This window comes from Sphingopyxis sp. P1IMeth2 (assembly GCF_900185685.1).
GTDB classification, from domain to species: Bacteria; Pseudomonadota; Alphaproteobacteria; order Sphingomonadales; family Sphingomonadaceae; genus Sphingopyxis; species Sphingopyxis terrae_A.
In genome coordinates, this window is record NZ_FYAT01000012.1 from 57,481 (window position 1) to 113,496 (window position 56,016).

The following is a 56,016-nucleotide window of genomic DNA, read 5'->3' on the forward strand; positions in this document are numbered from 1 at the left end:
CGGCACCGGAACCTTGATCGGTTCGGTCGGCGGATCGGAGGTTATTCGCGTCACGCTGGCATCGAACGGCGCCTATACGGTCACCCTGTTGCGCGCCGTCGACCATCCCAATGTCACGCTCGAGGACCTTAAGGGTTTCTCCGTGCCCGTGTCGGTGTTCGACGGCACGACGACGACGACCAGCGCATCGGCAATCCAGATTGTGATCGAGGATGACGCCCCGACCGCCACCGGCGAAACCGGATCGTCGTCGCAGCCGATGCAGGATGTGAACACGCTCTTCATCCTCGATTTCAGCGCCAGCATCGACGATGGCGAACTCAACACGATGCTCGATGCCGTTCAGGGCGCGCTGACGCAGCTTGATAGCGCCGCGTCGGGCGCATTAGCGATCAAATTCGTGATCTTCTCCTCGGGCTCGTTCGCATCGGAATCCTTTTCGACCGCGGCCGACGCGAATGCGTATCTCGACTCGCTCAATCCGGCAGCGGGCGGCCAGCGGCCGTCGGAGGACGATATCGGGCTCAATACCAATTACTCTGGCGCCATCCAGACGGCGCTGGCCAATTTCGCCGCGATACCCGGCGCCAGTAACCAGGTCTTTTTCCTTAGCGACGGCAACCCGAACCAGCAGATCCAGTTCGGCGGCATTCCGCCATCGGTTATCAATTCGCTGACGGCAGCCACGGCGACAGCCTGGAACGACTTTGTCGACGGCAATGGCGTTAATGTTACCGCGATCGGTATCGACAACAATCCATTGCAACCACTCAACATACAGCGGTTGCAAGACATCGACCTGAACGCGGCACCGGGCAATGCCCCTATCCTGGTCGACGATTTCGAAGATCTGGTCCCGACCTTGCTGTCAGTCATCGTCCCGTCGGCGGTGTCGGGCGATCTCGACGCGAACGATTTCTTGGGTGCCGACGGCGGCCGCCTGCTTTCGATCACCGTCGGCTCGACCACCTATAACTGGGACGGCGCTTCGAGCATCGCCGTATCGAGCGGCGGCAGCATTGCTGGGACGACCCTGAACGCGATAGCGACCCCGATGGGCGGCACACTCACCCTGAATTTCGCGACGGGCCAGTATAACTACCAGCCGCCCAGCCCGATCACGGTGACCGCGACCGAAGTGTTCACCTATGTGCTCACCGACCGCGACGGCGACACCGCAACCGCCAACCTGTCGGTCACCATCACCGCACTCGCGCCGCCGATCGCCGTCGACCTCGACGGTGACGGGGTGGAATTTGTTTCGAACGCGGCCGGGGCCAGCTTTGACTATGATGGCGACGGCATCGCCGAATCCACTGCATGGGTCGGCGCCGATGACGGGCTGTTGGCGATTGACAAAAATGGCGACGGCAAAGTCAACAACGGATCCGAGCTGGTCTTCGGCAGCGGCGTGCTGTCCGACTTGCAGGGGCTAGCCGCCGCCTATGACAGCAACGGAGACGGCAAGCTGGACGCCGCCGATGCCGAGTTTTCAAAATTCGGGATCTGGCAGGATGCCAACAGCAACGGCATGACCGACGCGGGCGAATTCCGCTCGTTGGTCAGCGAAGGCATCATCGCTATATCGCTGACGCCAGATGGACGCGCCTATGTCGCCGCTAACGGACAGGTCGAGGTCCGGGGCGAAGCGCTTTATACGCGCGCCGACGGCAGCACCGGCAAGCTGGCGGATGCAGCTTTCGCGACCAACTTTGCCGATCAGCAGCGGATTGCCGCAATCAATGGTACGGCGGGGGTTTCCACTGCAATGCTGGTCGCAGGGCTTGCCGCAACGGCCCCGCTGGCCGCTTACCCACCGGGAGCACCCGACGGCGAAATCTCGGTTTCCGGCCCGCAGGTCCCGGTGTCGAGCGAAGCGGCGGAACAATCACTGACCCTGCCCGAAGCAAAAGCCGACGGCTTGGTCCACGAATTCTATTCTGGCCCCGAGATCGCCCGGATCGAGCGCGAGGATACCTCGTGTCGGATGAGCGACGACGACCGCGATGCGGCGCATGACGACACAGCCGATACGGCGCCGCCCGATCCGGACTACGTCGGGTTGCTAGCGGCAACCGAAATCGACCTTCCACCCGAACCGGCGAGTTCTTCCGCATCGGGCGATCAGATACAGTTGACGACGACGCCGCAACCAGTGACCGCTCCCGCTGCGGCGCAGATCGGCACAATCGTCACCGCTGCCCTGGAGGGGCCGGCGGTCGAACTCGACGCCTTGCTGGGACCCGTGGAGCCTGCCGAACCGGTACTCGCCCGCATCATGCTGGGCGTCGCCGGGATCGGCGACGGGATCGGCGGCGGCGCATCGGGCCACTCGTTCATCGCCGATCTCACACAGCAACATGTCGTGGTTCAGCTCGAGCAGATAGCGTCGGCCGGGCACGCCTGAACCACAGGCGGCGATGTCGGTCAGGACGAAACACGGGCGCAGACCAGAGATCACGCAGAAGGATATTCGACTTCGACCGGACAATGCAGGGGAATGATGATGTCGAAATTTCGCACCGCAGCCTTGTCGCTCACCGCCGTGGCGCTCGCCACGACGCACGACGTGGGCTGGGCCCAGCGGATCGAGCTGAAGACTGCAGTCGAGACTGCGGTCCAGACCAATCCCGAAATCAACCAGGCAATCGAGAACAAGACCGCGATCGAATTTGAACGCGAGCAGGCGCAGCGCCTGTTTGCCCCGCGCATCTCGGTCGAGGGATCGGTCGGCATCCGCCGCCTTGAAAATGGCACGCGCCGCGCGCTCGGCATCGCCGATGACGTGCTTTATCCGATGGAAGGCAGCCTCAACGTCGAACAAACCTTGTTCGACGGCGGCGTGCGCCGCAACGAGGTGCGGCGCCAAGCCGCGCGTACCGACGGCGCCGCGTTCCGTGTCGAGGAACGCTCGCAGTTCATTGCGCTCCAAGTTACGCGCCAGTATCTCGACTATCTGTTGCAGCAACGGATTGTCGCGGCATCCGAAGACAATATTGATTTCCACAGCAAGCTGGTGACCGACCTGCGCGAAGGCGTCGCGAAAGGCTCGCTCAGCATCGCCGACCAGCAACAGGCCGAGGAACGCCAGCAGGCCGCCCGCGCGCGGGTGACCGAAGCAAATCTTGACCTTGTCAATACCTCGGCCTCATTCCGCACCCTGACCGGCCTCGACCTTGTTGACGGTGCGGCCTTGCCGCCGTCTCTGGCAGACAGCATTCCAGCCACGCTCGAAGACGCGCTTGCCCGTGCCCGCGAACGCAACCCGCGCGTGCTTGAAGCGCAGGCGGACCTTGATGCCGCGCATTTGCTGCTGCGCAAGGCAAAGGCCGAATTATCGCCGACACTGGCGCTTGAAGGCAATGCGCGGATCGGCGACGACATCGACGGTTTCCGCGGCGAAACCAACGACCTGCGCGCCGGGGTGGTGGTGCGTTGGGATATCTTCAACGGCGGCCTCAAGCGATCGAAGGTGCAGGAAATGCATCGGCGCGAAAAGGAAGCGCGCTATCGGGTGGATCAGATGATCCGCGAAGCCGAAGAGGATGTGCGCGTCGCGTGGAACACCTGGGATGCACAAGGCAAGCTGGTTAAAGAGCTGGAAGAGCAGAGCCGGGTTTCGGACGAATTGCTGCGCTCGTACCGCGCACAGTTCAATGTCGGTCGCCGCTCGTTGCTCGATGTTCTCGACGCGCAGAATACGCGCTACAACGTCCAGGTTCGTGCCGAGACCGCGAAGTTCGCGCAATTCTATTCGGAGTTCAAGCTGCTTGCGGCGCTCAACGACCTGCTTGCGGCGATGGGTGTCCAGCCGCCCGCGGCCGCCGCGGCGACCGCACGCGAACGCTTCAAGGTTCAGCCAACCCCGGAAATGAACCCCGAAGCGATGCGGGATCCCACATGAACTATCCGGCCGACGCCCGTGGGGCGCGACAGTCGCGCCGAACGTCCCCAGCAATGGGTTTCGAAGCGTGGCGCAGTACCCCGGCGCAAGGCGACGAACTGCTTGCGTCGGTGGCGGCGATTGCCGCGCTGTTCGAGCGCCCTTTTTCTGACCTGAGGGCAAAGAAAGGACTGGCGCTCGACGACGACGGTCTGCTTCCGCTCGATCAGATCGATCATGCGCTCGACGCCGTCGGCCTCCGCTGCCACTTGGTACGGCGACCGCTGTCTGCATGGAATTCGCACGACGTCCCGGCCATTCTGTTGCTAGCCGACGACCGCCCGGTGGTCCTGACCGCGATGGAGGGCAATGACTGCTGGATCCGCCTGCCAGGCGACCCAAGCGACCTTCAGATCGAATGCAGGCTGCTCAAGGCCGACTATTCGGGACGAGGGGTCATTGTGCGCCACAATCCCGCCAGCGAAGCCGTGCGCGAACGCCCGTGGGACGAGGTTACGAGACAGCACTGGTTCTGGAGCGAGGTGTGGAAAGAGCGGAGCCAATTTGGCTATGTGATGTTCGCGTCGCTGCTGATCAATCTGCTCGCTTTCGCGATGCCATTGTTCACAATGAACGTGTACGATCGCATTATTCCCAACAAGGCGGCGGCCAGCCTGTGGACGCTGGCACTCGGCGCGTTGTTTGCCATCGCGGTCGAATATGGGCTGCGGCTGGCGCGCACCGGACTGATCGACGAGGTCGGGCGCGGGATCGATGCGCGGCTGTCGCAGCGCCTGCTCGACAAGGTTCTCAACCTGCCGATGGCGACCCAGCGCGGCAGCACCGGCGCGCTCGCGCGGCGGGTCACCGATTACGAACAGGTCCGCGATTTCTTTGCCTCGACGACCATTGTGCTGGTGACCGACATCCTGTTCCTGGTCGTGTTCGTTGCGCTCATCGCGGTGCTCGGCGGCTGGCTGGCAGTCATTCCGATGGTGGCGATGGTCGTCATGCTCGCGATGGGCTGGGTGTTGCAGCGTCGGATGAGCGCCGCCGTTGCGGACGCACAGGTCGATTCCAGCATGCTGCAGACAACGCTGGTCGAAACGATTGGAAGCCTGGAAACCGTCAAAGCCTGCCGCGCCGAGGGCCGGATGCTCGGCAAATGGCGGCGCTTGTCGGCATCGAACGCCTATACGCAGGAGGAAATGCGCAAGCTGACTGCAACCGCGGTCAACTTGGCGACACTGTGCCAGCAGGCGACCAGCGTCGCCCTGATCATTGGCGGTTTCTATCTGTTCAACGCGGGAATCATTTCGATGGGCGCGATCATCGCGATCGTAATGCTAGCCAGCCGCTCGCTCGCCCCGGTCGGCCAACTCGCCTTCCTTATGACCCGCGGACGGCAGGCGTTTGTTACGCTGAAAAGCCTGCAACAGTTGATGGATCAAGAGGACGAGCGGGACAAGGGCAGCCGATCGATCACCCCCGAAGTACGCGAGGGACGGTTGCAGCTCGACCATGTCAGCTTTCGCTATCCCGACACCGAACGGGAATCGCTGGCCGACATCAACCTGGTCATCGAGCCCGGCGAACGCGTCGGGCTGATCGGCCGCGTCGCCTCGGGTAAATCCACGCTCGGGCGCGTGCTGTGCGGCCTCTATGATCCCACCAGCGGTAGTTACCGCATCGACGGGCTGGAAAGCCGCCAATATGATCCGCACGACCTGCGTTCGACTTTGCGCTTCGTCGGTCAGGATGCCGAGCTGTTCAGCGGCACTGTGCGCGAAAACCTCTTGGTCGGCGCCAGCGAGGCCGACGACGCCAGCATCATCGATGCCGTTCGCCGGTCGGGCGCCGATGAATTTCTGGGCCGAGACACGGCGGGGTTCGATTTTCATATCGGCGAGCGCGGAGCGCGCCTATCAGGCGGGCAACGCAGCTTTCTCGTCCTTGCGCGCGCGCTGATGGGCCCGGCAAATTTGATGTTCCTCGACGAGCCGACCGGCGCGATGGACAGCCAGACCGAAAAGCATTTCGTCGACCGGCTGAAGGCGGCTATACCTGCCGACCAGACCATGATCATCGCGACCCACCGGATGACCGTGCTGGGTCTGGTCGACCGTCTCATCGTCATGGATCACGGCCGCATCGTCGCGGATGGACCGCGCGACGTAATCCTGGCGCAGCGAGCGGTATCATGACAGCTGCAACTGCCCGGCGATATGGGACCGTTGCCCGCGACGACAGCCGGCGCACCATATTGTGGCTCGTGGTCATGGCGGTGGTGGTGACCCTGCTGACCTCGCGGACGATGTGGAACCAGCTTTTCGACTTCGCAGGCAGCGATACGCCCGAGGCCGAGTACGACAGCGCCGACACCCCCGTGATCACCGACCGGGAAATTGCGCGGCTCATCAAGCTGACCGAAGAACCCGCGACGACACCGATTCTGGCACCCGATACGGCGATGACGCGCAATCAGGCAATCCCCTTTTACACCGGGCCGGTTGCATCGGCGCGACCCTTTCATCCGATAACAGTCGATCGACAGGCGGCGTTGACCGCGCTGCGCTGTCTGACCCAGGCCGTCTATTTCGAGGCGGCGTATGAGCCTATCGCGGGACGACGCGCGGTCGCGCAGGTCGTGATCAATCGTGCTCGGCACCCCGCTTTCCCCAAATCGATCTGCGGTGTGGTCTATCAGGGGGTAAACCGCCCCGTGTGCCAGTTCAGCTTCACCTGCGACGGCTCGCTGAGCCGGCGGCCCGATCCAGCCAAGTGGCGAGAGGCTGAAGATGTGGCACGCGCCGCGCTGGCGGGCTATGTCGAGCGTTCGGTCGGTCACGCGACCCATTATCATGCCAATTACGTGTCGCCCTATTGGGCACCGAAGCTGGTCAAGATCGCGCAGCTGGGCGCGCATATCTTTTATCGATGGCCCGGAAAATGGGGTGCCCCCGGGGCGTTTTCGGGCCGCTACAGCGGCGTCGAAGTCATCCCGACGATATTGGCGCGCAGCGCGGTCAAACGACCGCCCGAAGCCGGCGAAGGCGGCGGGAAGATCGAGGGATCAACGGCCAGCGCGCGCGAAGCCATGCAGGACCGCCGCGCAGACAACGACGCCGGCGGCCGGCTCGACCCCGCGCTGGGCTGGCAACTAGCGATTCCCGAAGCCGAGCAGACCAGCCGCGCTTCGCGGATGATGGCGCGGCAACAGGCCGGCGAATTCGATGTCGCCATTAAGGAGAGCGGACCATGATCAGATCACGGCCCTATGTGGGCACGCGCCGGGTCATTCTGGCGTCAGGCGTCGGCATGTTCGTCTTCGTCAGCTGGGCCAGCTTTGCGCAGGTCGATGAAGTCACTCGCGGCCAAGGCCGTGTCATACCGTCGAGCAAGGCGCAGATCGTCCAGTCAGCCGAGCCGGCGACGATATTGGACATCGTGGTGCGGTCGGGGCAGCCGGTTCGCAAAGGCCAGTTGCTGGTGCGGCTCGACGATACTGAATCTTCATCACAGCGGGGCCAGATCGAGGCTGAAAATCGCTCGCTCGCCGCGCGCGCTGCACGGCTGGACCGGGAGGGCAATGGTGGCGCGGCAGCCGATTGCGACCCGGACCGCCGCGGCATCCGCCCTGCCGAGTGCAGTCAGGAAGCCGATCTGCAATCGGTGCGCGCCGCGACCCAGCGTAGCCGCCGGATGGCATTGTCCGCAGCGGTCGAGCAGCGTCGCCGGGACTATGGCGAGGCGCAGGCGACGATTGCCTCGCTGAGGTCGAGCCTGTCGCTGGCACAAGACCAGGTCGATCTGCTCGCGCCCCTCGCAGCCAAATCGATCGTGCCGCAAACCGAATTGCTCAACGCCCAGCGCGAGGTGACCGAGGTACGCGGCAAGCTTGCTGCCGCAGAGCAAGCGGCTTCGCGCGCCGCCGCCGCGATCAGTGAGGCACAGGCACAGGTTGCCGCGGCTGGGCTGGAGTTTCGTCAGGAGGCGCTCGACGAACGCAGCCAGATCGTCGCCAAGTTGGCAGTCAATTCGGAGTCGCTTCGCGGCGCCGCGGGGCGCCAGCAACGCAGCGAAATCCGCTCACCCGCCAATGGCATCGTCAACGACGTCCAGGTAACAACGGTAGGCGGGTTCGTGCAAGCCGGGCAAAAAATCATGCAGGTCGTGCCGGTCGGCGATAAACTTCTCGTCGAGGCACGCGTCGCGCCGCGCGACATCGCCTTCATCAAGGTCAACGACCGCGCCAACGTCAAGGTCACCGCCTATGATTTTGCGATCTATGGTGGTCTGTCGGGACGCGTCGTCCAGATTTCGCCCGACAGCTTGTATGACGAGACAATGAAGGAAGCCTATTTCACAGTCGTCGTCGAAACCGACGTTGCCTATCTGAAAAGTGGCCGTCGCAAGTTACCGATCACGCCAGGGATGGTTTGCGATGTCGAGGTGCTGACGGGCAAGAAGAGTGTGCTCAGCTATTTGTTCAAGCCGTTCCTGCGTGCGCGCTCGGAGGCGTTTACCGAACGCTGACGAATGCCCGAGACAATTGCGAATGGCGGAGACAGTTGCGGCAAGGGAGCTGCGATAGCTGGCGCAATCCCCCTTTTTGATATCGCCGCCGAGCTCGATCGCCTCAGGCGGCGCGTCCGGGCAGCGGCGGTGGCCTAAACGGCGCGCGAACGGGTCTTACCTCGCGGAGGTTTAACTGAACCGGCTCCCCCAGGCCATTCTTGACCCCCCAGGTTGCCGCTTGAGTACGATTCTCCACCCCCAGCTTGCGCAGGATCGCCTTGACATGAACCTTGACCGTGGCCTCGCAAATGCCGAGCTGCCGAGCGATGACCTTGTTCGCCATCCCGGCCATGATGCTTTCGAGGATCTCGATCTCGCGGCCGGACAGCCCCACCGAGGCAGCGCTCCTTTTCCAGTCTCCGCCGAGCGCTGCCGGAACCCAGCTGGTCAAATTGTTGACCAGCTGTGATGGGAAAACCTTCTCGCCCAGCGCCGCCAGCTTGATTGATTCGACCAGCGGCGCGCACAGGATTTCCTTGATGATGACGGCATCGACACCAATCTGAAACGCCTCGACTACGTCCTCAAAGACATAATGGTCGAACAGTAACGCCAGGCGCGCATGGTCTTTTTTCGTGGCCAGCCGCCGACAGGCGTCGAGGCCAAAGCCGGTATCGCCGCCATCGACGACGATCACGTGAATATCGACATCATCCGCTACTCGCCCCAACGGGTCGAACAGCGCCGAAGCATCGGACACCGATGCCTGAATCTGAAAGCTTTCGCCGGAAAGGATGTTGCGTAACCCCTCCCTCGCGATCTCATATCTCGCCAATAAAGAAATCTTGATCAACTGCGACATTTCCGCCTCCGCTGAATTACCAGTCAAGGCGACCCCACCGGTCTGGGCCTCGGTCTAAACTCCAGATCCGCTTCGATATTCGTCGCGGTGGATTCCCCGCGTTAAAAAGTTAACTTTTCCATTCTGTTGCCCAAAGATTAACCGAAAGGTTATACAACTAAATGACAGAATCTACGACAATTTTGACAACTACCCACAAAGAGTGATGGTTGATTTCGCGGCACGGTTGCTCGCGACTGAACCAGATGGCCCGAAGCGACAGTAAGTGCAGGAAACGCAAAGGTTTAGGGTTCACTCGCAATGCGGCCATGTCACTAGCCTTTCGAGTGATCGGGATGGCATCACACGGCCGGGTCGCGACTACAAACCCTAACGATTCTGGTTAATGCAAAGCCCTCGGACGATCAATGTTTGGATTCTAACCCGTCATAGGCGCGAATCGGCTTTGTTGCGGACTGATTGGGGCGTTTATCTTTTGGCACCCGGCGATCAAGGCGCGAACATTCTTGGGCCAAGACCATTAATTCCCGATCGAAGCGTCGAAATTGCGAAGATATCGGGGTTGGGAAGGTGCCGCGGGTTGCATCGCAACCCGCAAGGCCGCGAGGGAGAAGGCCTTCGCCGACGCCTTTGGCGCCGCTGCGGCGGTCCTCACTACGCCCCCCCCGTGTCCCGGTAGCCATGGACCCAGCGCCGATCGCCGCTGAACGACATCATGGGGCGCATAGCGATAGCCTGTCGCCCATCCAAGATGCGGTCAGTCATGTTATCGAGCACCACCCAGCCCGCCGCCGATCGCACGAGTAATAATGCATGGTCGGAGCTGACCGCCATGTCGCGCAGCAGGACAAGCTTCATCCGGTCATCGTCGATACCGGCTGCCCGTAACATCTGCATTTTCAAGATCGCGAAATCTTCGCAATCGCCTCTGCCCCGCGCCACCGTCTCTTCAGCGGTCGCCCAAAAGTCGCGTTGCCGATAGTTGCTCTCGTCGTCGGCATAGGCGATCTGGCGATTCACCCATTGATTGACACGCTCGAGCGTCGCCTCCTCGCTCAAATCTTGTGTTACCGCAGCGCGATCGAGTTGCGCCCGCATCACGCGCACGGAAGGCGCCCGGCGAACACGCAACCAGCGATCGTCAAAACGCGTTGTTTCAACAGGGATTGCGATGGTCCCAAGCTCGCTGCTGTCGTCCGCCGGCCCCCTTTCCATCGCTGCTAGCGGCGTTGTGCACTCGACGCGAATAGATACAGCAACCGCTCGATCCGCCCCGAACACAGAGTCGGCGCCCCGCGTGAGCGCGCGAACGGCGATCGAATTGCCGGGGGCAGGAACAGCGCCGAGCGTCGCCGCGGGTCGCTCCTGACTCATCCGAACGCGGCTGAGCGCGCTGGGAGCGCCGGCCTCCGACGCACGCTCGCCACCGAAATCCGGACCCGCCGGTGCCAGCAGGGCGCTCCTGCGGCAAGTGTCGGCGATCGCAAAAGCTTTGGCATTGCCAATCTTTGTCGCGGACGATTCAATTGCGGCATGCGCCGTGGCCGGCGCCATCGCCGCACCTGCGGTCAACGCCAGTGCGGTTACGCTGGCGATGGTGGAAGAGCGAGACCATCCGAACATGCCGACAGCAATGCCGCAACACCGTGAGAATTCGCTTCATCATCATGGTTAACGTGGCACTTCTTTCCTAACCGGTTCCAGCGATGCACGGCTGGGAAACCGCCGGAATTAACTTGGCGCACTCCTCAACGCATTCCCGTCCCCAACATGGAAATCCGCAAAATGTTTGTCGAGGGACCAAAGGGGCCCCGTCATTGCCGTCATCCCCTCCATCTCAAAAGATGAGAAAAATTTAAGCCGCCATCATCCTATGGGTCTTGTACCACCGTGCGGCCGTGCGGATGGAGAACCTGGCCTGGCATGCAGCTGCTGTCATCGCAGGCGAGAAAGAGGAAGCTTGGCGCCACTGCATTCGGCTCGCCGGGCCGCTTCATCGGTCTGGACTCGCCAAAGCTCGCCATCTTGTCGGCTGGCGGACCGCCGCGCGGGTTGAGCGGAGTCCAGATCTGGACGGGGGCGATCGCATTTATCCTAATGCCGTTTCGGACAGATTTTCGTTCCGACGCTGCAGCACGGCTTGGTCGGCCGAGTGACCCTGCTGGTGGTCGACGGCGACTATCGCCGCCGGTGGATTGGAACGGCGCTTCTTGCCGCGGGCGAGACGGCGCTCGCCAAGGCCGGATGCGCCCTGATCGAGGTCATGAGCGACATTATGATCGACAACGCCACCAACTTCTTTCGCGCGTTGAAGTTCGAGCAGAAGAGTTTCCGGCTCGTGCGCGCGGCAGGATCGCCGCAAAAGCCCCGGCGCGGCTGAGCGCGCGCCAGCCGCCAAGTCTCAAAGCTTTCTGGGACCTTCAATCGCTCAATTCTTGCCTTACGACATCACGACACGGCATCACCGCGGGAACGAAGCGCCGAGCGCCACGTCCTTTTTCCATGCGGCCTACCGGGTCTTCGCAGGATCGACCAATGGATGAGATATGTTCGAGCGCCTGAGAATCCTTGCCAGCACGCGATGCCGAAGCGGCGCCTTACCGAATTGGCCGGCCGCGTCGCCGCCTCGTCCGGCCGCCACACTCCCAGGCTTATCCGGTGGTTCGTTGCGAGATATGGCGTCGACATGAGCGAGGCCGAAAATCCGGATCTTCGCAGCTATGCAAGCTTCAACGACTTCTTCACGCGCCCGCTGAAGGCCGGCGCCCGGCCGCTCGCCGACGCCGATTTCATCTGCCCGGTCGATGGCGCCATCAGCCAGTTCGGGTCGATCGACGATCATCACATCGTCCAGGCCAAGGGCCACCGCTTCACTACCGCTGACCTGCTGGGCGGCGACAGCGCGCTCGCCGCGACCTTTCGCGACGGCAGTTTCGCAAACCTCTATCTCTCGCCGAAGGATTATCACCGACTGCACATGCCCTGCGATGGCGAGCTTACACGCATGGTCTACGTCCCCGGGGCGTTATTCTCGGTCAACCCGACCACGGCGCGCGGGGTGCCCGGTCTCTTCGCGCGCAACGAGCGCGTCATATGCCTGTTCAAGTCCCCCTCCCACGGGCGCTTCGCGATGATCCTCGTGGGAGCGACCATCGTCGGCAGCATCGCGACGGTTTGGCACGGCGCGGTAAATGCGAAGCGATCCGGCGAGATATCCGAATGGCCCTACGCCAGCTCTGAAGTCGTCCTGCGCAGAGGCGAAGAGATGGGACGCTTCCTCCTCGGTTCCACGATCGTGATGCTGTTCGAGAAGGACGCCATCGCTTTCAACCCCGAGTGGTATCCCGAGCGACCGGTGCGGCTCGGCGAACCCATGGGCAGCGCTTCTTCGGGCAACCGTAGCCTATAGCCGGCTCTTTGTCGCAAACGGCCTGCATGTGAGCAAACGGCGGCGTGCCTCTTCGATGCCGGACGAGACCGGACGAGACCCGAAGATCGCCGACGATCCGTTCTCGGCACCGAAGCGTTTCGAACCCGCGGACACGACAGGTCGGAACCTCGCCGCCGTCCCGATTATTTCGCCTCGGGGGCCCGAGGAGATGTCATGCCCGATCCGCTCACTGCCACCGCCATCAATTGCACCTTGTCGGCGAAAGGCCGCAAAAGCTCGACCGACGCCATGATCGCGGTGCTCGCCGAGCATTTCGCGAAGCAGGATGTCGTCGTGGGAAAGCCGATCCGTATCGCGGCGCATGACGTCAAATGGGGTGTCTCCTCCGACGAAGGGGACGGCGATGCGTGGCCGCAAATTCGTGAGCAGATCCTCTCGGCCGATATTCTCATCTTCGGGACGCCGATCTGGATGGGCCAGCCTTCCAGTGTTGCGAAGCTCGTCCTCGAACGTATGGACGCGTTCTTCGACGAGACGGACGAGGCGGGCCGCATGCCAAGCTATTCCAAGGTAGCGGTTGCCGCGGTCGTCGGAAATGAAGACGGCGCGCACCATGTGTGCGCAGAGCTTTTCCAGTCGCTCAACGACACCGGCTGGACAATCCCCGCGGTAGCCGGCTGCTATTGGGTCGGCGAGGCGATGGGTTCCACCGACTTCAAGGACCTCGAACATCGCCCACGGATGATCACCAAGACAGCGAGCATGGTCGCGAGCAACGCCGCCCATCTCGCCCGGCTGCTGAGGCGCTCGCCCTATCCCGGCTGAACGATCAGGAAAACACCTATGGGCCGACGCGTGCGCTGCGCCTGATGCAATCGACCGATCGCACGGCCAGCTCGGCCGCCCGGACCCGCAACAGCTCCAATCCCGCGTTAGTCGACCCAAAGCCCTCGCGCCCGGTGCCATTCCTCCAATGCCTCGTCCGGATAGTCTTCGAAGCGCTGGTCTTGCGGGCGGATCAGGGGCTCGACCCACGGGGCTTTCGACCCCAGCATCATGTGTACGCTCGACGGAGCCTTAGGGAGGTCGCTGTCGATCGCCGAGGCGAAGGGATGAAAAAGGTCCGGGTACTCGGGGCTGAACACCCATAGCGCGCTGGCGCAGAGGGCGCAGAAATGGCGTTCGGCCGAACTCAGCTCGCAGCCGCCGCGCCCGTCGCCGAGGCCGGCATGAAAAACCGCCGTCTCGCCATCGACGGTCAGCGTATTCCTGTCGGCGTGGAGATTGATCGCATATCCCCCGCCGCCGGCGGTTTTCCTGCAGATCGAGCAATAGCAGCGCATGAACGGGACCGGCGCATGGCTGGCGGTGGAAAAACGAACCGCTCCGCAGCGGCACGAGCCTTCGATCTTCAGGGGCATATCGATATCCTCTCGCCTCGAGAACTTGCGAAACGGGACGGGGTTGCGTTCGATCTGCGCCAACACCAGCGACCGGCGGGTTCAAGTCTATCGCGGTCCGGGTCGCGCGCGAGGGAAGCAGCGGCCCAATGTCGTTGCCCTCAGGCAAATTGCCATGGGCGGCGCAACTGGGCCTCGTTCCGTTCGTTTACATCGAATGACCAGACTGACGCCAATTGCAGTCGAGAAGCCTTGGGGCCGAACAAGCCTGCCGGCACCATTCGACAGGATGCGAGGCCGCCGTATCGGGGAGATATGGTTTCCGGGTCCCGAGGGGCAGCGGCTGCCGCTGCTAATCAAATATCTGTTCACGTCGGAGAAGCTCTCGGTTCAGGTGCATCCCTCGGATGCACAGGCCATCGCCCTCGGCCTCCCTGCCGGCAAGGAGGAATGTTGGTACATCCTCGACGCGAAACCCGGGGCGCGGCTCGGCATCGGCGTTCGGACGCGGCTATCGAAGGCGCGCTTGCGCGAGGCCGCGCTTTCGGGTGAGATCGAGACGCTGATGCAATGGCACCTCGCGGAGCCCGGGATGTTGTTCCATATTCCGCCGGGTACTATCCATGCCATCGGGGCGGATATCTCACTCATCGAGATCCAGCAGAACATCGACGTTACCTATCGCCTCTACGACTACGGCCGCCCGCGCGAGCTCCATCTCGCCGAAGGCGTCGATGTCGCCGACCCTTCACCCTACCCGCCGTCGCGTCAAACCTCTGTAGATCCGTCGCGCAGCGCTATCCTGCTCCACGCCGAGCACTTCACGCTCGCCCACATTACCGGTGACGACATGTCCTTCATACCACGTCATGCTTGTCTATACATCGCTCCGATCGAGGGTCGCATTCGCATTGGCGGAAAGGCAATCAGTGCGGGCGAATGCGCGCTGGCTGCTTCAAACGCAGAAATTGACTTGCGCGATTGCGCGCGCGCACTCGTAGCGTGGTCATGACACCCAAAGCCGGTGGTCGTTCGCTTCCGCCGGTCAACTTTCAGCCCAGGAAGCTGTCCTGCTAATTGCCAGTGCGCCAAGCAGGCCAGAGTCGTTTCTGAGCATGGGGGGAACAATGACCTTTTGCGCATCGCCAGCGAAATAGCCGTTTGATCCGGCGGACGCCTCGTCGCGAATACGCTCGATCAATCCTGGGGTCTCCATCACGCCTCCCCCAAATATGATGCGTGCAGGCTCAAGGATCGCTTGAAAAGTTGTCACCGCTTGCGCGAGGTACCAGGCGATCATCTCGTGACCGACATGATCGGACGGCAAGTGGGACAGAGAGCTCCCCCAACGCGCCTTGATCGATGGACCCGCAGCCAGTCCCTCAAGACAGTCGCCGTGAAATGGGCAGTGTCCGGTAAAATCCCTGTCGGCCGGGTGGCGCGGCATGCGAATGTGCCCCATTTCGGGGTGGCTGACGCCGCGGATTAATTGCCCGCCGACTATCGCTCCGCCGCCGATACCGGTTCCGACCGTAAGGTAGAGCGAGGATTGTGTCCCTGCGCCGGCGCCCCACATCCATTCGCTGAGCGCGGCGCCGTTGACGTCCGTATCGATCGCGACGGGACAGCCAAGCGCGCGGCCGAACGGTCCTGCCATATCGGTATTGCTCCAGCCGGACTTGGTGGTCCCGGTGATATGTCCCCATTTCGGCGATGCGGGATCGAGATCAAGCGGGCCGAAGCTCGCAATCCCCGCCGCGCGATAATTGCCGCTCTGCTGCCGAAGCCACTCAATCGCCGCCGGGATCACTTCCTGCGGACAGGTGGTTTCGATGCGCGTCCGCGCCAAGATCCGACGTGAGCCATCCGCGACCCCGACGACAAATTTGGTACCTCCCGCCTCGATGAGTGCGAATTTGCCGTCCATGACCTCGGTAATCCCTGTCCCATTCTCTCGTGACCGAAACCGCGACATCGGCCCCGCCCCTCGCCAGCGCCCCGGCCGCTATCGCGGCGGCCCCTTCGGGGTAAACTACGCAGTAGCGCACGTCGCCGGCGCGCAGCACGTCCAGCATATCGCATTTTGCGTCGATCGGATAAGGCGTAAAGCAGCGTTCGAAGCGCGGACTCGGCGCGACCTCCGCGGCGCCAAGCGCCGCCAGCTGTCCGACGGTGCAGCGTTCGGCCCTGACGGAGCGTTGCGAGCGACATCTGTTCCGACAGCACCGTGACCTGGGCTTCGGAAAACGCGTCGTCGGGCCCGGAGGCAAGGATATCGTTGATGAGCTGTTTCGCGCCGTCATGCTCGACATAGGCCTCCTTCAAGAGATCGTCGTCGATCTTGCCCTTGAGCGCCGATAAAAGACCTCCTCCTCGATCTGGGCGTGGATCATGAGCTCGGTGCAGATTGTGTCGGCGATTTTTGCTTTGCGGTCGGTCCCTTGCGCCTTCTCGAATTCCTCGAACAACGCTTCGACCGCGAGATGATCTGCTGCGAGGATATGGGTGGCGTGGTCGCCCCCTGCACCACGGAGCCAAGTCCCAGGCGTCGCCGCGCAAAAATGTGAAACACTGCCAACACCTCGGGGCGCATCCCGGTTTTGTGGCCGACGCGAAACTCTGCCTGCCCCGGGGCATTGGGATAAAGGGGGAATTGAGAGGTTTATCATGATCTTTGACACATGGGACGAGGTGTTGCGCGTCTTATTCCTGGGCGCCTCGGCTTATATCGCGCTGATTGCGATATTGCGGTTCAGCGGCAAGCGCACCTTGGCGAAGATGAGCGCGTTCGATCTTGTGGTGACCGTTGCGCTCGGTTCGACCCTCGCCACCATATTGCTAAGCCGCGACGTTGCTCTGGTGGAAGGCGTAACCGCCTTGATGACGCTGGTCGTACTGCAATATGCGATAGCGGCTCTTGCGGTCCGCTGGCGCTTTGCCGAGCGATTGGCAAAATCGGATCCTCGGACGCTGCTCAAGGACGGCGTGATCGACACCGAAGCCTTAAAGCGCGAACGGGTCACCCGGGATGAAGTCCTTTGCGCTATACGAAGCCAAGGTTTTGGTGACATCGCGGACATTGCGTCCGTGGTACTCGAGACGGATGGTAGCTTCAGCGTCGTGTCCCGCGTGCGCGCTGGCACGCGATCCGCGCTACCAACGGCCGGAAGCCGTTCGACATGAGCGCGCAAGAGCGAACCGACCTTGCCCAAAATCGCACCGAGCTGGCGGAAGACCGCACGGTGTTGGCGCATGAGCGAAGCTTCGCGGGATGGGTACGCACCGGGATGGCAGCGGTGGGACTTGGACTCGGCTTCAACGCGCTCTTCAGGACGATGGAGCCCAGCTGGATGCCGAAGGCGATCGCCACGAGCTTTCTACTGACAGCCATTTATGTTTTCGTTTCGGCCGAGCGGCGCGCGCGCACGATCATTGCCAAGCTGGAGCCGCATAATGTGACTGTCTTGAGGCCCATGCGCATCCGGCTACTCGCTTGGGCCTTGGCAGCGGCCAGCGCAGCTCTCGTCGCTGCGCTCTGGCTTGCCGCTCTAAAATAAAGCTCGTCGTCCCTTAGCGGATGCTCGAAATGCCCGCTCGCCAGGCCACATCTATACACTTCGCGGTTTGGCCACCGGTCGCAACCACTCTCGCGCAGACCGGCGTATTGCGACGTCGCGCTTTCTTCTACGAAGATCGTCGATCAAGCTTGTCGGCGGCGCACGATATAGTCGACGACGGGACCCGCGGTGAAGCCGTGGACGACGGTCGATAGCAGGATCGTGAGCGCGATTGTCGCCCAGATTTGCCCCTCGTTCACCAGCTCCAAGTGGCTGGCCGCAAAGGCAAGATAGTAGATCGAGCCGATGCCCCGCACTCCATAGAAAGCGATCACCAGCCGATCTGTCCATGGGAGTCCGGTTCGCAGCAGGCTAATCCAGCCGGCCCCGGGGCGCACGATGAACAGCAGCGCAACCGCAATGGCCGCATGCGCCCAGTCGAGTTCGCCGAACAAGCGCGGAAAGGTAGCGCCGATGAGAATGAGGAGCATCGCGGTCAGCGCAAGTTCGATGGCTTCGTTGAAGCCGTGAAGCTCGGCGTGGAATGCGTGTTCCACTTCGACCCGGCGAAGAACGACGCCCGCGACGAAACAGGCGATGAAGCCATAGCCTTCAGCAAGCTCGGTAGCGCCGTAGCAGAGGAGCACTGCAGCGATGGCCAAAACGCCGGACGCTGTGTCGGCGAGAACATTGTCGCGCGGGATAACGAACAGCACGCGCGCCAGACCCCACCCGACCAAGGCACCGGCCGCAACGCCGACGCCGATCCGATACACAACGTCGAGCAGGAGCCATTCGCCGAGCATGGCGGCCGAGAGGCCCGACGTGCCGGCGAGCAACGCAAGATAGACGAACGGGAAGGCAAGCCCGTCGTTCAGGCCCGCTTCAGTCGTGAGAGCAAAGCGCACCGGATGCTCTCCGCCCTCGGTCGGCGGCCCGACCTGAACCTCGCCCGCGAGCACAGGGTCGGTCGGCGCGAGCACCGCGCCTAGGACAAGCGCTCCCGCGAGGGTCATTCCGGCAAAGGCGAATCCCATAACGGTCACCGCGCCAATTGTTAGCGGCATCGCGATCACCAGAAGCCAGATCGTCGGCAGCCACCGCCGATAGTCGGTCACATTGTCGATTCGGATGCCGGTACCGAACAGGGCAACGACGACCGCCATCTCGCTGACCAACTCCCAAAACAGCGGCGCTTCGCGCGGATCGAGGGTCCGCGATAAATCGGGGAGTATCCAGTGGATCGCGATGCCGAACAGAATCATCAGCGCCGACGCCGCCGGCTCGCGCCCGGAGAAGAAGCGGGGAAGCCAGAATGCGGCGATAATACCCGCACCGACAAGCGCCATCGCGAGATGATAGCCGTTAGCACCAAAAAAAGGTTGCTCGTTCATTTATCCCGCGCTGGCATTGAAAGAGAACTGGAAACGATGTGCCGACCAAGACTGTTCCCTAAGATGCGGGCAATTTTTGGTCCTTGCGACCGGTTCGGCCAAACCGTCGAAAGCGTCCAGGGGGCCGTGCATGCGAGGGAAAGAATGATGTCGATCGGGGCAAGGGCCGACGACACGCCGGTCGACAGGACAGGATGGCAGCGCAGTTCATCGGTTTGGATGCGACCAGCGGAGCAAGGCACGACGAGGCCCGCGTGTCGATCTTGACGCCGAGGCTTTTCCGATAAGCCTCGCATCAACTGCGCGCGGGGGCTAGGCTGGCTCAGCCCCGCCCGCGGGAAGTGCCTCTCTTGGCGCCCCTCTCTCGACACCCTTGGCTGTCCGCGTCCCTATCGCTCGTTGCCCGTGCGAGCGCGCGGCGCGACGCTCCTTCGCCCTCACCACCTTGGCGGCGCTAGATAAAGCGTGCTTTCAGCCTGCTGCCGACGGCGGATGAAATGATGGCGGCGCGTTCGCACTATCTGGCGCGGCGCCGTGGAGCTTCCAGAGATTGGCTTCGGTCTTGCTCATCCGGACCAGGAGCTTCTCGCCATCCCACAGTTCGACTTCGCTGCTCCCACGTTCGTTGAGCGCAGCCTGAAACGCCTGATAGGGATCGTCGGCCCGGAATTCGATGCGGCGCGGGTCCGCTTCGCCGCCTTCGAGCAGCACGAGTTGGTAGTGGCGCATATCAGTTCCTTCCCGCCGTGAGCGAGCGCGACCCTGCTCCCGGCACAACGCACCGGCAAAGGAACGCGAAAATATGGAGCGCGGCAATCTGCCGAAATCAAGGGATGCGGACCATAGTGGCTCCGACGTCGAGCCTCACTAGCAGATTTGGGCGGTGCTAACGAGAAATTCGTGTTGATCGAGATCAACCGGCGCAGCTTTCAGCGCTGATCTGCCATGGCATGGCCTTCGCCTTCCCGCAGCCAGTTGTGAAGCCGCGTGGCCGCAGCAGCGCCCTGGCCCGTCGCGGTGCTGATCTGGTCGAGCCCAGCGAGCACGTCGCCGGCGCCATAAACGCCGGGCATCAGCGGCTCGGCAAAAGCGTCGGCGGGAAGGCAGCGATTGGCATCGCCGTCGAGCCCCAGCCCTGCGAGCAACTCGCTGCGCGGCTCGGACCCAAGCGCGGGGTAGAGGGTGTCGAAGATCAGCGGCTCGGCCACACCGGCCAGCGCGACCTCGATGCGTCCGCCGCGGTGGGCGAGACGCAGCAACTGGCGCTCCTCGATCCGGACGTCGCTTGCCGCAAGCTCGGCGCGCTGCCCGGAGGTCAGCGCAACGCGCCATTTGGGAATCAGCGTCACATCGTCGCTATATTGCTTGAGGAACATGGCCTCGGCGGCGCCGTGAAGGTCTGAGCCGAGCACCGCGATCCTGCGGCCGCGATGTTCGAACCCGTCGCAGATCGGGCAATAGCGCAGCGCGCCGGTGCGAACGGCTTCGTCATGCTCGCCCTCCGCAAGCATGGCCTCATTAGTGACGACCCCGGTCGCGAGGATCAGCCCACGCACCCTATAGCGGCCGCCGTCCGCCAATACCGCCTCGAAGAGATTGCTCTCCGGAATCCGGGCGAGCCTCTCGACCCGGGCGCGTTCGATGATCGCACCATAACGCTCCCCCTGTTCGGCGAGGCGCGCGACGAGCTCGGCCCCCGATATCCCTTCCGGAAAGCCGGGCACGTTCCAGGCCATCGGCGCGCCGAGCGCACGCGAGCGACCGTCGTGAAGCACGCGCACGCGGCGGCGGTAGCGCGCGAGATAAAGCGCCGCCGTAAGTCCCGCCGGCCCAGCGCCGATGACGAGCGCGTCGCAATCGGGTGCCGGGCGCGCGCCGCCCCCGGGCCTGGTGCCGCCCGCCGGCGTCATCCCTGCTGCGGCCTGATGCCGAAGGAGACGATGCGATCATCCTCAGTGAGCGCCGCCGCCAGCGCGTCGGCGCGCGTCTCGCGGTAGCCTGAGGCGACCGCGGTAAAACCGGGCGCGCCGCAAGCGCGGCGCTGATCGACGGTGATCGCCTTCAGCCCATGGTCGTCGAGAAGGGCTCTGACCTCGTCCGAAGCAATGCTCGTCCCCGCCCGATAGTCGAGGGTAACATGGGCGATCCGGCGCTGCGGCGCGTGGCGCTCGGTAAAACTGACCGCCGCGAGCACAAGGAAAGTCGCGGTGCCACCGAAGATCGCCAGCTCGTGGAAGCCGACCCCGAACAAAATACCGAGCGTTGCGGTCATCCAAAGCGATGCCGCGGTTGTGAGGCCGCGGACGTTGAAGCCCTCGCGAAAGATCACCCCGCCGCAAAGAAACCCGATGCCGGTGAGCACGCCATGCGCCATGCGTACCGGATCGATGCGCACGACATCGGTCGGGGTGTCGGTCAGCCATTCCATCTGGTGGACGGCGGAGAGCATCAGCAGGCAGCAGGACAGCGCAACGAGGATATGGGTACGCAGGCCCGCGGGGCTTGCGCGATATTCGCGCTCGCCGCCGATGATCGCGCCGGCGAGCACCGCGCCCACGATCGGCCAGAGCAGGTCGGGGTCGAGCAGGTCGAGTTCAGACACCGCGCATGAGTCCCGGAACCAGCGGCGGAAGTTCACGGGCGAGATAGCCGAGCGCCCCCATGGTTTCGGAGAGGCGCCGGCCCGCTTCGCCATGCAGCCAAATGCCCCATGCCGAGGCCTGCAGGGGCGAGAGACCCTGCGCGCCGAGCCCGGCGACGAGCCCCGCCAATATGTCGCCCGACCCGCTTGCCGCGAGGCCGAGCCCGCCGCCGGCATAAGCGAGGCGGCGCCCCTCCGCGATGAGATGGCTCACCGCGCCTTTCGCCATAACCGCGGCGCCGAAGCGCTCGGCGGCCGCGTTCAGCGCGGCAAGCGGGTCGGCGGCGACCACCTCCTTGTCGATGCCCAGCATAGCGGCGAGTTCTCCCTCGTGCGGCGTGAGCACCGTATGCGCAGCGCGCGCGCGGATCGCATGGCGATGCTCGGCAGCTGCGCGCAGCGCGAGCGCGTCGAGCAGCACGAACATGTCCTCGGGCAGTGACGACAGCAGGGCTCCCAATAGCGTCCGCACACTCTCGGCATCGCTCATTGCGGGACCGAAGACGATGGCGTCATGAAGTGCCATCTCGGGGAGCAGCAGCTCGGTCGCTCCGGGGGCGATCTCGCCCGCGTCGGTCTCCGGCAGCGCCACCACGGCGCAAGAGGGACAGGCAATGCCGATCGGAACCACCGCCGAGGCTATCGTGCCGATCGTCACCTTGCCCGCACCAGCGCGGAAGGCGGCCTCGGCGGTGAGCAGCATGCCGCCAGGAACGCGGCGCCCGCCGCCGATGACGAGCACCCGGCCTCGGCCATTCTTGTCGACATTGTCTTGATGATCGGGGAGCGGGTTCGCCTTCAGCCAGGCGGTGTCGAGCGGGACCACCTCAGCCACGCGCCGCCACCATCGCATCGGGTTCGCGGGTGATCGGGACGTCATCCGGCGCGGTGACATTGTAACGCGAGAGAACGAGATTGCCGTCGCGGCCCGCATCGGGGTCGAACCGGTATTCGGTGATCGCGCAGTTGGCGACATCGCCCTCGCGGTCGATGGCGAGGATTTCCTCCTCACCGAGATTCTCGATAATGGTACGCAGACAAAGCACGACCACCTGGTGGGCGACGATCATCACCCGTCGCCCGCCATAATGAAGCGAGACCGTGTCGAGCAGGGAGCGCAGCCGCAGGATGACGTCGCACCAGCTCTCGCCGCCCGGCGGGCGGTGATAGAATTTACCCAGCGCCAAGCGGAATTCGGCCTGCTCGGGGTGAACATCCTCGATCCCGAGCCGCGTGAGACCGTCGAGGATACCGAACTCTTTCTCGCGCAGCCGCTCGTCGACGCAAATTTTCTCGTCCCGCGCGCAGCCGCCAACGTTGCGGAAAATCTCAGCGGTCTGCACTGCGCGAACATATGGCGAGGCGAGCATGATTTCGGGGCGGTGATCCCTATCGCCCGCGGCGAACCAGGCACCGAGTGCGCGCGCCTGTTCCTCGCCGAGCGGCGACAGCGGGACGTCGACGTCGCGGTGGTCAAGCGCAATGCGAAGATCCCCCGCCGCGTCGGCGGCATCGCGCGCGACGTTGCCGGCGCTCTGGCCGTGGCGTACCACCCAGAGGAGAGACGGCCAGCGCGGTGTCATCGAATAGTCTCGTTCGTCATCGAGACGCTAACGCCTCTGGCGGCGGACTCGTTGCGTGGCTCCTTCCCCTCGCCGCCCCCGGCGATCGGCCCTCATGCGAAGGAGCCCACACTGCCCGATCGCCGGGTCCGGTCCGGATTGGCCCGGCCCAAGCGTCTCGTTCCGGGCGACGCCAGTCCCGGCCGGGGGCTGCGCGCCGACCGCGGAGCACAGCGCCCTCGGAAAAGGCCGCCGGAACCACGAGCGCCGCCGAGCGATTGTGTGGCTTTGCCCGCTGCGGGCCGGCGGCAGCTTTGAGAGGAGATCATCATGAAGAAACTCGTCGCCTTCGATCTTGACGGCACCCTCGCCGAGAGCAAGCAACCGCTCTCCCACGAGATGGGCGCCGCGCTCGCGCGGCTGCTCGGCGTGGCCGATGTCGCGGTTATCTCGGGCGGCGACTGGCCGCAATTCGACAAGCAGGTCGCGAGCCGACTACCCGCCGAAGCCGATCGCGCAAGGCTCTGGCTGATGCCGACGACGGGAACGAAACTCTATGTTTACCGTGCGGACGGATGGACGCCCCTTTACGCCGAGCTTTTCGGCGAGGAGGAGAAAGCGCGCATCCTCGCGGCCTTCGATGCGTCGCTCGAAGCGACGGGCTTCGTGCCGCAGGACGTCTGGGGCGAGCGGATCGAGGACCGCGGCAGCCAGATCACCTTCTCCGCGCTAGGCCAGCAGGCCCCGATCGAAGCCAAGGAAGTCTGGGATCCGGATTTCGCCAAGCGCCGCGTCATCCAGGCCGATCTGCGTACCCGGCTTCCCGGCCTGTCGATCAACATGGGCGGCGCGACCTCGATCGACATCACGCGCGAGGGGGTCGACAAGGGCTATGGGCTGAAGAAGCTCAGCGCTGCGAGCGGCACTGCGCTCGGAGAAATGATCTTCATCGGTGATGCGATCTTCCCCGGCGGCAACGACTATCCGGCAAAACAGCTCGGACTCGACACGGTGCGCGTGCGCGATCCGCAGGAGACAATCGCGGTGATCGAGGGCATCATCGCCTGCCTCGCGTGACTGCACGCTGGAGGATGCCGCAAACGCCCGGCCTGCCCTGCAACTTTTGGCACGGCCGTCCGCCCGTTCTGCTTCCCCCGCCCGGGCGGCGCGCCGAGCCGCAGCTGAAACGAGGGGCCGATCCTCAAAAGCGTATAATCTCGATCAATCGGCGGCGTCGCCGCGCAACAAGCGCAGTGAGCGCGGGGTTTCCGCAGTGGTCCGATCGGGGCCGAGAGGAAAGGATGCGTCATGGCACAGAATGGCAAGAAAGACGGCACGCAGCAGGGCGGTTCGTCGGGCAAGGGCGTCCAGCAGCAGCAGGACGGCAACAAGAGCCAACCGGGCTCGGGAAAGCAGTCAGGCAGCAAGGATCAGGGCAAGCAAAGCCGCTGAGCGGTGCCCCTCCCGCATGCAAGACCGGGCCGCGCCAGTCGCGGTCCGGTCTTACGCGCCCGCGATTGGGGAAACGCGTAAACATTCGCGGCGCAACCCGGAGAAGATCGAGGAGAGACGAGATGACAATTTGGATGGGAGCCGCTGCGACTGCCGCGCTCTTTGCCGCAAGCGGCGCCCCTTGAAAAACACCAAGCCGGCACGTTCCGTCCCACCGGGCGGGCATCCGCCCGGTCGCCTTTTCGGCATCCCCGCCCATATTTCGCCTAACCCTTCCCAAATGAGGACCAGAATGACCGAACGGATTCCCCCCCGCAGCGGCGCCGCTTTCCAGCTCGCGAAAGGAGCGACGCTGTGCGTGATCGACCCCGAGGGCGGCCAAGTGAGCGATCTCCTTGCATTCAGCGCCGACGATCCGCGCGAGGTCGTTTCCAACGGTCGCACCTTCGATTATGAAGAGACGATCCGCCTCACTGCCGGAAATCGCCTCTGGTCGAATCGCTCGAACGCGCTGCTCGAGATCGTCGAGGACAGCTGCGGCGTTCATGACTTCCTGCTGACCCCGTGCAGCGAGGCTACCTTCCGTCATTTCTACGCCGACAAGCCCGTTCATCGCGGCTGCTTCGGCAATCTCGCCGAGGCGCTCGCACCCTATGGCATCGATGCCGACGCCATACCGGTCGCGTTCAACCTCTTCATGAATGTGCCGGTCGACGGCGAAGGTAAAATCCGCGTTCTTTCGCCGACGACAAGGGCCGGCGACTTCATCCGCCTGCGCGCGCTCACCGACCTTATCATCGGGCTGACGGCCTGCTCAGCGTATGACAGCTGCGGCGGCAGCTTCAAGCCGATCGACTTTCGGATCGAATGAGAAGACAAGGGCCATCGAAACGCGGCATTACCGCACTCGCCGCCCCCTCTTCGCCAAACGGCCTAGCGGCTGCCCCCAACAGGGGCGTCTGCGCCCTTTCCGGGCGGCGGCGTGTCAGTATCGGCCGCCCGTCCGCCCCCGCCCTGCGGGTCACTGTCATAATCCTCGGCATTGCCCTTGCCGCCCGCGCCGGCGCCGCTGCCGCTCACCGGACCGCTGCCCGTATTGCGACGATGGCCGCGGTTGGCGGCGCCTGAGACGTCGCCCGCCTGCCGCTCAGCAGCGGGGTAGCGATCGGGGGTGGTCGTCCCGACATTTTCGCGCCGCTCGACGGGCTCCTGGGGGAGCGAGCCGGCGCCGGCGGACGCGCTGCTTTTGCTTTCCTTCCCAACGGTCATGATTATTTCCTCCTCATGGTCAGGTGCGGGACCGGCGTGTGAGCCCTTTTCCCCGATCCCGGTTTGGCGAGCTTGCGATGATGCATATCGCCGGTGGTCGTCTCGCCGGTGACGGTGGCTAGTTTGTGATCAGGCATGTGCCATCTCCAGCCGGGCCTCGATCGCGCCCTTCTTCCATCCTGGTTTGAGGACGATTTTGGTGTAGAGGTCCTGCTCGTCGTGCCAATGCCGGTACATGTCGGCGGCATCCTCGAGCGGGGCATGGTGCGAGATCAGCGAGACCGTATCGAACTTGCCGTCGCGGATCTTGCTGAGAAGGTCCCCGGTATACCGCTGGACATGCGTCTGCCCGCTCTTGACGGTCAGCCCCTTTTCCATGAGCTGGCCGAGCGGGAATTTGTCGGCGAAACCGCCATAGACCCCGGGGATCGAAAGGCGCCCGCCCTTGCGGCAGGCGAGGATCGCCTGGCGCAACGCGTGGATGCGCTCGGTCGACGAGAGCATCTTCACCTTCACCTGGTCCAGAATATTGTCGGCGGTAAAGCCGTGGCTCTCCATGCCGACGCAATCGATGCATGCGTCGGGCCCGACCCCGCCCGTCATCTCGTCGAGCGCCTCGCGGACATCGACCTGCGTGTAATCCAGGATTTCGGCGCCATATTTGCGCGCGAGCGCAAGCCGCGTGGGGAAATGGTCGATCGCGATTACGCGCCCGGCGCCGAGCAGCAGCGCCGACTGGATCGTGAACAGACCGACCGGACCGCAGCCCCATACAGCAACCGTATCCCCCGGCTCGATGTCGGCATTGACCGCCGCCTGCCAGCCAGTCGGCAAGATATCGGAGAGAAAGAGGACATCATCGTCGGCGAGATCGTCCGGGATGACGACCGGACCCACGTCCGAATAGGGGATGCGCACAAATTCGGCCTGCCCGCCGGCATAGCCGCCGGTCAGATGGGCATAGCCGAAGGCGGAGCCCATCGCATGCCCCATCAGCAGTTCAGAGGCATCGCGCGTCTCGACGGGATTGGCATTGTCGCAGGCGCTATATTGCTGCTTCTCGCAGAAAAAACATTGGCCGCAGCTGATCGTGAAAGGCACGACAACGCGTTGGCCGCGCTTCAGCGTCGAGGAAGCGCCGGTTTCGACGACTTCGCCCATGAATTCGTGCCCGACGATGTCTCCCGCGCGCATGCCGGGGATATAGCCGTCGTAAAGATGGAGGTCCGATCCGCAGATCGCGGTCGATGTGACGCGGATGATCGCGTCCCGCGGATTGACGATTTCGGGGTCGGGCACGGTCTCGACGCTGATCTTGTGGCGTCCTTGCCAGGTGACGGCGCGCATGGCTTTCTCCTTCGAATTGGATTCCATTCAGATATGGGGTTCGGTCGCTGCTTCGGAGGGGCGCGCCGAGGGCGAAGCGTTGCTCGTCACCTCGCCGGTTTCCATGAGCTGCTTGAAGCGATGAAGGTCTCGTCGCGCCTGTACCTCGGGTTCGCGCTGAAGCAGCTTCGCTGCGAGGCGCCCAATCTTCCCTGCGGGCGGATCGTAGGCAAGGATCAGGGTCACGAAGGTGCCGCGTCCGTTGGGCGCCTCGGTGAAGCGCACCTCGCCGCTGTTGACGATGTCGGACTCGGGCGTGCTCTGCCAATAGATCGACTCATTCTCGACGCGCTCGGTGATGCGGTTGACCAGCGTCACCTCGCGGCCTGCCGGCGCCTTGATCGTCCACTGCGACACATCGTCGCCAAGCTCGTCGACCGCGACGACATTCTCCATGAATTCAGGGAAGCGCTCGGGCCTCCAGGCCGCGTAAAGTTCGGCGCGCGGGCGGTTGATGAGCACCGACTTGCCGAACAGCGCGCGCGCCGATGGCTTGCCGAGAGTCCAGTGCGGCGCATCGGTTGCAATCGGCGCATCGTCCTGCATCCTGGCCTGCCTGCGGCGCTGCCAAATCGCTGCCCCGGTGGCGAGCAGCGCGATGCCGGCGCCTGCGGCGGCAAGCAAAAAGGGGGAGGACAGAGGTTTTTCGCTTCGGGACATGGTTCATCTCCCGCCCGGGCGCGGCCCGGACGTCTAGAGGGGAGCGGCGGCTGGGGACGCCGCGGGGTGAGGAAGATCGGCCCCCGCGGGGGCGACAATCGACTGACGCCCGCTCCCCGCAATTGTTCCGGCCCAATGGATAAAATCTGCGAACTGCGCGACATTGCCGCCGAGCGGCCTCGTCCGCCGCTCATCCAACGCCCGTCGACGCCCGCTGCAGACAGCAGCTGCCGGGCGACAGCAACTAGGTTCACTGAGCCGCGACATGCGCCCGCTCCGTTGCCGGCACTGCATCGTGTCGCCTGGTCTGCGGCGGGCGCGCAGGCCAGGCCGCGCAGTCCAGCCTGTCGCGTTTTTCGAACTCCGCCGCGCTCATGAGGAGCACGAGCCCATCGGCATGGCACTCAAACAGCGATGCGGGTACCGCGCGCAAGCTCTCGTCGATACCGCCAATACCGCCCGAGCTCACGACGACGTAAGAGAGACAGCCGCTCTTGCACTCTATCATCGCGTCGACCGTCTTGCCGATTTCTTCGCCGCGGATGTCGCTCACCGGCAAGCCGGCGAGCGCGCTCGCGGCGAATAGCGAAGGTGCGGCGGCGTCGCGGCTTCGTTCCGCGGCACGCCGCGCGCCGTCCTCATATCCGCGCTGGCGGCCGAGCCAGCGCCAGATTCCGACGAGATTGACCATGGTGAGAAAGAGATTGGTCAGGAGCAGATTCGTCTGGCCGGAGGCGAACCCCACCACCGACCAGGCAAGCGAGCCGAGCGTGAAGACGACGAAGCCCGAACCGGTAACGCGCGCGCCGAGGTTGGCGGCGGTCATCATGGCGGCGATCATTGTCGCGGCAGGCGCAATCAGTCCGGCGGTTTCTTCCACAGGCGGCGTCTCCCTCGCTCAACGCCACGCCGGTCGGCGCAGCTGCCAGGAAAACCCGCCGCCGCGGCGCGGCGTTCCCCTGCCGCTCGCCAAAGCAACATCGATCAATGCGATTTCGGCCGCGCGCGGGGAAGGCGAGGCGCCGTGGGACAGGGACGAAGCGTCATCGCCGCGCCGAAAAGCGCGACCGGCTGATCCCCGCGGAGAACGCGCCTAGCTTTGCTCGCCGGTGAGCTGTTCTTCGGCGAGCGCGGCGGCCGCGATGAGACTCTGACCGGTGCCGCGCGCGGCGGCGGCGGTCATCGTCGCGGCGATGCCGTCCGGTCCGTCGAGCATCACGACGCCACGCTCGGCGGTCGCCACGCCGGGCTCGGTTTCGGGACGCGGCGGAGTGGGCAGGTCAGTCGTCATCGTCGAGGCCTTTGGTCATCGGGCGGGGAAGAATCGGGATCGTCAATATAGAGATAGGAAGGATCGAACTGCCCGCGGCGCGCCAGCCTTGCCGGGTCGAGGATTTCGACTTTGCCATTGCGGAACGTGCATAGCCCCTCTTCGCGGAGATGGCGCACGACCCGGTTCACATGAACTGTGGTGAGACCGCAGATCTCGGCGACATCGGCCTGCGTCAACCCGAGCATGAACTCCCGCCCGTCGCTGAGGCCCGCCGACTGGAGCCGGACATTGGTCTCGCAGAAGAAATGCGCGACGCGCCCGATCGCGTCGAGGCGGCCGAGCCGGAAGAGCCAGGCTCGATGGATCGCTGCGTCGAGCAGCGTCGCGAACCAGAGCTTGCGCGTAAGTTCGGGCATTTCCTCGGTAATCGCGTCGAGCGAGACATGCGGGACGATCGCGATCGACACCTGGGTCATCGTCCCGACGTCGTGATCGAGCCTTTTGAGCGGGTAGGCATGGAGGTCGACGAAGTCGCCCGGAAGATGGATGGCAACGAGCTGGCGAAGGCCGTTCCGATCGTCGAGATAGCGCGACATGATGCCCTCGACCAGCAAGGTGCTCTGACCGAGCCAATCGCCGGCGCGCGCGATGATCTTGCGCGCGTCGACTGTTTTCGTTTCGCTGATGGATGCTTCGAGGCGCGCGCGCTCGCCGGCTTCGAGGCGTACCCCGCGACGGTCTCTCAAGAAGCGATCGGTTAACATGACTGACGTTCCCTGTGCGTCCGAAATGCATGGGCGGACCTGCCCAACTGCGATCGTCCGAAAGCCCGGCAAGCGCCCTCAAGGGAAGCGGAATCGTCATGATCGAGGTTAACTGCAAGCCCGGTGCAGCAACTTTCAAATCACGAACTCGTTCCATGCGTGGGATCGGAGGGGCCGACGCGTGCGCCCTCGAGCTCTCCTCGTGCCGCTGCAACCAGACCGAAAAGCGAGATCAGACATGGCCAAGACCCCCGCCCCCGCCCGCAATTCAGTCGGGAAAGCGAAACAGAAGGCGCGCTCCGGACAGGATGCTGCCTCGGTCGCGGGCAAGGATATGGGCGGAGAATCGCCGCGCAAGGCGGCGCTCTTTCCGGCCGATGCGCCGATCACACAAAGCTTTGCGGAGAATCGCGGGAAAGGCGGCGAGACCCACCAGCAAACCGGCGACACCCATGCGCCGCTCACCACGCAACACGGTGTCCCGGTAGCCGACGATCAGAACAGCCTGAAACAGGGCGGACGCGGTCCGACCCTTCTCGAGGATTTCCACTTTCGCGAGAAAATCTTCCATTTCGACCATGAACGCATCCCCGAGCGCGTCGTCCATGCCCGCGGTTATGGGGCGCACGGCTATTTCGAGCTGACCGACAGCCTCGCCGACGTCAGCCGCGCCGACATCTTCCAGCGGGTGGGCGAGCGAACCCCGGCCTTTGTCCGCTTCTCGACCGTCGCGGGTTCGAAGGGCTCGTTCGATCTCGCACGCGACGTGCGGGGTTTCGCCGTCAAACTCTATACGAAGGAAGGCAATTGGGATCTTGTCGGAAACAATATTCCCGTATTCTTCATCCAGGATGCGATGAAGTTCCCCGATCTTGTTCATTCGGTGAAGCCCGAGCCCGACCGCGCCTTTCCGCAGGCGCAGTCGGCGCACGACAATTTCTGGGACTTCGTCAGCCTGATGCCGGAGAGCTTCCACATGATCATGTGGACGATGTCCGACCGCGCGATCCCGCGCTCGTTCCGTACGATGGAGGGCTTCGGGGTCCACACCTTCCGGTTGATCGATGCCAAGGGAAGGTCGACCTTCGTCAAATTCCACTGGAAGCCGAAGCAGGGTTTGCAGTCGGTGCTGTGGAACGAGGCGGTCAAGATCAACGGCGCCGACCCCGATTTCCATCGCCGCGATCTTTGGGATGCCATCCAGAGCGGCGACTTGCCTGAATGGGAGCTCGGGGTGCAGCTTTTCGACGATGCCTTCGCCGACAGTTTCGAGTTCGACGTGCTCGACGCCACCAAACTCATTCCTGAGGAGCAGGTGCCGATCCGCCCGATCGGGCGCCTCGTTCTCGACCGCGTCGTCGACAATTTCTTCGCCGAGACCGAGCAGGTCGCTTTCTGCACCCAGAATATCGTGCCCGGCATCGATTTCTCGAACGATCCGCTGCTTCAGGGCCGCAACTTCTCCTATCTCGACACGCAGATCAAAAGGCTCGGCGGGCCCAATTTCACCCATATCCCGATCAATGCGCCGAAATGCCCGATGGCGCATTTCCAGCAGGACGGACATATGGCGATGCGGAACCCCGTCGGACGCGCCAATTACGAACCGAACAGCTGGGGCCCCACCGCTGGCGGACCGCGCGAGACCCCGGCGCTCGGCTTCACCAGTTTCGCCGACGAGGCCGACGGCGCGAAGCGCCGCATCCGGCCCGAGAGCTTCGCCGATCATTACAGCCAGGCCCGGCAATTCTACATCAGCCAGACGCCGATTGAGCAAAAGCATATCGGCGACGCGCTAGTCTTCGAACTCTCCAAGGTCGAACGGCCCGATATCCGCTCAAGGACCGTGTCGCATCTCATCCATATCGACCGCGGCCTTGCGGCAACCGTCGCAGACGGACTAGGACTGCCGCTTCCGGCCCCGGCCAAGGCGGCGAAGAAGCCCCTGACCGACCTTCCCCCTTCCCGGCCGCTCAGTATCCTGCTCAACGGCCCCACCAGCATCGCCGGCCGCAAGATCGGGATCCTTGCGACCGATGGCGCCGATGCGAAAATTTTCAAGGCGCTGATCAAGGCAGTCGATGCTGCGGGTGCGGTCTGGGAGCTCGTCGCGCCGAAGATCGGCGGCATTATTTTGTCCGACGGAACGAGCATCGCCGGCCGCCACAAAATCGATGGCGGCCCGTCGGTGCTTTTCGATGCGGTAGTGCTGCTGGCCAGCGACGACGGCGCGGAACTCCTTGCCGGCGATGCCGCGGCCAAGGATTTCGTCAGTGACGCTTTCGCGCATTGCAAGTTCATCGGTTACACTGCCGAGGCAGCGCCGCTCTTCGCTGCCGCCGGGATCCAAGACAAGCTTGACGAGGCCTGCATCGCACTGGCCAAGCCCGGCGATGTCACCACTTTTCTCGACGCCTGCGCCGCGCTGCGCCACTGGCCGCGCGAGGCGGAGGTTGACCTCGATGCGAATCCGAAAGCGGCCAAGCCACCAGCAAAGACCGGCAGCGAGGCACCCGACGCGACAACGGGTTCGAAGGCCTCGCGGTAGCGCGATGCGAGAGGAAGGAGCCGGGACGGGTTTCGAGGTCGACCGGCTCGTTTTCGGTCCCGATGATGTCGACCTGTCGCGCTCGCCGCTCGCGGGGCAACTCGGACGCGAGACCTACGTGCTCGGTGCGTTCAACCCTGGGCTGTTGCGACTGGGCAATGGCAATCTGCTGATGATGGTGCGGGTCGCCGAAGCGCTCCGCCGGCCGGTCGAGAATGGTCATGTCCATTCGATCCGGTGGGAAGCGGGCCGCTACAAGCTCGACGCCTGGCCGCTTGAGCTTTGCGATACATCGGACCCCCGAAAGTTCTTGGTGAACGGCGGCAGTTGGCGCGTCGTGGCGCTGACCTCGCTGTCCTGGCTGCTTCCCGTCGAGCTCACTCCCGACGGGCTGGAGGTGGTCGCGGTCCATTATGACAAGGCGGTCGAACCGGGCGCGGACTTTCAATGCTATGGGGTCGAGGACGCCCGCATCAGCCGCGTCGGTCAGCGCTGGCTTATGACGACCTGTTCGGTCAGCCCCGAGCGGCATTCGACAACGCTCTACAGCTCGTCAAACGGCCTCGGTTGGACACTCGAGGGTATCGTCCTCGATCATCAGAACAAGGACATGCTGATTTTCGAGGGACGGATCGATGGCCGCTACTGGGCACAGACGCGTCCGCTCGGCGATCTCTATTTCGCCTATCCGCCGGGATCGGCGTGGCGCGCGGGACCTTCGATCAACCTCGCGACGTCGCCCGATGCGCTGCACTGGAAGCCCTATGAGGCACCGGGGATCCGTCCGCACGCCGACACGGTGGCGACCGCGCGGATCGGCGGCGGCACACCGCCCATCCGCACCGATGCGGGATGGCTCACGCTCTGGCACGGGGTCGAACCCAAGGAGCTCGTCGGCATTTACCGCACCTACTGGTCGCTCCTCGATCTCGACGATCCCTCGGTGGTGGTGCGTACCGATCATCGCCCGCTGCTCGAGGCGGCCCCCGAACTCACGCGCCCGCTCGAGGCCAAGCTCTATATTCGCGATGTCGTCTTCACGACCGGCATTGCCGATGGAGGCGACCATTATGTCGTCGCCTCGGGCGAAGCCGATCTTGCCTGCCGCATCACCCATATTCCCAAGACATGTTTCGGTAACTGACCAGCGCGTGAAGACCCGCCGCGACATTCCGTCGGCGCCCGATCTTGTCCTCCGCTGAGATCGAGGCGCCCGCCGCCGGCACCGGAAAATGCGCAACATTTGTTAATCGGCGCATTGCGGCGGCAACTCTCGCGCCGTCCCCCCGTTGCCCTCACAGGCTCCCGGATATTCTCGCAACGATGGAGACAGACCATGGCACACGCATTGACGTCACGCCGGCGCTCGTCGGGGTTTGGAAAACTTCTCAGCATCGGCGTTCTCGGGGCGCTCTTCTGGTTCACGCGCAAGTCGTCCCGCGCACAGGCGAAGGATGATGGTCACTCGGCCGCTTTCGCCGATGGCGAGACACACGCTGAAAATTTCGACCAGACCCGTTCGGCCGGGCCGGACGGCATGCGCGACGGTGTCCGGCGCGAATGGGACCGCGTCGACCAGGCAGCCGACGAGTCCTTCCCGAGCAGTGACCCGCCGGCCTATTGAAGGCAGTGACAATGAGCACCCCTCTTTCGGACGAGTCTGCGGCACGGGCACCTGGCGCCGATCCGGCGCCTCTGCAAAAGTCGACACTCGTGCTGCACTATGACGATGACGGTATCGGTCTGGAGAAGCGCCTCTTCTTCGAGGCCGCGACCCCGGCGGCAGCGCTCGAAATCGCCGCAGGCGAAGCGGCGGGCCGCCATGCGCGCTTGTTCGTCGACGGCAGGCCGCTCTGCAGCGTGGTGAAGGCCGACGAGGATCATCCCTTCTGGGTCATCGCCGCTTCGGCGGGGCGACCGATCTATGCCCCGACCTTCACATCGCTTCCCGAGGATCTGCCATGATCGATGAAGCAGACGCGCATACCGTAGCCCCTGAGATCAAGGGCCGGCGCGCGGTCGTCACTGGAGGTACGACTGGGATCGGCCGCGCTATCGCCGTTCTTCTCGCAAGCTACGGCGTGAAGGTCTTTATCTGCGGCCGTACGCCTGAACATCTGCACGATGCGCTGCAACGCATCCGCGAAGTGGGCGATGGCGACGGCATCAATGTCGATCTATCGGTGGCCGAGGACGTCGACCGGTTCTTCGAAAGCGCTAGAGACTATCTGGACGATATCGACATCGCGGTGATCAACGCCGCGGTGCCGGCGGCAGGGCTAGCCGATGCGAGCGAGAGCGAAGCGCGGTATCAGCTCGAGACCGACTTCACCGCCTATCTTGTCTGTGCGCAGAAAGCGGCGCGCTGCATGTCGGCGGGTAGCGACATCATCCTGATCGGATCGATGACGGCGGTTTCGCGCGGCCCCGGCAGTTCGATCTATGTCGCGGCTAAAAGCGGCATACAGGGCTTCGTTCAGGCGTTTCGCAAGGAACTCGCCGAGCAGGATATCAAGGTCGGGCTTATCGAGCCGGGATTCACCGGCGCCGACTTCCAATATCCCGAATTTCCTCCCGAAAAGCAGAAAGAGCTGATCGGCAAGCATCAGATGCTACGAGCCGAGGACATAGCTGTCTCCGCCCATTTCATGCTCGTCCAGCCGCGGCGCGCCGCGGTCTCGCTGATCCGCGTCGAGACCCGGCTCGACCATCCCTGACATCCCGAAGGAGCCTTCCCATGACCCCCAACATATTCAAGACCATGCGAGGCCCACTCGACAACACCGCGGCCCTACTGGGTGCGGCAGCGGCGGGTTTCGCCGTCGGCCTCGTCGCGAACCTCGGCCGAAAGGCCGCAGTGCAGAGTTTGACGATGCTCAAGGGCCAATGGGACGAGGGCCTGAAGGCCGAACACCGACTGACGATGAAGCTCTTCGATGCGCTCGAATCCACTGACGAGAGCGATGCGCGAAAGCGCAAGGCGCTCCTGGTTCAGCTCCAGCATGCGCTCGCGAAACATGCGTTCGAAGAAGAGAATGTCGTCTATCCGGCGATGCGCGACCATGGCCAGATCGTGGAAGCCGACAAGCTTGTCCACGATCATGGCTATGTGAAGCAATATCTGTTCGACCTTTCGGAAATGGATGCCGCCGATCCCGCCTGGATAGCGAAAGTCCGCGAATTTCGCGCCGAGATCGAAGCGCATGTCGAGGAAGAGGAGCAGCGTCTGTTCCCTCGCCTCAAGGCGGCGCTGGGCGACGAGGGCAATAAACATGTTACCGCGGTGATGAACAAGGCTGGATTTGCCGCTGCCTGAGCGCCATAGGCGGGCATGAGGCTCGCCGGACCGCCATGTGTCGTGGTGCAGTGACGAAGGTGCGAGGGCCGTAACGAAACCCGAGGCAGACTTGTGAGTTGCCGAAGGTGGGAGAAGTTGGATGCCCCGTTATTATTTCCACAGCAGCAGCGGCCAGCGCGAGCTCGACGATGAAGGCGTCGAGTTATCGGATACGGCCGCGGCACGGGTCGAGGCGGCCCGCTATGCGGGCCATCTGCTTGGCGATAATCCCGAACTCATCAACGATGTGGACACGCTCCGGATAGAAGTGACCGACGAGGACGGCTGCCTTTGCTGCGCGGTCCTGATCGCGTCGGTCGACGCTCGGCGGAAGATCGAGCGTCCCGCACCTCCCAAATAGGCTCGCCTCGCCTCCTAGCTCATGCTTGCGAGGAGCCGCTCGATCGGCGTCGTGGCAAAACCGATCGCGCTGTCCGAAATACCGTAGGGTATGAACAGGTCGCCGCCAATGCGCATCGCGCCGCAGGTGTAGACGACGTTGGGCACATAGCCTTCGCGGTCACTCTCGGCGGCCGAGAGGATCGGGCATTCGGTGCGCGCCAGAAGCTTCGTCGGATCGTCGCGATCGAGAAGCGCTGCGCCCAAGCTATATTTTCGCATCGCGCCGACGCCGTGGGTGAGGAGGATCCAGCCCTCGTCGCATTCGATCGGGCTGCCGCAATTGCCCATCTGCACGAGCTCCCAGGCAAAGGTCGGCCGCATGAGGATCTGACCCTCGTCATCCCAGTCGGTCAGGCTATCGGAGGCGATGATCGTGACATTCTTCCCGTCCTGCCGGGCGATCATGAGATAGCGGCCGTCGACCTTGCGCGGAAACAGCGCCATGCCCTTGTGGCGCGCGGCGCGCCCCCGAAGCGGTTCGAGCGAAAAGCGCGAGAAATCGGTAGTGCGCAGCAGTTCCGAACCGATCGCCTGCCCCGAATAGGCGGTATAGGTACCGATATATTCTCTCCGGCCGTCGTCATGGACGAAGGGTGCGAGCCGCAGATCCTCGATGCCGCCGCGCTGCGCCTCCGTCATCGGGAACAGGACGCTGTTCGAGATCGCGCTATCGGGTTGGCGGTGAACGGTGACTCGGTCGGCCGCCCCCAATTGGTGCCGGTCGTCGGCGACCGCGGCCATGGCGGGGCCCGACTGCGGCCAGAGCATGAAGTCCCCGTTCTCACCGATGATCCCCTCGCGGAAGGCAACCGAACTTATATGACCCTCGCCGACCGCGCGCATCGACATGATGAAGCGCTGCTGATCAGGCGCAAGGCCGCTCTGGTCGGGGTGCGGGACGACGCTCGGGTTCATGAGCGCGGCGGCGGCATAGCTATATTCATGGCAGAAATAGGCGCCGATCAGCCGGCGCTTTACCGGCGAAACGCCGGCGGGATCCAGTGCGAGATCCTCGGCCACCTCGGCGAAACGCTGGTCGAAGATGCGCCCGATCTGCCAGTGGCGTTCGGAAAAATCCTTCCAGACAAGCCCGAGGTGGGCCTCGGCCTCCGCCTCGTCCATCGCCAGGATATCACCGACGAGCTGCGCCGCGCGCGAGGGCTCGGAGACATTCGATTGCCAGGCGAGGTGGAAAGGCCTGAGCACGACCCGCGCAGGGTCGGCGGCGAGCTTCTCATGAAGAATGTGCAGCGGCGTGTGGTCGGGATTGCAGATCAACATCGCTGGCGCTGGTATCCTTCGTTGTCCCCCGCTTCCAGAATGTATCGGCCATGGCGCGGTGTGCAAGGTGAAAAGCCAGCGCGGATTCGGCGCCGACATTCGAGTTAACCCCGTGACGGGTCAGCCCGTCGCAGCAGCGTCCCGTTGCCGAGCTCGCTATCACAGCGCCCCGGTCGTTCGCGCCGAGGAACCAGCCATAGGCCCGCTCGGCGCGGTCGTGCCAGCGCAGCTTGCCGGTCAGCCGGAAAGCCGTGGCGGCGGCATCGACCGTCGCCCAGGCTTCGAGCGGCTGCTGGTCGAAGGGAAAAAGCTCGTGCTCGACGCCGAAGCCCTCGCAGCCCATCGGGCGAAAATGCCCATCGCTGCTCGTCTGAATGTCGCACAGCCAGTCGAGCGCCGCGATGCCGGCTTCCTCGAGCGGGACCGAGCCAAGCCGCCGGCCCGCGCGCAGGAGCCCCTCGGCGAGCCGGGCGTTGTCATAAGCTAGCACGGGCTCGAACCAATCCCAGCCGCTCCGCCGCGCGCTTTTCCACAGCGCATGCAGAAAGGCGCCGCCGCGCTCGACGATCGCGCGCGCCTCGCTATGATCCGGTTCGCGCGCCAGAAGTTCGTCGGCTCCCAGCAGCGCGAACGCAATCGCCCGCGGGCTCTTGAGGTCGGCCGCGAGCGGCGCGGCGCGCGTGAATAATTCTGCGCACCACTTCCTGAGCCCCTGCGAGCGCGCGTGCTCCGCGCCATGGCCAAGCGCCCAGAGGGTACGGCCATTGCTATCTTCGGAGCCTTCTTCCTCGAGCCAGCGCCGGTCATAGCCCATGAAATTGCGGAAACGTCCGCGATCGGGGTTCCAGCCATGATGAAGGAAAGCGGCGTAGCGCGCGAAGAGCAGTCCATATTCCTCCTCGCCGAGCGACGGGCTGGCGTTGACGAGCATCAGCGCGCGCGCATTGTCATCGATGCAATAGCCGTGGTTCCGGTCGGGGATGATTCCTGTTCCATGCTGTAAGATGCCGACATCGTCCGACAGCGCGCGGATCGCGGCGAAAGAGGGGAACATCCGCCTCGGCTCGCGCCGCGCGGGCGCGGCCGCCACATTTTCGATGAGCGTCGCGAAACGCTCCGCGATGGCCGGCCAGGCAGTCAGCCGGCCCCGCGCATAGGCGCGCTCCTGCATGGAGCGCCGCTCGCCGGGATGCGCGAGCAGCAACAGCACCGCCTCGGCGATGGCGTCGCTGTCGGTGCCACCGAGCAGGATGCCGATATCGTCTGCGAGCAGCTCGCGGGCATGAACGAAGGGCGTAGAGACGACCGCGCGGCCAAGCGCCACGGCATAGGCCAGCGTGCCCGATGTGATCTGCGCGAGATTGGGATAGGGCGCGAGATAAATGTCGCATAGCTCGATCTGCTCGAGAAGTTCGGGCAGGTCGAGGAAGCGATTCTCCCATGCGATATTGTCCGCGACGCCGAGATCCTCGGCGAGGTCTGCGAGGCTTTGCCGATAGACCTCGCCCTCGGCGGCAACCAGATTGGGATGGGTCGCGCCGACGATCCGATAGAGCATGTCCGGATATTGCGCGACAATTGCCGGCAGCGCGCGGATCGCGGCTTCGAGCCCCTTGCCAGGACCCAAGAGCCCGAAGGTCGAGACGACCGGACGGCCCGCGAGACCCAGCTGCTCACGGAGCGGCGAACATTCGGTGAAGACGCGGTCGGGGGTGCCATGCTCGATGAGCTCGATGCGATCGGCCTTCGCACCATAGACGCGGATCAGCGTCTCGCGGCCGAACGCGCTCATCACCACAAGTTTCGCCGCCTTCGCGACGAGATGCTCCATCACGCGCCGCTGGTCGGCGCCGGGCTCGGCGAGGATGGTGTGGAACGTTACGATCAGCGGCGCAGCCAACCGGTCGACGAGCCCCAAGACGAGATCGCCTGCCGGTCCGCCGAAGATGCCGAACTCATGTTGGAGCCAGACCGCGTCGGCCCCGCTCGCATTGATCGCCTCGGCGGCGGCGCGATAGCCGTCAGCATCGTCTTCCCCGACGCCGGCAACGGCCGCAGCATCGCTCGCATCGCCCGCTCGCGCCGCCATTGCATAGACGTCTATCGCGATATCAGGGCGCGCGGCTTTGAGATGATCGTAAATGTCGGCGGTGAAGGTTGCGATCCCGCATTGGCGCGGGCGGAAGCAGCCGATAAGGGCGAGGCGGCGGGCTCGCGCGGCAATGCCCGCGACGGGACCCGCATGGCCGCTATCTTCACTGTCAAACGCGGTAAGGAAGCTGGTCTCGCTGTCGAATTTCATCGTCGTGCCTTCTGTCCGGTCCCCCCGAATGAAGATCAGGCGCGCGCATCACCCTTGCCTTTACCCCCCGCGAAGGGCGTCGTTCCGGGGAAAGGCCAACCCCGAAGGGCGCGCCCGATGTGGCAGGAGAAGCGTGTTGCCTGAACGCCCAACGCTCCCCTCCGCGCGCAGTTGCCGACCCGCCGGCAACAATCGCCATGATCCAGGTTAATTCCGGCCACCGTGCGTCAGGCGCTCGCGCTGGGAACAGCAGGACACCAGCGAATGACAAACATGCGCCGCGCCCTCTTCTCCCCTTCCCGCCCGCCATCTCCCTTCCCACCGCCGGGTCCGCGACCGCTGTCACGGCAGTGTTATCGCTGCGACGGCCACGGCCAGCGCATTGACCTCCGCTCCGCTGTGCGTTGTTGAACCCTCGGTATATTCGGCTCGCAACCTCTACGGCCGGCGTCCGATGAACCGAATCCGCGTCGATCTCGGAATGCTGGACCGCTTTCGAGCGATTACTTGCCCGGCTCTCAGATCGCTGCTTCCCGGCCTCGCCCACCATCGCTGCAGCTATGGCGAAGCTGGCGGCGACGAAACGCCGCGTCTCGGCGGCACCGAACCCGTGCCGGGGCTCGGGCTGGTCCCGCCAGCATCATCGACCAGCATTTCGCCGAGTGCGGTCGTATCGGGCGGCTGTCCGCCACAGTCGCCCATCGTCCCGATCGTCTCGGAATCGGGATCGACGAAGACACGGCGCTTCGCGTCGAAGGTTGTATCGCGCGGGCTATCGGCAGCGGCGGCGTGAAGATCGCCGACGCATCACGGGCGAGCCATAGCAATGCGGCGGACGCCAAACCGGCGACATATTTTCGCTCCACGGCGCGACTCTGCACGCATCGGGGAGAGGCGACTGCTTCGACCTGGCCGCGCGCCGCCCCGCAACATGGGCTGTGCCGAAGGCTCAGCGTGCCGCGCTGCGCCCCGAGAAAGGACAACGCCAATCGGGTCCGACGGCCCGCCCTGAATATTGCCGGGCCTCCGACACATCGCCGTGACGCGCGAGCATCGGGTTCACGCTGCCGGCGAGCGCAACGTCGCGCGCGATGATCTTGCTTCGCATCGTCTCGTAGATGTTTGCATCGCGCAGCTTCTCGAACTGGTCATGGAGATTGAATACCAGCGCCGGGCGCTCGAACCGTCGCGCGGGGCGGCTCGCGCGTGGATGAAGGCCAACGACGAAAAAGGCCTCGCCGCCAAAGCTCAAAGAGAAATGTGGATCATCGGGACTGAGGTTCACGCGCGGATCGGGTGGCTGCCCGGCCCAATGATCCTTCCGGCTCAGCGATTCAAGCCGGTGCCAGAGCGAGGTTTCGAACCCTGCCTCGTCGAGTCCGCCATCCTCCTCGAAGATCACGACGAGTGAGTGGAACAGGCTCGGTTCGCGGGCGTAGCTCCAGGCAAGATCGAGGAGATTGGGATAGATGCGCAGATCGTCCCAGGCCGAGCGCATGTCGCGGCCGACGACGAAGCGCATCTGTTCGCGCGCCAGCGCGGACTTCGCGCCGACGCACGGGAAGTCCGCGGCGCGAATGAACGCCTGGAAGCGTTGCGCGAGCGGATGGGAACTGTCGTCGGTTGGCGGAAGCATGCCGCTGAAACAAACACATGCTGTCGCGGTTGCAGTCGATTAACTTGGGTTGGATCGATTTCCGGGGAGAGGCTTACCGTTTGCTCCTGCGGCTCTCGTCACGCAACGGGTCGGGTCGTCATCAGCAAATGCAGCACCGCGATATGGGCCTGAGCAAGAACCTCTGGCTGTTTGAAAGGCGCATATCTCAAGGTATGGGCCGATATGCTGGGGTCGCTCGGCGTCATCGGTGCCGCTGCGATTATACGGACGCCGACAATTGCGGCATCGAACTGGTCGAGTGTCGCTCGTCGTGAGGCGCAATGCGCAAAACTATATTGGGTTGATTCGCCCAGGGCAGACTTTATCGACCGCTCCAGGAGCGGGGGCGCAAAATGCATCGAACTATCAAATACCTAATATTGCTGGCTTCGATGGCGCTGGGGATTGGGGGATTGGCGGCGCCCGCACCCGCCGGCGCGCCGGTCGGCCCATCGACGTTACACATCATTTTCGACAAGTATCCGGACGAGTGCGACAGGATCCAGATAGGATCGGCTTCCCCTGTTCCGATAAGGAAGAAGGCCTATTTGACGGCAGAGGTCTGGCCGGGTTCCGTTCCGATGGCAGGCTTCGGCTGTCGAGGCCAGGATCGGCACCCCTTCCTGTTTCAGGTCGGCGAGGGCGAGCAGTACATCTATTTCGGCAAGGCGCTCGGCGGCGAATATGATCATTGGGAGCAGCCGGGGATCGCACAGGGTCGGGCCCTCATCGCAAAGCGCCGCCAGGCCGGGTCGATTACGTTGGACGAGACGTCTCCCTCCATCAATCTGCTGGGGGGCAAATATACGGGCCCTGCCCCATGGATTCTCGAGCCCAGCCTGGGCGCCGAAGATTATCGGATCGCCCAGAACCGTGAAGTCCGCGGCCGGATCGTCTACCCTGACGGAATGACGTTCACGGGGCGTTTGAAGGGCAAGGAGCCGATCAGCGGCCAGATCGATTATCCGGATGGATCACGTTACATCGGTGAGCTGGGTAAATATGGCACGAAGGGGAAGTTCGGCCTGGTCGGCACCGGGAGACTGATCGCCCCCGACGGAAGCGTTTTCGCCGGCGAGTTCAAAGGCAACAGAGCCAATGGGATCGGCGTGTGCTCAGCGCCGGGCGGCCGGCCGGAATCCTGCCTGCGGACGAAGGGCAAACCGGCTCCTCTTCCAAGTGCGGCCGATACGGCGCGCGAGCGGGTCCGGAAGCAGGAAGAGGTCGACATCGACCGCGCCATTGCACCCACGACCGCTGAACTTGCCAAGTCGCGCAAAGTTTCGGAGGCACTGCAGGAGGACATCCGCCTTGCGCCGCAGCGTGTGCGCCAGCGCGACGCGCGAATGGAGAAGGAATGCCGCTGCTATCTGCACGGCTGTCTGGAGATTCGCGATTCGAACGCACCGCGCCCGACCGAGGCACAGAAGCGGCTTTGGGATCTCCAGGATCAACAGAGAACCCGTCAATGCCGCGCCTGGGACAGCGGGCGTTCGGTCGACCTCGATACCCGCGTCGAAGCCGAGATCGCGTCGTTGCGCGCCAAGGTGGCCAGGGAGGACGGCCGGCGTCTTGAATTGGAGCGCCAGATGGCCGCGCAACGCAAGGCGATTGCGCAAAAGCAGGCGGCCGAACGTTCCGAAAAGGAACGTATTGCTCGCGCGAACGAGGAGAAGATGCGGCAGGATGCCATCGACGGACAGAAAAAGCGCTGTGAAGCGACGTTCGCGACCTACGGCTTCGCGTGCGGCTGCAGTGCATTCCTTCCCAACGCGCCGAAGGAAAGGGCCGACAATCTTAAAGGGAATGCCTGCCCTGCATGACATCTGGCGCCCGAGCTTCGCGCACCCACGCAAAGGAACGGATCCTTATACCCCGGGAACAGCATCGTTCGCGATAGCTTCCTGGACGTACGCGCTCTGCGAAGCGTGTGCGCCCTCAGGATCGGTCTGGACGGCTCAAGTTTCTCCAAACTGCACGCGCATATCGAAAATCAATCACGGCTTGCGTTACTCTCCACCACTCCTTCGTCACGCAAGGGCCGGAATTTCTATGGTCGCGGCAGCGCGAAGTTAAATCCCCCCTCCCGTGAACAACCGCGCTTGAGCGAGACTGGCCGGTAACGGCCTGGAAGCTTTCAGGCGGCGAGCTTGAAGAAGTGGACGTTCGAAACCGACGGGGCGGGGATGACAGTTCGCGACCGATTATCGCCGTTCGATGCGCGAGGGGCGCTATCCACAAATAGAAACGAACATTGAATCTCTAGCCAAGCAGAGCGGTTACCTGCGATTATGGAGTTTCAAGGAGCGTTCCACCATCGGGTCGGCCGCAGACGCGACCTCCAAAGGATAGCTCGCCCAAACAAGCTGGCCGCGCTCCCGGTCCTTCCAGAAATACACGATCCATTTCTCGCCAGCTTTGGCAAGCGGCTGCCCATCATCGCATGCCGCACTTCCCCAACCTCGCTCGAATGTCACCGTCTGCGGTTCAAACGAGCCAAGCAACAGGAAATCGACATTTGCGGTCGCCGACCATGGATGAGCATCCGAAAAAGGTGGCTGCGTGTATTTCGCCTCGGCAATCGTGACAACGGCGACCGACGAGAAAATTTCTCTCTCATAAGCTCCGCGCAAAGTCTCTTCGGCAGACAGGCGAACGCGGCAAGCCTGAGCTGGCACGCTGGCCAACGCGAGGGCACAACAGACAGTGGCAGCGAGCCGAGCGTATCGCATCATCGTTCTCCCTGACATTGTTGCCCTTTGGAATTTACGATACGTGGACTTCCCTTAACGGTCGCTTGCCATCTCGCTCCGACATTAGCTGCCTGCCAGTTCGCCACCCCATTCTGGCCATCGGAGGGGTCGCCCCGCGAGGCGCCGAAAGCGCCAACTCTGGCTGGTTACGGACTGGCCGCTTCCGGGGGGGAAATCCGACATAGCCGACGTTAGCTGGCGCTTCACCCGAGCATTATTCCTTCTTGGGGCTTCAGCTGAGCTGCGGCTCGTCGATGTCTAACAAGGTCCAGTTTTTGCGCGGGCGGTACTTAACCCTCGGGTTGCGCTCCGCCCAGCATGCTTCGATGTTGTCCGAAAATCGCATAGAGGCCTAGTCCGATCAGATTCCACACCAGACACCATAGCAGCGTCTCGATCGGCAAACTGGAGAAGAGATAGAGGCAGCCGCCAATAGTCGCGAGGCCTATGAGCCAAGCGGCGCGGACGCGGAAAGGCCGCGGCATGTCTGGCGCGCGGAGACGCAGCGAAATCAGGCATGTTCCCACAGCCATAAATGCGATGAGGGTTCCCGCATTGGCAAGCGCCGCGACCTTTCCGATCGGGAGCATGCCCGCAAGAATCGCCACGATTACGGCCGTCAGCAGGGTGATCCGCGTCGGCGTGCCACGCCGCGAGATATGAGCGAGGCGCTGCGGCAAGAAGCCGTCGCGCGCCATCGCGAGGAAGATGCGGCTTTGCCCGTAGAGGAAAGCGAGCAGCACGGTCGGCAGCGCGACAACCGCAGTCGTCGCGACGACCTTGGCAATACCACCCTGCCCAATCGAGCGCAGGATCAGGGCCAGCGGTTCGGGACTATCTGCAAAACGTAGGAAGGGCACGGCTCCGACCGCCGACGCGGCGACAAGCATGTAGATTAACGTACAGACGACCATCGAGCCGACGATCGCTATCGGCAGGTCGCGCGCCGGGCGCTTCGTTTCTTCGGCCGCGGTCGAAATCGCATCGAAGCCGTAAAAGGCGAAAAAGATGATCGCGGCCGCCGCCATCACCCCGCGCTGCACGCCCTCGTCATCGATATGCGCGGCATAGCCATAAGGCATGAAGGGAGAGAGGTTCGCGACGTCGAAATAGGGCAAGGTATAGCCGACGAAGAGCAGCAGGGTGACGATCTTCACAACTACGAGGATCGCGTTGATGCGTGCGCTTTCGCGCGTGCCGAGCAGGAGCAGGCCGGTGACGACCGCGATGATGGCGACTGCGGGAAGATTGACGAGTCCGCCAAGCTCGGGACCGCGCGTCAGTGCCGCGGGAAAGCCGACTCCCACCAGCAGCGGAGAGGCATAGCCCGACCAACCGACCGCCACGGTCGAGACGACGAGCGAATACTCGAGGATCAGGCTCCAGCCGACAACCCATGCGAACACCTCGCCCAGCCCGGCGTAGGAGTAACTGTAGGCGCTACCAGCCGCGGGCATCATCGCCGACAGTTCGGCATAGGCGAGCGCGGCGCAGGCGCAGACCGCACCGGCGATTACGAAAGAGATCAGCACCGCCGGCCCCGCGCGATCGACGCCGACGCCGATCAGCGTGAGGATACCGGTGCCGATGATCGCGCCGACACCCATCGCCATCAATTGCGGCCAGGACAGGCTGGGAGGCAGCGCATCGGCGCTGCGCTCGCCGGACGGCACGAGGGGTTTGCGGCGGGTCCAGTTATGCAAGATCGATCTCCCAGATATCCGGCCCGATCATCCGGGTCCGCCGCTTATCCCCGTGCTTCGCGCTCAGGGCTTTTCGTTAGGGAACAGCAGCAGCCAGTCGGCCTCGGCCTGAATGCGCGCGAAGAAGCTCCAGCTATCGACTGCGATCGATCGCTTGAGCCAAGGCTTCGCCTTTTCGGGCTCGCCGCTCAGGATATAATAATTTGCCAGGCTGTAGGCGGTCGATGCTGCCACCCCGTCGGCGGTCGCGAAGGCGCGGCCGCCATCCTTGTCGCTGAAGAAGCTGTCGGCGGCGCGGTTGCCCTTGAAGAGCTGGATGCCGTCGAAATAAGTGTCCGACCCGCCCTTCGGATGCACTTCGAACAAGGTCAGATCATAATCGTCGAGGAGCTTCTGCGCCTCGCGGAGCTTGCCGGCGCGCGCGAGCGACAGATATTCCCAATATGTGTTGGCGGTGCGCGCTTCGATATCGTGCGTGAAGGCCGCGGCTTCGGCCGATCTGGCGAACCATTTCGCCGCATTCTCGAAATCATGCTTTCCGAAATAGGCCTGCCCGAGATGATAATAGAGATAATATTGGACGACATCGGGGTCGCCGGGGAAATAGTCCGGCCCCGGCTTTTCACGCTCGAGCGGCTGGTTTTCATAAAGCTTTGCCGCCTTCAGCCCCAGTTCGATCGACTTGTCGAACTCGCGCAGCGAGAACGCGCGATGCGCGCGGTGGCGCAGCAGCTTGCCCGAATTGGGGAAGCGCTTCAGCGCCTGATCATATATCGCCGCCGACTCCCTCGTATAGCCCTGATAGAAGAGGATGCGGCCGTACCAAGTCGCGCTGTCGACGGTCATATTGGCCTCGAACGCCGCTTTTGCATCGCGCGCGGCGCGTTCGAGTGTCTCGACCGATGCGACATTGGCGTTGCGCGCGGGGGCTGTGACCATTCGTTCGCCGAGCAGCGACATGCCCTGATAGCTGCCCTCCTGCGCAGCGGCCGTTCCCGGAACGGCGACCATCAACAGGCCGGCCGACACCAGCAATTTCAAATACCTGCGGTTCATGATAAATCCTCTCCGAACAAAATTCGTGTCTTCAATCGATATCGAGGTCGAACTTCACGCCCTGCGCCAGGGGGAGCGATGTCGAGTAATTCACCGTCGCGGTAACGCGGCGCATATAATTCTTCCAGCTGTCGGAACCCGACACACGGCCGCCGCCCGTCACCTTCTCACCACCAAACGCGCCTCCAATTTCGGCACCGCTCGTCCCGATGTTGACGTTGACGATGCCGCAGTCGCTGCCCGTCGCCGACTGGAAACGCTCGGCCTCGCGCACGTCACTGGTGAATATGCACGACGACAGCCCCTGCGACACGCCGTTCTGGAGCGCGATCGCCTCGTCGATGTCGGCATAGGAAAGAACATAAAGGATCGGCGCAAAGGTTTCTTCGCAAACGATCTCGCTTTGTGCGGGCATTTCGACAACCGCGGGCCGGACGTAGTAAGCGCCGGGAAAACCCGAGACCTCGATCCGTTCGCCGCCGTGGACGGTGCCGCCCTCGCTGCGCGCGCGGTCGAGCGCGCGTTGCATCGCGTCGAACGCCGCCTTGTCGATCAGCGGACCGACATGCGTCGCATCTTCGAGGGGGCTGCCGATCTCGAGGCTGCCGACCGCCGCTACCAGACGCTTCACGAAATCGGCGTGAATGCTGTCGTGGACGATCAGGCGGCGGAGCGTCGTGCAGCGCTGGCCGCATGTGCCCGTCGCCGCGAAGATCGTTCCGCGCAGCGCCAGCCCGATATCGGCGCTCGGGGCGACGATCGCCGCGTTGTTACCACCAAGTTCGAGCACCGAACGCCCGAAGCGGCGCTGCACGCGCACGCCAACATCCTGCCCCATGCGCACGCTGCCCGTGGCACTGACGATCGAGACGCCCGGGTGGTCAGCAATGATCCCACCACATTCGGCGTCGCCGATCGCGATCTGAACCAGATGATCGGGCGCGAATTCATAGTCAGCCGCGACCCGTTGGAGCAGTTTCGCAAACGCGAGCGCGGTCAGCGGCGTCTTTTCCGACGGCTTCCAGATGGCGCTGTTGCCGCAGACGAGCGCGACGGTCGTGCCCCATGCCCAGACCGCAGCAGGGAAGTTGAATGCCGAGATCAGCCCGAGCGGTCCGACCGGATGCCAATATTCGGTCAGCCGGTGTTCGGCGCGTTCCGATGCGATCGTCAACCCGAACAGCTGACGCGAAAGGCCGACGGCATATTCGCAGATGTCGATCACCTCCTGCACTTCGCCCCGCGCTTCGGTGAGAATCTTGCCATTTTCGATCGTCAGGAGCCGGGACAGCACTTCCTTATGCTCGCGCACGAGCTGGCCATAGCGCCGGACAAGCTCCCCGCGATGCGGCGCGGGCACCTGCCGCCATGCAAGGAAGGCGGTGCCGGCGTTGGCAACCATCGCATCCATATCGTCGGCGCGATGCATTTTCAGCATCGCGAGCGGCGCGCCATCGATCGGCGAATAGACTGCAAGGTCGGATCCCCGGTCTGCCGCTAGCGACAGGCCGAGTTTGCGGAAAAGGTCTGCAATCTCCCCGGCAAAAGTCCCTGAAGCCGAAGAAGATGAGAGTGGCTTGTCAATGACGTTCATTCATGTTTCCGTTGAAAGCGTTGTAATATCCAGATTATTTGAATCCGGTCTTGTCCGCGCTAGCGTGAACGATGAGGCGGCCGTCCTTGATGACGGTCGAGACATGTTCGAGCAGCGTGATGTCGCGATAGGGATCACCCGCGACGGCGATCATGTCGGCATATTTGCCGACCTCTATCGTACCGAGTTTATCCGACTGGCCGAGCAGCGCGGCAGCGTCGAGGGTTGCCGAGCGCAGCGCCGCCATCGGCGTCATCGGCCCCTGTTCGACCATCAGGCGGAACTGGCGCGCATTCTGGCCGTGCGGCGATACGCCGGCGTCGGTACCGAAAGCCACTTTGATCTTGTGCTGGACCGCGAGGCGAATGTTGCGCCCCGCCACGCGGCGCGCCTCGGCCATCTTCGCTTGCACCGCCGGGCTGGCATCGGCAGCCGTGCGTCCATCGAGCAAGCCGAGCGTCGGCACGAGCCAGGTTCCGCGCGCGGCCATCAGCTTTGCGGTGTCCTCGTCGAGATATGTTCCGTGCTCGATCGAATCGACGCCGGCGCGGACCGAGGCCGCGACACCCTCCCCTCCATGCGCGTGCGCTGCGACCTTCAGGCCGAGGCTGTGGGCTGTGGTGACGATCGCAGTTAATTCCTCGTCGCTGAGATGCTGGCCGAGCCCGCGAGCCTGCTGCGAATTGATCCCGCCCGTCGAGGTGATCTTGATCAGGTCGGCACCATATTTCGCCGCTTCGCGTACGCGCAATGCGCATTCGACAGCCCCCGTGCAGGCGCCGGTATAGTCATAAGGGTACAGCGCCTCGGTCGCCTTGCGGTTAAGCCCCGACATATCGCCATGTCCGCCGACGATCGACAGCGAGGTACCCGACAGGAATATTCGCGGACCGCTGACAGTGCCGTCGTTGATCGCATCGCGCAGCGCATGGATCGAATAGCCATCCGACCCGACATCGCGCACGGTGGTAAAACCCGCCTCCAACGTTTTTTTCGCATTGGAAAATGCAAACAGGGCGACATCCTCCGCCGTATCGATCGCTGCCGACCATAGTTTCGTCTCGGGCGAAAAGCTGAAATGGACATGCGTGTCGATCAAACCGGGCAGCAGAGTCGCGCCTTCAAGATCGACCACCCTCGCGCCGGTCCGCTCGACATGGCCCGGCACGATCTCGGCGATCTCCCCGTTGCGCACCACTACCGTCGTCGGCCCGAGCGGTCTCTCGCCCGGAATCGTGATGACAGCCCCTGCGTGAATGACCAACGCCTGCTGCGATTCGCCATCGACCGGCGCCGCAACAGCCCAGCCAGAGAGTGACACGCCCATGATCAGCGCCGACAATCTCCCCTTCCCTGCCAAGCAAATTTCTCCCGCCACCTTGCGCCATGAGGCCGCCGTTGCGGCCCTCCTCATTCGCATAGGAAGTTTTTGCTAGTTGAGCAATATTTTTTATGATAGGAAAATTTTGAACTTAGCAACGCAACACGGAAATCAACGGGTTTCCGGCTGGGGAAATGGGTCAAAAAGGAGGGAAGAATGTCAAAATCAGTGTCACGTCTGTTGCTGTCGTCAGCGCTCGCAATCGCAATTACGCCGATGGCGCATGCTCAGTCGGCTCCGCCGGAAGGCAATGCGGTTGATGCGCGCGAGGACGGCGGGGACATCGTCGTCATCGGTACGCGCCGCAAGGATCGCTCGGTTACAGACAGCTCGGTGGCCATCGACGTTATTCCGTCTGAGCAGATCGCGACGACGGGCTATTCCGACGTGAACGACGCGCTGCGCACGCTTGTGCCTGCCTTCAACGCACAGCGCCTTCAGGGCAATGATGGTTCGTCGTTCGTGCGCCCGGTCACGCTGCGCGGCTCGCCGGCCGACCATGTACTGCTGCTGATGAACGGCAAGCGCCGGCACCGCGCGTCGATCGTCCAGATCGGCACGGGCCATTCGTCGACTTCGGGGTCGCAGGGTCAGGACTTCAACGTCATTCCACCGATCGCGCTGTCGAGCGTCGAAGTGCTCCGCGACGGCGCATCCGCCCAATATGGTTCGGACGCGATTGCCGGCGTGATCAACATGGAGTTGAAGAAGGCAAGGAGCGGCGGCTCGATCATGGGTCAGGTCGGCGAATATTATGAGAGCGGCGGCCGCACCTATGACATTCAGGGCCATTTCGCGGTCCCCGTCGGGGACAATGCCTATTTCAACCTCGCCGCCCAATACACCGATCAGGCCAAGGCTTATGCGCGAAAGGCCACCCATTCGGGCGCAGAAGCGCTAAGGGCTCTTGGCGTTCCAGGAGTGCCCGAGCATCCTGAAGGAAATCTCGATCCGTACTACATGGCGTTCAAATCGGTATGGAATGCCGGGATCGAGCTCAATGACGAGCTGGAACTTTATTCGTTCGGCAACTATATGACCGGCAAGAGCTCGGTGACTTTCGGCCTTCGCCAGCCTTTTGCAGCCGGGGGTCTGAACGGTCACGGCACCTATGCGAATTCGGCGTTCGATCTTTCGCCGGCGCACCCCGAGCAATTCAATCTGGCGCTTATTTATCCGGGCGGCTTTACGCCGGAGTTCCGCGGCCAGCTTGAGGATTTCAGTGCCCTCGTCGGACTGCGCGACCAGTCCGGTCCGCTGACCTGGGATCTGTCTGCTCGCTATGGCACCAACACGGTGGACTATACGATCACCGGCACGATCAACGCCTCGATGGGCGTCAAGTCGCCGACCTCGTTCAAGCCGGGCTCACTGACCCAGCGCGAAGTCCAGTTCGACGCCGAAGTTTCTTATGAACTGAACAAGGACATATTGCTCTTTGCCGGCGCGAGCCACCGCAGGGAAACCTATGTCATCGGCGAAGGAGACGTCGCCAGCTACACGACCGGTCCGCTGCAGGATCTGCCCGCCGGCTCGAACGGCTTCCAAGGCTTCTCTCCCGAATTTGCCGGCAGCTTCGATTCGAACAGCTATGCGGTCTTTGCCGAAGTCGACGCGGACATCACACCTTGGTGGAACCTGTCGGCGGCCGCTCGTTACGAGGATTATGACCAGTTCGGCGACAATTTCAGCTACAAGGCAGCGACCCGCTTCGAACTGAGCGATGCCTTTGCGCTGCGCGGATCGGTTAGCACCGGTTTCCGGGCACCGGCGGCTGGCCAGGTGTTCGGAACCAGTCTGACTTCGCAGCTCGACGGCGTCGGCGGTTTCATCCTGGACGCGGTCCTTGTCCCGGGTTCGCCCGCGGCGCAGGTTTTCGGATCGAAACCTCTCACCCCCGAAACCTCGTTCAACATGTCGGCGGGCATGGTCTTCACCGGCCTTGACGGCTTCCTCGCGACCCTCGATTTCTATCAGATCGACGTCGACGACCGTCTGCTCCTGACCCCGTCGCGCAACACGACGGCAGCCGAGCGCGCCGCGCTCGCGGCGATCAACTTCCCGAACGGCGCAGACATCGAACAGGTTCGTTACTTTCAGAATGAAATGGATACACGCGTTCGCGGGTTCGACCTTGTCAGCACCTATCGCCACAGCTGGTCGGACAATGCCTCGACCGACTTCAGTCTGGCCGTAAACTATAACGAACAGCATCTTCGCGGCGCACCGCCCCCGGGTTTCAGCCCCGCGATTGTGACAGAGTTCGAACGCGGCACGCCGCGCTGGCGCGGCAATTTCTCCGCCACGACCAAGGTCGGCGATTTTGGGTTCATGGCGCGTGCGATCCATTATGGCGCCTGGCGCCGTCTGGACGGTGCGAGCTTCCTGCCCCGCAAGGCGGTCACGCTTTTCGACGCCGAAGTAACCTATTCGGGGATTCAGGATGTCGAGCTAAGCATCGGCGCTCGCAACCTGTTTAACATCTTCCCGCCGGACCGCGGCCCTGCACGCGCGCGCGCCGGACTGATCTATGACAACCACAGCGTATTCGGGGTCGCGGGCGGCTTCTATTATCTAAACGCCAAGTTTAAATTCTGATTGGGCCCGCTCCGGATCGGAACTCTATTTCTGACCAAGGCATACGGAATTGGCCTAGTGGATATGCCAATTCCGTAGCCTATCGGAAATTTCTGGATTATAGGTGGCGCGGCCGATTTGCCGGACCTCTTCCCCCAGCCGTCCTTCATTGGCCGATGCCACGCGATCTCGAGCAAGTTGAGGATTGGAGAGTTATGCCGCCCAGAAATGGAGACGAGCCGGAAGTCTTGGGTGCCGTTCGCAATGCGAAGCGACCTCGAACCGAAGGCTTCCATCTGGGTGAACGGTTGCGCCAGTTGCGCAAGGAACGGGGCATGACGCTTGAGGATGCAGGGCGCCTCACCGGGCTGGCGGCCTCGACGCTGTCGAAGATCGAGAATGATCAGATGTCGCCGACGTTCGACGTCGTGCAGAAACTTGCCGCGGGTTTCGATATCGACATCACCGAGCTGTTCGCGAGCAATGGAGGACATGACGCTGCCGGGCGCCGCAGCGTCACGATGGACGGCGCGGGCCGCCTGATGGAAACCGAAGTCTATCGCCACCGGCTGATTGCCGCCGAGCTCAAGAACAAGAAGATCCTGCCCTTCGTCACGACCATCAAGGCACGCAGCCTTGAAGATTTCAAGAGCTGGTCGCAGCACAGCGGTGAGGAGTTCCTCTATGTGCTCGCGGGCGAAATCTGCTTCCAGACCGAACATTACGAGCCCGCCATCCTCGGTGTCGGTGACAGCATCTACATCAACAGCAGCATGCAGCACGCCGCCTATTCGACGAGCGAGGAAGATGCCGTCGTGCTGTGGGTCAACACCGGCTAGCGCTGGACCGGCGACCGTCCGACATCCGGGCTTGCAATAATTTTCCTATCCGCTAATTTATTTCCAATGAAGAATTGGAGAGGGCGAAGCTATGCACAGACGGAATTTCATCCTGTCGGGGGCGGCCTTGTCGGCCACGCTGGCGCTGGCGCCCGCTGCGGGGGCTTGGGCCAAGACGCGCCCCTTGACCTTCGACGCGATGGGCGAAGTGCGTTTCGATTATGACGCGGCGCTGATTGAGCAGATGCGCGCGAGCGGGCTCGACGCCATCACGATCACATTGTGCGACCCCAAGGTCTATGAGGGGCAGGCCTATGAGGAAGCCGTGCAGGCCGTCCTCGACCATGACGCGCATATCGCGAAGCATCCCGAATTGTTCCGCAAGGCGACCAACGCGAGCGACATCGACGTCGCGCGCGAGAACGGCCAGCTCGCACTGTTCTACCTGTTCCAGAACAGCACTCAGTTCGGCCGCGATCTCGATAATGTCGACCTGTTCCGCAAGCTCGGCGTGACGTCGGCGCAGATCACCTACAACGACCAGAATTGGGCGGGCGCCGGATGCAAGGAGCTTGGCGCGAATGGCCTGACGCACTTCGGCCACGAACTCATCGGCCGAATGAATGAGCGTCGCATGCTGATCGACCTGTCGCATGCAAACATGCAGACGATGGCCGACGCGATCGCCGCGTCGAAGGTGCCGGTCATCGTCTCGCACACCGCGTGCATGGCCGTGCACAGTAATATCCGCAACACGACCGACACGAACCTGCGCCTGCTCGCCGACAGGGGCGGAGTCGCGGGCATCTGTCAGATGCGGCCATTCCTGACGACGAAACGCGATGATGCGCTGCCCGAATACTTCCGCCACATCGATCACGCCGTCAATGTGATGGGCGCCGACCATGTCGCGATCGGCAGCGACCGCGATCATCGCGTCGTCGAAATGACCGACGCCTATATCGCCGAGCTGAAACGCGAAGAGGGCGCGAATTTCCACGAAGCTGATTGGCCGCTGTTCATCAACGAGCTCAATGGTCCGCGCCGGATGGAGGTCGTATGGGATGGCGTGCGCAAGCTCGGCTATCCCTCGGCGACGGTCGAAAAGATCATGGGGACCAACGTCCGCCGCATCTATCGAGAGGTGATCGGATGAGCCTCCGCATGTCCGTCCTCTCCCTTGCCCTGCTGCTGGCCGCAGCCCCCGCGTCGGCGAAAGTCCCTGGCGCCGACGCGGGGAATTGCGCGACCAGTCTGATCGGCACGCCGCTGACAATCCCCGAATATTCGGCCGCCACGCAAAAGATGCTCGATGAGGACATCGCGATCGCCGAAGCGGCGCTACGCATCGCGCCCGACCGCGAGGACAGCCACATTTGGTATGGTCGCCGGCTCGATTACGCAGGCCGCATCTGCGAGGCTGTCGACGCTTTCAGCGCCGGGATCGAAAAATTCCCGAACAGTTATAAACTCTTCCGATTTCGCGCTCGCGATCTGACCCGTGCGCGCAGGTTCAAGGAAGCCCTTGCCGACTATGAAAAGGCGCTCGAACTGATGGGCGATGTCCCCGACAGCTTCGAACCCGACGGCATGCCCAACCCGATCGGCCTGACGATCAGCACCTATCGCGGTAATATTGTCTATTATCACGCGCAGACGAGTTTTGCGACGGGCGACTATCCGACGACGGTATCGGGCATGGCGAAATCCCTTGCGCTCGCCGCCGATTTCGCACGCGACGATATGCGCGTGCCGACCGCTTACTGGACCTATATCGCGTATCGCAAGATGGGCGAACATGCCAAGGCTCGCACGGCGATCGATGCGATCGAACCCGGGCTGAAGCTGATCGAGAATTTCACTTATTATCAAGCGGTGCAAATCATGCAGGGCCGGCTCGATCCGGCGGACTTCAAAGACAGCCGGGATAGCACGATCAAGTTCGCCATCGCAATGGAACGCCGCTTTGCCGGTAATGAGGTGGGGGCCAGGACGCTGCTTGCAGAGATCATCCGCGAAAATCCGCAGGGACATTGGCCCTCGGAAGCCGAATTGGCAGAGCCTAACCGGAAAGCACGTTAACTGCGGCCTCCGTCTCTCCGAACCAGCTTCGCGTCGAAGCATAAGCTAGTGGGTGTGGCCGGCAACGGCCTGGCGGCTTTTAGGCGGCGAGCCTGCCCTGATGCAGAGAGAGCCGGTCTTTCTCGTGAAGATCGGACGAAAGATGGGGCCAGCTCGTCGCACATCGTGTAGTAGTCCTGCATGGCGCCGATCCTGCCGCCCTCGAATGCCAAATGGCCGTCATCGCCGCTCATCGAACTCCCCATAGGACATCGCCCTCTTCCCTTCCGTGTAGCCAAACTGTGCGTCCCTCGGGCAAGCGATCAGGACGATCGGGATATTCTCTCCGACACGAAATCGCGCCCGAGGCGGAGACCGACGGGATCGACGCTGTGCCCGACACCGTGGGAAATATGAGTGGTAACCTCGACATCGAGGCGTTTGAGCTGGCTCTCCGACATATGGAGGGCGGCGACCGGGACGACCGGATCCGCCGTCCCATGGACCAAAAGC

At 63.3% G+C, this 56,016-nt stretch carries 53 protein-coding genes and 1 pseudogene (2 of these 54 cut by a window edge); 27 read left to right on the forward strand and 27 right to left on the reverse strand.

Annotation, left to right across the window (positions count from 1 at the left end):
- The 5 genes from P1IM2_RS07100 to P1IM2_RS07120 all read left to right on the forward strand — a co-directional run.
- On the forward strand, positions 1-2,407 hold the end of the coding sequence (locus P1IM2_RS07100; protein WP_186401937.1) for a DUF5801 repeats-in-toxin domain-containing protein. It extends 5,807 nt beyond the left edge of the window; the window shows 2,407 of its 8,214 coding nt (coding positions 5,808-8,214); its start codon lies off the left edge, out of view; its stop codon occupies positions 2,405-2,407.
- Positions 2,408-2,500: 93 nt separating this feature from the next.
- Positions 2,501-3,904 carry a TolC family outer membrane protein gene (locus tag P1IM2_RS07105; RefSeq protein ID WP_260833941.1) on the forward strand — a complete coding sequence of 468 codons (1,404 nt, stop codon included), beginning with the start codon at positions 2,501-2,503 and terminating at the stop codon, positions 3,902-3,904.
- A 53-nt stretch (positions 3,905-3,957) separates the two neighbouring features.
- The gene (locus P1IM2_RS07110) at positions 3,958-6,087 is read left to right on the forward strand and encodes a type I secretion system permease/ATPase (protein ID WP_186401938.1); all 2,130 of its coding nucleotides are present in this window, start codon (positions 3,958-3,960) and stop codon (positions 6,085-6,087) included.
- The gene (locus P1IM2_RS07115) at positions 6,084-7,145 is read left to right on the forward strand and encodes a cell wall hydrolase (RefSeq protein ID WP_186401939.1); all 1,062 of its coding nucleotides are present in this window, start codon (positions 6,084-6,086) and stop codon (positions 7,143-7,145) included. Before P1IM2_RS07110 ends, P1IM2_RS07115 begins: the two co-directional genes overlap by 4 nt.
- Positions 7,142-8,419 (forward strand): HlyD family type I secretion periplasmic adaptor subunit, encoded by a 1,278-nt coding sequence (locus P1IM2_RS07120; protein WP_186401940.1) that lies wholly within the window; start codon positions 7,142-7,144, stop codon positions 8,417-8,419. Before P1IM2_RS07115 ends, P1IM2_RS07120 begins: the two co-directional genes overlap by 4 nt.
- Positions 8,420-8,522: 103 nt before the next feature.
- On the opposite strand, the gene P1IM2_RS07125 is transcribed toward P1IM2_RS07120, so the two are convergent.
- The 3 genes and pseudogenes from P1IM2_RS07125 to P1IM2_RS18885 all read right to left on the reverse strand — a co-directional run.
- A complete protein-coding gene (locus P1IM2_RS07125) occupies positions 8,523-9,263 on the reverse strand; it encodes a response regulator transcription factor (RefSeq protein ID WP_186401941.1) in 741 nt (246 codons plus the stop codon).
- A 654-nt stretch (positions 9,264-9,917) separates the two neighbouring features.
- A complete protein-coding gene (locus P1IM2_RS07130; RefSeq protein ID WP_186401942.1) occupies positions 9,918-10,886 on the reverse strand; it encodes a transglutaminase-like cysteine peptidase in 969 nt (322 codons plus the stop codon).
- 248 nt (positions 10,887-11,134) lie between these two features.
- A pseudogene (locus tag P1IM2_RS18885) lies at positions 11,135-11,374 on the reverse strand (SDR family oxidoreductase); the annotation flags it as partial.
- Positions 11,375-11,403: 29 nt separating this feature from the next.
- Here P1IM2_RS18885 and P1IM2_RS07140 point away from each other — a divergent pair.
- From P1IM2_RS07140 to P1IM2_RS07150, 3 genes are all read left to right on the forward strand, one after another.
- Positions 11,404-11,643: a GNAT family N-acetyltransferase gene (locus tag P1IM2_RS07140; RefSeq protein ID WP_313906807.1), complete on the forward strand. Its 240-nt coding sequence runs from the start codon at positions 11,404-11,406 to the stop codon at positions 11,641-11,643.
- Positions 11,644-11,949: 306 nt separating this feature from the next.
- The gene (asd, locus tag P1IM2_RS07145) at positions 11,950-12,672 is read left to right on the forward strand and encodes an archaetidylserine decarboxylase (protein ID WP_260833942.1); all 723 of its coding nucleotides are present in this window, start codon (positions 11,950-11,952) and stop codon (positions 12,670-12,672) included.
- A gap of 195 nt (positions 12,673-12,867) precedes the next feature.
- On the forward strand, positions 12,868-13,479 hold the full coding sequence (locus P1IM2_RS07150; RefSeq protein WP_186401945.1) for a flavodoxin family protein: 612 nt from the start codon (positions 12,868-12,870) through the stop codon (positions 13,477-13,479).
- A gap of 107 nt (positions 13,480-13,586) precedes the next feature.
- On the opposite strand, the gene P1IM2_RS07155 is transcribed toward P1IM2_RS07150, so the two are convergent.
- Positions 13,587-14,138, reverse strand: coding sequence for a GFA family protein (locus tag P1IM2_RS07155; protein WP_260833943.1), 552 nt, complete (start codon positions 14,136-14,138; stop codon positions 13,587-13,589).
- Between the two features lie 133 nt (positions 14,139-14,271).
- Between P1IM2_RS07155 and P1IM2_RS07160 the strand changes: the two genes are divergently transcribed.
- Positions 14,272-15,066 (forward strand): class I mannose-6-phosphate isomerase, encoded by a 795-nt coding sequence (locus P1IM2_RS07160; protein WP_186401946.1) that lies wholly within the window; start codon positions 14,272-14,274, stop codon positions 15,064-15,066.
- Between the two features lie 33 nt (positions 15,067-15,099).
- Here P1IM2_RS07160 and P1IM2_RS07165 read toward each other — a convergent pair whose 3' ends face one another.
- The gene (locus P1IM2_RS07165) at positions 15,100-15,960 is read right to left on the reverse strand and encodes an ROK family protein (protein ID WP_409574536.1); all 861 of its coding nucleotides are present in this window, start codon (positions 15,958-15,960) and stop codon (positions 15,100-15,102) included.
- Entirely contained in the window at positions 15,845-16,366 is a 522-nt protein-coding gene (locus tag P1IM2_RS19045; RefSeq protein WP_409574529.1) for a CinA family protein, read from the reverse strand. The genes P1IM2_RS07165 and P1IM2_RS19045 overlap by 116 nt, the downstream gene beginning before the upstream one ends.
- A gap of 355 nt (positions 16,367-16,721) precedes the next feature.
- On the opposite strand from P1IM2_RS19045, the gene P1IM2_RS07170 reads away from it, so the two are divergent.
- Both P1IM2_RS07170 and P1IM2_RS07175 read left to right on the forward strand, forming a co-directional pair.
- Complete coding sequence (locus P1IM2_RS07170) at positions 16,722-17,237, forward strand: DUF421 domain-containing protein (RefSeq protein ID WP_186401948.1); 516 nt, start codon at positions 16,722-16,724, stop codon at positions 17,235-17,237.
- Positions 17,234-17,611 (forward strand): DUF202 domain-containing protein, encoded by a 378-nt coding sequence (locus P1IM2_RS07175; protein ID WP_186401949.1) that lies wholly within the window; start codon positions 17,234-17,236, stop codon positions 17,609-17,611. The genes P1IM2_RS07170 and P1IM2_RS07175 overlap by 4 nt, the downstream gene beginning before the upstream one ends.
- 143 nt (positions 17,612-17,754) lie before the next feature.
- Here P1IM2_RS07175 and P1IM2_RS07180 read toward each other — a convergent pair whose 3' ends face one another.
- The 6 genes from P1IM2_RS07180 to P1IM2_RS07205 all read right to left on the reverse strand — a co-directional run bounded on the left by P1IM2_RS07180 (position 17,755) and on the right by P1IM2_RS07205 (position 23,229).
- Positions 17,755-19,005, reverse strand: coding sequence for a cation:proton antiporter (locus P1IM2_RS07180; protein WP_186401950.1), 1,251 nt, complete (start codon positions 19,003-19,005; stop codon positions 17,755-17,757).
- Positions 19,006-19,476: 471 nt separating this feature from the next.
- Positions 19,477-19,734, reverse strand: coding sequence for a hypothetical protein (locus P1IM2_RS07185; protein ID WP_186401951.1), 258 nt, complete (start codon positions 19,732-19,734; stop codon positions 19,477-19,479).
- A gap of 200 nt (positions 19,735-19,934) precedes the next feature.
- Positions 19,935-20,915: an NAD(P)/FAD-dependent oxidoreductase gene (locus P1IM2_RS07190; protein ID WP_186401952.1), complete on the reverse strand. Its 981-nt coding sequence runs from the start codon at positions 20,913-20,915 to the stop codon at positions 19,935-19,937.
- Positions 20,912-21,607: an MgtC/SapB family protein gene (locus P1IM2_RS07195; protein ID WP_062902521.1), complete on the reverse strand. Its 696-nt coding sequence runs from the start codon at positions 21,605-21,607 to the stop codon at positions 20,912-20,914. The genes P1IM2_RS07190 and P1IM2_RS07195 overlap by 4 nt, the downstream gene beginning before the upstream one ends.
- Positions 21,600-22,481 carry an NAD(P)H-hydrate dehydratase gene (locus P1IM2_RS07200; RefSeq protein WP_234178920.1) on the reverse strand — a complete coding sequence of 294 codons (882 nt, stop codon included), beginning with the start codon at positions 22,479-22,481 and terminating at the stop codon, positions 21,600-21,602. Before P1IM2_RS07200 ends, P1IM2_RS07195 begins: the two co-directional genes overlap by 8 nt.
- Positions 22,474-23,229: a histidine phosphatase family protein gene (locus P1IM2_RS07205; RefSeq protein WP_186401953.1), complete on the reverse strand. Its 756-nt coding sequence runs from the start codon at positions 23,227-23,229 to the stop codon at positions 22,474-22,476. The genes P1IM2_RS07200 and P1IM2_RS07205 overlap by 8 nt, the downstream gene beginning before the upstream one ends.
- A 309-nt stretch (positions 23,230-23,538) precedes the next feature.
- Between P1IM2_RS07205 and P1IM2_RS07210 the strand changes: the two genes are divergently transcribed.
- The 3 genes from P1IM2_RS07210 (at position 23,539) to P1IM2_RS07220 (ending at position 25,531) form a co-directional block, all read left to right on the forward strand.
- On the forward strand, positions 23,539-24,285 hold the full coding sequence (locus P1IM2_RS07210) for an HAD-IIB family hydrolase (RefSeq protein ID WP_062902524.1): 747 nt from the start codon (positions 23,539-23,541) through the stop codon (positions 24,283-24,285).
- 231 nt (positions 24,286-24,516) lie between these two features.
- Positions 24,517-24,660 carry a hypothetical protein gene (locus tag P1IM2_RS07215; protein WP_186401954.1) on the forward strand — a complete coding sequence of 48 codons (144 nt, stop codon included), beginning with the start codon at positions 24,517-24,519 and terminating at the stop codon, positions 24,658-24,660.
- Between the two features lie 292 nt (positions 24,661-24,952).
- The gene (locus P1IM2_RS07220) at positions 24,953-25,531 is read left to right on the forward strand and encodes a DUF1989 domain-containing protein (protein ID WP_186401955.1); all 579 of its coding nucleotides are present in this window, start codon (positions 24,953-24,955) and stop codon (positions 25,529-25,531) included.
- A gap of 62 nt (positions 25,532-25,593) precedes the next feature.
- On the opposite strand, the gene P1IM2_RS07225 is transcribed toward P1IM2_RS07220, so the two are convergent.
- The 6 genes from P1IM2_RS07225 to P1IM2_RS07250 form a co-directional block, all read right to left on the reverse strand.
- On the reverse strand, positions 25,594-25,929 hold the full coding sequence (locus tag P1IM2_RS07225) for a hypothetical protein (RefSeq protein ID WP_186401956.1): 336 nt from the start codon (positions 25,927-25,929) through the stop codon (positions 25,594-25,596).
- A gap of 129 nt (positions 25,930-26,058) precedes the next feature.
- Positions 26,059-27,276, reverse strand: coding sequence for a zinc-dependent alcohol dehydrogenase (locus P1IM2_RS07230; protein WP_186401957.1), 1,218 nt, complete (start codon positions 27,274-27,276; stop codon positions 26,059-26,061).
- Positions 27,277-27,303: 27 nt separating this feature from the next.
- Complete coding sequence (locus P1IM2_RS07235; protein WP_260833944.1) at positions 27,304-27,975, reverse strand: SRPBCC family protein; 672 nt, start codon at positions 27,973-27,975, stop codon at positions 27,304-27,306.
- Between the two features lie 250 nt (positions 27,976-28,225).
- Positions 28,226-28,855, reverse strand: coding sequence for a PRC-barrel domain-containing protein (locus tag P1IM2_RS07240; protein WP_313906808.1), 630 nt, complete (start codon positions 28,853-28,855; stop codon positions 28,226-28,228).
- Positions 28,856-29,068: 213 nt separating this feature from the next.
- Positions 29,069-29,266 carry a hypothetical protein gene (locus P1IM2_RS07245; protein WP_062902527.1) on the reverse strand — a complete coding sequence of 66 codons (198 nt, stop codon included), beginning with the start codon at positions 29,264-29,266 and terminating at the stop codon, positions 29,069-29,071.
- A complete protein-coding gene (locus P1IM2_RS07250) occupies positions 29,263-30,012 on the reverse strand; it encodes a Crp/Fnr family transcriptional regulator (RefSeq protein ID WP_186401958.1) in 750 nt (249 codons plus the stop codon). Before P1IM2_RS07250 ends, P1IM2_RS07245 begins: the two co-directional genes overlap by 4 nt.
- A gap of 334 nt (positions 30,013-30,346) precedes the next feature.
- Here P1IM2_RS07250 and P1IM2_RS07255 point away from each other — a divergent pair, with 334 nt between their 5' ends.
- The 7 genes from P1IM2_RS07255 to P1IM2_RS07285 all read left to right on the forward strand — a co-directional run bounded on the left by P1IM2_RS07255 (position 30,347) and on the right by P1IM2_RS07285 (position 36,258).
- A complete protein-coding gene (locus P1IM2_RS07255; RefSeq protein WP_222103024.1) occupies positions 30,347-32,560 on the forward strand; it encodes a catalase in 2,214 nt (737 codons plus the stop codon).
- 4 nt (positions 32,561-32,564) lie between these two features.
- Entirely contained in the window at positions 32,565-33,704 is a 1,140-nt protein-coding gene (locus P1IM2_RS07260; protein ID WP_186401960.1) for a glycosidase, read from the forward strand.
- A gap of 192 nt (positions 33,705-33,896) precedes the next feature.
- The gene (locus P1IM2_RS07265; RefSeq protein WP_186401961.1) at positions 33,897-34,184 is read left to right on the forward strand and encodes a hypothetical protein; all 288 of its coding nucleotides are present in this window, start codon (positions 33,897-33,899) and stop codon (positions 34,182-34,184) included.
- A gap of 11 nt (positions 34,185-34,195) precedes the next feature.
- Positions 34,196-34,525: a hypothetical protein gene (locus P1IM2_RS07270; RefSeq protein WP_186401962.1), complete on the forward strand. Its 330-nt coding sequence runs from the start codon at positions 34,196-34,198 to the stop codon at positions 34,523-34,525.
- Entirely contained in the window at positions 34,522-35,277 is a 756-nt protein-coding gene (locus P1IM2_RS07275; RefSeq protein ID WP_186401963.1) for an SDR family oxidoreductase, read from the forward strand. Before P1IM2_RS07270 ends, P1IM2_RS07275 begins: the two co-directional genes overlap by 4 nt.
- Before the next feature lie 20 nt (positions 35,278-35,297).
- Positions 35,298-35,876, forward strand: coding sequence for a hemerythrin domain-containing protein (locus P1IM2_RS07280; protein ID WP_260833945.1), 579 nt, complete (start codon positions 35,298-35,300; stop codon positions 35,874-35,876).
- A 121-nt stretch (positions 35,877-35,997) separates the two neighbouring features.
- Positions 35,998-36,258, forward strand: coding sequence for a DUF6894 family protein (locus P1IM2_RS07285; protein WP_186401964.1), 261 nt, complete (start codon positions 35,998-36,000; stop codon positions 36,256-36,258).
- A gap of 14 nt (positions 36,259-36,272) precedes the next feature.
- Here P1IM2_RS07285 and P1IM2_RS07290 read toward each other — a convergent pair whose 3' ends face one another.
- Entirely contained in the window at positions 36,273-37,580 is a 1,308-nt protein-coding gene (locus P1IM2_RS07290; RefSeq protein WP_186401965.1) for a glycoside hydrolase family 130 protein, read from the reverse strand.
- Complete coding sequence (locus tag P1IM2_RS07295) at positions 37,534-39,882, reverse strand: glycosyltransferase family 4 protein (protein WP_186401966.1); 2,349 nt, start codon at positions 39,880-39,882, stop codon at positions 37,534-37,536. The genes P1IM2_RS07290 and P1IM2_RS07295 overlap by 47 nt, the downstream gene beginning before the upstream one ends.
- A gap of 454 nt (positions 39,883-40,336) precedes the next feature.
- Between P1IM2_RS07295 and P1IM2_RS07300 the strand changes: the two genes are divergently transcribed.
- Positions 40,337-40,675, forward strand: coding sequence for a hypothetical protein (locus tag P1IM2_RS07300; protein ID WP_186401967.1), 339 nt, complete (start codon positions 40,337-40,339; stop codon positions 40,673-40,675).
- Between the two features lie 156 nt (positions 40,676-40,831).
- Here the strand turns inward: P1IM2_RS07300 and gntA are convergent, their stop codons facing one another.
- Positions 40,832-41,518, reverse strand: coding sequence for a guanitoxin biosynthesis heme-dependent pre-guanitoxin N-hydroxylase GntA (gntA, locus tag P1IM2_RS07305; protein ID WP_186401968.1), 687 nt, complete (start codon positions 41,516-41,518; stop codon positions 40,832-40,834).
- A gap of 413 nt (positions 41,519-41,931) precedes the next feature.
- Between gntA and P1IM2_RS07310 the strand changes: the two genes are divergently transcribed.
- Positions 41,932-43,362, forward strand: a complete 1,431-nt coding sequence (locus P1IM2_RS07310; protein WP_186401969.1) for a hypothetical protein — start codon at positions 41,932-41,934, stop codon at positions 43,360-43,362.
- Positions 43,363-43,818: 456 nt separating this feature from the next.
- Here P1IM2_RS07310 and P1IM2_RS07315 read toward each other — a convergent pair whose 3' ends face one another.
- The 5 genes from P1IM2_RS07315 to P1IM2_RS07335 all read right to left on the reverse strand — a co-directional run bounded on the left by P1IM2_RS07315 (position 43,819) and on the right by P1IM2_RS07335 (position 49,987).
- Positions 43,819-44,274, reverse strand: coding sequence for a hypothetical protein (locus tag P1IM2_RS07315; RefSeq protein WP_186401970.1), 456 nt, complete (start codon positions 44,272-44,274; stop codon positions 43,819-43,821).
- Positions 44,275-44,582: 308 nt separating this feature from the next.
- Complete coding sequence (locus P1IM2_RS07320) at positions 44,583-45,995, reverse strand: amino acid permease (RefSeq protein ID WP_186401971.1); 1,413 nt, start codon at positions 45,993-45,995, stop codon at positions 44,583-44,585.
- Between the two features lie 63 nt (positions 45,996-46,058).
- A complete protein-coding gene (locus P1IM2_RS07325) occupies positions 46,059-47,051 on the reverse strand; it encodes a hypothetical protein (protein ID WP_186401972.1) in 993 nt (330 codons plus the stop codon).
- 31 nt (positions 47,052-47,082) lie between these two features.
- Positions 47,083-48,645, reverse strand: a complete 1,563-nt coding sequence (locus P1IM2_RS07330; protein WP_186401973.1) for an aldehyde dehydrogenase family protein — start codon at positions 48,643-48,645, stop codon at positions 47,083-47,085.
- A gap of 34 nt (positions 48,646-48,679) precedes the next feature.
- Positions 48,680-49,987 carry an amidohydrolase family protein gene (locus tag P1IM2_RS07335; RefSeq protein WP_186401974.1) on the reverse strand — a complete coding sequence of 436 codons (1,308 nt, stop codon included), beginning with the start codon at positions 49,985-49,987 and terminating at the stop codon, positions 48,680-48,682.
- A 195-nt stretch (positions 49,988-50,182) separates the two neighbouring features.
- On the opposite strand from P1IM2_RS07335, the gene P1IM2_RS07340 reads away from it, so the two are divergent.
- The 4 genes from P1IM2_RS07340 to P1IM2_RS07355 all read left to right on the forward strand — a co-directional run bounded on the left by P1IM2_RS07340 (position 50,183) and on the right by P1IM2_RS07355 (position 55,524).
- Positions 50,183-52,624: a TonB-dependent siderophore receptor gene (locus P1IM2_RS07340; protein ID WP_186401975.1), complete on the forward strand. Its 2,442-nt coding sequence runs from the start codon at positions 50,183-50,185 to the stop codon at positions 52,622-52,624.
- A 194-nt stretch (positions 52,625-52,818) separates the two neighbouring features.
- On the forward strand, positions 52,819-53,442 hold the full coding sequence (locus tag P1IM2_RS07345; protein WP_186401976.1) for a helix-turn-helix domain-containing protein: 624 nt from the start codon (positions 52,819-52,821) through the stop codon (positions 53,440-53,442).
- Between the two features lie 91 nt (positions 53,443-53,533).
- Positions 53,534-54,598, forward strand: coding sequence for a dipeptidase (locus P1IM2_RS07350; RefSeq protein WP_186401977.1), 1,065 nt, complete (start codon positions 53,534-53,536; stop codon positions 54,596-54,598).
- An 8-nt stretch (positions 54,599-54,606) separates the two neighbouring features.
- Entirely contained in the window at positions 54,607-55,524 is a 918-nt protein-coding gene (locus P1IM2_RS07355; protein ID WP_186401978.1) for a tetratricopeptide repeat protein, read from the forward strand.
- 302 nt (positions 55,525-55,826) lie between these two features.
- Here P1IM2_RS07355 and P1IM2_RS07360 read toward each other — a convergent pair whose 3' ends face one another.
- On the reverse strand, positions 55,827-56,016 hold the 3' portion of the coding sequence (locus P1IM2_RS07360) for an alpha/beta hydrolase (protein WP_260833946.1). Its footprint extends 461 nt past the window's final position; only the last 190 of its 651 coding nucleotides appear in the window; its start codon lies beyond the right edge, outside the window — the gene reads right to left on this strand; the stop codon is at positions 55,827-55,829.

What these genes read in the sequence shown, in the direction of transcription:
- P1IM2_RS07105 (WP_260833941.1), top strand. Translation starts at nt 2,501, where the DNA reads ATGATGATGTCGAAATTTCGCACCGCAGCCTTGTCGCTCACCGCCGTG.
- P1IM2_RS07110 (WP_186401938.1), top strand. Translation starts at nt 3,958, where the DNA reads ATGGGTTTCGAAGCGTGGCGCAGTACCCCGGCGCAAGGCGACGAACTG.
- P1IM2_RS07115 (WP_186401939.1), top strand. Translation starts at nt 6,084, where the DNA reads ATGACAGCTGCAACTGCCCGGCGATATGGGACCGTTGCCCGCGACGAC.
- P1IM2_RS07120 (WP_186401940.1), top strand. Translation starts at nt 7,142, where the DNA reads ATGATCAGATCACGGCCCTATGTGGGCACGCGCCGGGTCATTCTGGCG.
- P1IM2_RS07125 (WP_186401941.1), bottom strand. Translation starts at nt 9,263, where the DNA reads ATGTCGCAGTTGATCAAGATTTCTTTATTGGCGAGATATGAGATCGCG.
- P1IM2_RS07130 (WP_186401942.1), bottom strand. Translation starts at nt 10,886, where the DNA reads ATGTTCGGATGGTCTCGCTCTTCCACCATCGCCAGCGTAACCGCACTG.
- asd (WP_260833942.1), top strand. Translation starts at nt 11,950, where the DNA reads ATGAGCGAGGCCGAAAATCCGGATCTTCGCAGCTATGCAAGCTTCAAC.
- P1IM2_RS07150 (WP_186401945.1), top strand. Translation starts at nt 12,868, where the DNA reads ATGCCCGATCCGCTCACTGCCACCGCCATCAATTGCACCTTGTCGGCG.
- P1IM2_RS07160 (WP_186401946.1), top strand. Translation starts at nt 14,272, where the DNA reads ATGACCAGACTGACGCCAATTGCAGTCGAGAAGCCTTGGGGCCGAACA.
- P1IM2_RS19045 (WP_409574529.1), bottom strand. Translation starts at nt 16,366, where the DNA reads ATGTCGAGCATGACGGCGCGAAACAGCTCATCAACGATATCCTTGCCT.
- P1IM2_RS07170 (WP_186401948.1), top strand. Translation starts at nt 16,722, where the DNA reads ATGATCTTTGACACATGGGACGAGGTGTTGCGCGTCTTATTCCTGGGC.
- P1IM2_RS07175 (WP_186401949.1), top strand. Translation starts at nt 17,234, where the DNA reads ATGAGCGCGCAAGAGCGAACCGACCTTGCCCAAAATCGCACCGAGCTG.
- P1IM2_RS07180 (WP_186401950.1), bottom strand. Translation starts at nt 19,005, where the DNA reads ATGAACGAGCAACCTTTTTTTGGTGCTAACGGCTATCATCTCGCGATG.
- P1IM2_RS07185 (WP_186401951.1), bottom strand. Translation starts at nt 19,734, where the DNA reads ATGCGCCACTACCAACTCGTGCTGCTCGAAGGCGGCGAAGCGGACCCG.
- P1IM2_RS07190 (WP_186401952.1), bottom strand. Translation starts at nt 20,915, where the DNA reads ATGACGCCGGCGGGCGGCACCAGGCCCGGGGGCGGCGCGCGCCCGGCA.
- P1IM2_RS07205 (WP_186401953.1), bottom strand. Translation starts at nt 23,229, where the DNA reads ATGACACCGCGCTGGCCGTCTCTCCTCTGGGTGGTACGCCACGGCCAG.
- P1IM2_RS07210 (WP_062902524.1), top strand. Translation starts at nt 23,539, where the DNA reads ATGAAGAAACTCGTCGCCTTCGATCTTGACGGCACCCTCGCCGAGAGC.
- P1IM2_RS07215 (WP_186401954.1), top strand. Translation starts at nt 24,517, where the DNA reads ATGGCACAGAATGGCAAGAAAGACGGCACGCAGCAGGGCGGTTCGTCG.
- P1IM2_RS07220 (WP_186401955.1), top strand. Translation starts at nt 24,953, where the DNA reads ATGACCGAACGGATTCCCCCCCGCAGCGGCGCCGCTTTCCAGCTCGCG.
- P1IM2_RS07225 (WP_186401956.1), bottom strand. Translation starts at nt 25,929, where the DNA reads ATGACCGTTGGGAAGGAAAGCAAAAGCAGCGCGTCCGCCGGCGCCGGC.
- P1IM2_RS07230 (WP_186401957.1), bottom strand. Translation starts at nt 27,276, where the DNA reads ATGCGCGCCGTCACCTGGCAAGGACGCCACAAGATCAGCGTCGAGACC.
- P1IM2_RS07235 (WP_260833944.1), bottom strand. Translation starts at nt 27,975, where the DNA reads ATGTCCCGAAGCGAAAAACCTCTGTCCTCCCCCTTTTTGCTTGCCGCC.
- P1IM2_RS07245 (WP_062902527.1), bottom strand. Translation starts at nt 29,266, where the DNA reads ATGACGACTGACCTGCCCACTCCGCCGCGTCCCGAAACCGAGCCCGGC.
- P1IM2_RS07250 (WP_186401958.1), bottom strand. Translation starts at nt 30,012, where the DNA reads ATGTTAACCGATCGCTTCTTGAGAGACCGTCGCGGGGTACGCCTCGAA.
- P1IM2_RS07255 (WP_222103024.1), top strand. Translation starts at nt 30,347, where the DNA reads ATGGGCGGAGAATCGCCGCGCAAGGCGGCGCTCTTTCCGGCCGATGCG.
- P1IM2_RS07260 (WP_186401960.1), top strand. Translation starts at nt 32,565, where the DNA reads ATGCGAGAGGAAGGAGCCGGGACGGGTTTCGAGGTCGACCGGCTCGTT.
- P1IM2_RS07265 (WP_186401961.1), top strand. Translation starts at nt 33,897, where the DNA reads ATGGCACACGCATTGACGTCACGCCGGCGCTCGTCGGGGTTTGGAAAA.
- P1IM2_RS07270 (WP_186401962.1), top strand. Translation starts at nt 34,196, where the DNA reads ATGAGCACCCCTCTTTCGGACGAGTCTGCGGCACGGGCACCTGGCGCC.
- P1IM2_RS07275 (WP_186401963.1), top strand. Translation starts at nt 34,522, where the DNA reads ATGATCGATGAAGCAGACGCGCATACCGTAGCCCCTGAGATCAAGGGC.
- P1IM2_RS07280 (WP_260833945.1), top strand. Translation starts at nt 35,298, where the DNA reads ATGACCCCCAACATATTCAAGACCATGCGAGGCCCACTCGACAACACC.
- P1IM2_RS07285 (WP_186401964.1), top strand. Translation starts at nt 35,998, where the DNA reads ATGCCCCGTTATTATTTCCACAGCAGCAGCGGCCAGCGCGAGCTCGAC.
- P1IM2_RS07290 (WP_186401965.1), bottom strand. Translation starts at nt 37,580, where the DNA reads ATGTTGATCTGCAATCCCGACCACACGCCGCTGCACATTCTTCATGAG.
- P1IM2_RS07295 (WP_186401966.1), bottom strand. Translation starts at nt 39,882, where the DNA reads ATGAAATTCGACAGCGAGACCAGCTTCCTTACCGCGTTTGACAGTGAA.
- P1IM2_RS07300 (WP_186401967.1), top strand. Translation starts at nt 40,337, where the DNA reads ATGAACCGAATCCGCGTCGATCTCGGAATGCTGGACCGCTTTCGAGCG.
- gntA (WP_186401968.1), bottom strand. Translation starts at nt 41,518, where the DNA reads ATGCTTCCGCCAACCGACGACAGTTCCCATCCGCTCGCGCAACGCTTC.
- P1IM2_RS07310 (WP_186401969.1), top strand. Translation starts at nt 41,932, where the DNA reads ATGGCGCTGGGGATTGGGGGATTGGCGGCGCCCGCACCCGCCGGCGCG.
- P1IM2_RS07315 (WP_186401970.1), bottom strand. Translation starts at nt 44,274, where the DNA reads ATGATGCGATACGCTCGGCTCGCTGCCACTGTCTGTTGTGCCCTCGCG.
- P1IM2_RS07325 (WP_186401972.1), bottom strand. Translation starts at nt 47,051, where the DNA reads ATGAACCGCAGGTATTTGAAATTGCTGGTGTCGGCCGGCCTGTTGATG.
- P1IM2_RS07330 (WP_186401973.1), bottom strand. Translation starts at nt 48,645, where the DNA reads ATGAACGTCATTGACAAGCCACTCTCATCTTCTTCGGCTTCAGGGACT.
- P1IM2_RS07340 (WP_186401975.1), top strand. Translation starts at nt 50,183, where the DNA reads ATGTCAAAATCAGTGTCACGTCTGTTGCTGTCGTCAGCGCTCGCAATC.
- P1IM2_RS07345 (WP_186401976.1), top strand. Translation starts at nt 52,819, where the DNA reads ATGCCGCCCAGAAATGGAGACGAGCCGGAAGTCTTGGGTGCCGTTCGC.
- P1IM2_RS07350 (WP_186401977.1), top strand. Translation starts at nt 53,534, where the DNA reads ATGCACAGACGGAATTTCATCCTGTCGGGGGCGGCCTTGTCGGCCACG.
- P1IM2_RS07355 (WP_186401978.1), top strand. Translation starts at nt 54,607, where the DNA reads ATGTCCGTCCTCTCCCTTGCCCTGCTGCTGGCCGCAGCCCCCGCGTCG.